28 protein-coding genes (2 of these 28 cut by a window edge) are annotated in these 57,671 nt (G+C 46.7%); 4 read left to right on the plus strand and 24 right to left on the minus strand.

Annotated elements, in window-relative coordinates; genetic code table 11:
- Positions 1-598, plus strand: partial view of a condensation domain-containing protein gene (locus tag QNM18_RS24020; RefSeq protein ID WP_284138640.1) — the final stretch only. Its footprint begins 710 nt before the window's first position; 598 of the gene's 1,308 nt are visible here — the last part of the coding sequence; its start codon lies off the left edge, out of view; it ends in the stop codon at positions 596-598.
- Between the two features lie 10 nt (positions 599-608).
- Positions 609-1,373, plus strand: a complete 765-nt coding sequence (gene dhbA, locus QNM18_RS24025) for a 2,3-dihydro-2,3-dihydroxybenzoate dehydrogenase (protein ID WP_211012833.1) — start codon at positions 609-611, stop codon at positions 1,371-1,373.
- Between the two features lie 193 nt (positions 1,374-1,566).
- Here dhbA and QNM18_RS24030 read toward each other — a convergent pair whose 3' ends face one another.
- The 12 genes from QNM18_RS24030 to QNM18_RS24085 all read right to left on the minus strand — a co-directional run bounded on the left by QNM18_RS24030 (position 1,567) and on the right by QNM18_RS24085 (position 44,081).
- Entirely contained in the window at positions 1,567-3,654 is a 2,088-nt protein-coding gene (locus QNM18_RS24030) for a TonB-dependent siderophore receptor (protein ID WP_284138641.1), read from the minus strand.
- A gap of 203 nt (positions 3,655-3,857) precedes the next feature.
- A complete protein-coding gene (locus QNM18_RS24035) occupies positions 3,858-4,130 on the minus strand; it encodes a hypothetical protein (protein WP_284138642.1) in 273 nt (90 codons plus the stop codon).
- Positions 4,130-4,438, minus strand: coding sequence for a hypothetical protein (locus tag QNM18_RS24040; protein ID WP_284138643.1), 309 nt, complete (start codon positions 4,436-4,438; stop codon positions 4,130-4,132). The genes QNM18_RS24035 and QNM18_RS24040 overlap by 1 nt, the downstream gene beginning before the upstream one ends.
- Complete coding sequence (locus tag QNM18_RS24045) at positions 4,422-5,954, minus strand: PepSY-associated TM helix domain-containing protein (protein WP_284138644.1); 1,533 nt, start codon at positions 5,952-5,954, stop codon at positions 4,422-4,424. The genes QNM18_RS24040 and QNM18_RS24045 overlap by 17 nt, the downstream gene beginning before the upstream one ends.
- A 181-nt stretch (positions 5,955-6,135) precedes the next feature.
- Positions 6,136-9,948, minus strand: a complete 3,813-nt coding sequence (locus QNM18_RS24050; RefSeq protein WP_284138645.1) for a non-ribosomal peptide synthetase — start codon at positions 9,946-9,948, stop codon at positions 6,136-6,138.
- On the minus strand, positions 9,945-15,530 hold the full coding sequence (locus tag QNM18_RS24055; RefSeq protein ID WP_284138646.1) for a non-ribosomal peptide synthetase: 5,586 nt from the start codon (positions 15,528-15,530) through the stop codon (positions 9,945-9,947). The genes QNM18_RS24050 and QNM18_RS24055 overlap by 4 nt, the downstream gene beginning before the upstream one ends.
- Before the next feature lie 67 nt (positions 15,531-15,597).
- Positions 15,598-18,765, minus strand: a complete 3,168-nt coding sequence (locus QNM18_RS24060; RefSeq protein WP_284138647.1) for a non-ribosomal peptide synthetase — start codon at positions 18,763-18,765, stop codon at positions 15,598-15,600.
- 296 nt (positions 18,766-19,061) lie between these two features.
- A complete protein-coding gene (locus tag QNM18_RS24065) occupies positions 19,062-31,226 on the minus strand; it encodes an amino acid adenylation domain-containing protein (protein ID WP_284138648.1) in 12,165 nt (4,054 codons plus the stop codon).
- Between the two features lie 335 nt (positions 31,227-31,561).
- Positions 31,562-35,932, minus strand: a complete 4,371-nt coding sequence (locus QNM18_RS24070; RefSeq protein ID WP_284138649.1) for a type I polyketide synthase — start codon at positions 35,930-35,932, stop codon at positions 31,562-31,564.
- A 2-nt stretch (positions 35,933-35,934) separates the two neighbouring features.
- A complete protein-coding gene (locus tag QNM18_RS24075; RefSeq protein ID WP_284138650.1) occupies positions 35,935-41,181 on the minus strand; it encodes a non-ribosomal peptide synthetase in 5,247 nt (1,748 codons plus the stop codon).
- A 210-nt stretch (positions 41,182-41,391) separates the two neighbouring features.
- Positions 41,392-41,592 (minus strand): MbtH family protein, encoded by a 201-nt coding sequence (locus QNM18_RS24080; protein WP_211012844.1) that lies wholly within the window; start codon positions 41,590-41,592, stop codon positions 41,392-41,394.
- Positions 41,593-41,648: 56 nt separating this feature from the next.
- Positions 41,649-44,081: a penicillin acylase family protein gene (locus tag QNM18_RS24085; RefSeq protein ID WP_284138651.1), complete on the minus strand. Its 2,433-nt coding sequence runs from the start codon at positions 44,079-44,081 to the stop codon at positions 41,649-41,651.
- A 282-nt stretch (positions 44,082-44,363) separates the two neighbouring features.
- Between QNM18_RS24085 and QNM18_RS24090 the strand changes: the two genes are divergently transcribed.
- Positions 44,364-44,885, plus strand: a complete 522-nt coding sequence (locus tag QNM18_RS24090; RefSeq protein ID WP_023401251.1) for an RNA polymerase sigma factor — start codon at positions 44,364-44,366, stop codon at positions 44,883-44,885.
- Here the strand turns inward: QNM18_RS24090 and QNM18_RS24095 are convergent.
- The gene (locus tag QNM18_RS24095; protein WP_211012846.1) at positions 44,882-45,340 is read right to left on the minus strand and encodes a tellurite resistance TerB family protein; all 459 of its coding nucleotides are present in this window, start codon (positions 45,338-45,340) and stop codon (positions 44,882-44,884) included. The two genes, QNM18_RS24090 and QNM18_RS24095, sit on opposite strands and share 4 nt — an antisense overlap.
- 101 nt (positions 45,341-45,441) lie before the next feature.
- On the opposite strand from QNM18_RS24095, the gene QNM18_RS24100 reads away from it, so the two are divergent.
- Positions 45,442-45,783: a hypothetical protein gene (locus QNM18_RS24100; protein WP_247687527.1), complete on the plus strand. Its 342-nt coding sequence runs from the start codon at positions 45,442-45,444 to the stop codon at positions 45,781-45,783.
- Between the two features lie 49 nt (positions 45,784-45,832).
- Here QNM18_RS24100 and QNM18_RS24105 read toward each other — a convergent pair whose 3' ends face one another.
- The 11 genes from QNM18_RS24105 to QNM18_RS24155 all read right to left on the minus strand — a co-directional run.
- Positions 45,833-46,435, minus strand: coding sequence for a hypothetical protein (locus QNM18_RS24105; protein WP_284138652.1), 603 nt, complete (start codon positions 46,433-46,435; stop codon positions 45,833-45,835).
- Between the two features lie 91 nt (positions 46,436-46,526).
- The gene (gene leuD, locus QNM18_RS24110) at positions 46,527-47,126 is read right to left on the minus strand and encodes a 3-isopropylmalate dehydratase small subunit (protein ID WP_284138653.1); all 600 of its coding nucleotides are present in this window, start codon (positions 47,124-47,126) and stop codon (positions 46,527-46,529) included.
- A complete protein-coding gene (gene leuC, locus QNM18_RS24115; protein WP_284138654.1) occupies positions 47,123-48,526 on the minus strand; it encodes a 3-isopropylmalate dehydratase large subunit in 1,404 nt (467 codons plus the stop codon). Before leuC ends, leuD begins: the two co-directional genes overlap by 4 nt.
- 30 nt (positions 48,527-48,556) lie before the next feature.
- Entirely contained in the window at positions 48,557-49,633 is a 1,077-nt protein-coding gene (leuB, locus tag QNM18_RS24120; RefSeq protein WP_211012850.1) for a 3-isopropylmalate dehydrogenase, read from the minus strand.
- Positions 49,630-51,177 (minus strand): 2-isopropylmalate synthase, encoded by a 1,548-nt coding sequence (gene leuA, locus QNM18_RS24125; RefSeq protein ID WP_211012851.1) that lies wholly within the window; start codon positions 51,175-51,177, stop codon positions 49,630-49,632. Before leuA ends, leuB begins: the two co-directional genes overlap by 4 nt.
- Before the next feature lie 402 nt (positions 51,178-51,579).
- Entirely contained in the window at positions 51,580-52,290 is a 711-nt protein-coding gene (locus QNM18_RS24130; protein WP_284138655.1) for a PKD domain-containing protein, read from the minus strand.
- Positions 52,291-52,552: 262 nt separating this feature from the next.
- Positions 52,553-53,620 carry an efflux RND transporter periplasmic adaptor subunit gene (locus QNM18_RS24135; RefSeq protein WP_211012853.1) on the minus strand — a complete coding sequence of 356 codons (1,068 nt, stop codon included), beginning with the start codon at positions 53,618-53,620 and terminating at the stop codon, positions 52,553-52,555.
- Positions 53,621-53,677: 57 nt separating this feature from the next.
- Positions 53,678-55,156, minus strand: coding sequence for an internalin (locus QNM18_RS24140; RefSeq protein WP_211012854.1), 1,479 nt, complete (start codon positions 55,154-55,156; stop codon positions 53,678-53,680).
- An 11-nt stretch (positions 55,157-55,167) separates the two neighbouring features.
- Complete coding sequence (locus QNM18_RS24145; protein ID WP_284138656.1) at positions 55,168-56,040, minus strand: GEVED domain-containing protein; 873 nt, start codon at positions 56,038-56,040, stop codon at positions 55,168-55,170.
- A 10-nt stretch (positions 56,041-56,050) separates the two neighbouring features.
- Entirely contained in the window at positions 56,051-57,298 is a 1,248-nt protein-coding gene (locus QNM18_RS24150) for a hypothetical protein (RefSeq protein ID WP_211012856.1), read from the minus strand.
- 51 nt (positions 57,299-57,349) lie between these two features.
- On the minus strand, positions 57,350-57,671 hold the final stretch of the coding sequence (locus tag QNM18_RS24155) for a Hint domain-containing protein (RefSeq protein WP_284138657.1). The gene runs 1,703 nt beyond the window's last position; only the last 322 of its 2,025 coding nucleotides appear in the window; its start codon lies off the right edge, out of view; its stop codon occupies positions 57,350-57,352.

Below are 57,671 nucleotides of genomic sequence, written 5' to 3' on the forward strand. Positions count from 1 at the left end.
AGTAACGCACACCACCAGCAGTGAGATTTTACTCGCCGCCATTGCTGCAACCTTGGTTGCACAGCATCAGCAATACCATGTGACGCTCGGATTGGTCATGATGAATCGCCAAGCAATGCCCGAACTAAACAGTCCCTGCGTGCAAAGCAATGTGTTGCCTCTACCGCTGCAATTGGATGAGGATGCTGACTTAAGCACGGTAGCTATACACATTAACCAACAGATCAAAGCATTGAAGCAAGTGCAAAGCTATCGGGTTGAATCACTCAAGCGCGACCGTCAGAAGCAAGGTAAGTCCCTATCGATCATCGGACCCACGATTAACTTATTGCCTTTCGCCAGCAGCCCAAAATATGCAGGGGTTGAAACGCGCAGCCATATTTTAAGCGCAGGCACCACCGATGACATTATGTTGCAAATTCACCTCCTTGGCGATGCGCCCGCTACCATTGACTTTGACAGCAATACCGCGCGTTATGACAAAGCGGCAGTGGACTCAATTCAAGGGCGCATTTTTAGTGCCGCACAATTGTGGGCAACGCAGCCTAAATTATCTCTAAAATCGCTCTGCGAGCAACTTTGTCAGAACACGCTATAAGGCGCTATTTATGGATTATCAACAGTCATTATCCCGTGAATATGATCAGCAAATCGTCTGGGTAACAGGTGCAGGGCAAGGCATTGGATTGGCAGTCGCAGAACAATTTGCAGCCTTGGGGGCAAAAGTGATTGGCTTTGACCGCCAATTTACCGATACCAGCATGCTCTATAAGCACGTCGTGTGTGATTTATCACACCCTGAGCAACTCATGCCAGTACTTAACGAGCTGATCCAACATGGGCTTGCACCCTATAACCTAATCTACGTCGCCGGCGTATTGGAAATGGGGGAACTAGATACACTCGACTTCCAGCAGTGGCAACATTGCCACAACGTCAATGCAGCCAGTCTGTTTGTATTTATTCAGCAGTGCGGTGCACACTTCAAGCAAGTTGGTCGCGGCAGCCTAGTCACGGTTGGCTCCAATGCAGCCAGTACACCACGTCAGCAAATGGCCGCCTACTGCGCTTCTAAAGCCGCAGCAACGCAGCTTACGCTCACCGCAGGAATTGAGTGGGCAAATTACGGTATCCGCTGTAACGTCATCGCGCCCGGCTCTACTTTGACTCCGATGCAAACTGGCATGTGGCAAGATGATCAAGGTGCACAGCGCGTGATAGACGGATTTTCAGAGCAATATAAATTGGGGATTCCACTGAGAAAGATTGCCACCCCAGAGGAGGTCGCCAGCAGTGTCGTATTCCTCGCCTCTAACGTATCTTCGCACACCACAATGCAGGTTCTTACCATTGATGGTGGCGCCACTTTTTGACCACACTAACCAAAGCCACCTCCCCTTAGCGGGTGGCTTTTTTCTCATTTATCTTGCTAACTAGCTTTAATCTCTAATTACGCTCAAAACACTTTGCATCAGGCTTCTGTAGTCCACAAAAAAGCCCCACATTTATGAGGCTTTGTGCTGCGAATATACACATAAAGTGCCCGAGAGCACTTCATATCGCGTATTAGAACGTATAAGTCACTTGCGCAGAGAAATTGCGAGGGTCGCCTGGGCGAACTGAAATAAAGGCAATTTTCGCATCGTATTCTTTGTCAAACAGGTTATGAATATTGAATTTAGCACTCAATGATTCATTAAACTCATAATAGGCCGAGAAGCCAGCCAGAACATGCGAATCTACCGGTACGTATTCGTACGGACCTAAACCAATAAAGCCCTCACGCTCACCAGCATAATTGATGTAGCCACCTACTCTCAGATTATCAAACTCATAAAAAGTACTGAAACTTGCGATTTTGTCAGGTACGACACGTGATACACGACCCGCTAGTTCATTCGGATTCGTTACATCGGTGTCAGAGAATGATAAAGATGCGAACCACTGATCAGTAACATAGCCAGACACTTCAACTTCATAACCTTCAGATTCAATGCCACTTTGACCAATATAGTACACATTGCCATCAGAGTGCTTGCCAGCAACAACACCATAATTTTCTTGAGTAATATTGAAATAAGCTAAATCCAAGCTCAACGTATTATCAGTATTAGAATATCTAAAGCCTATTTCTTTGTTCTCACCTCTGAGCGGATCTAACAAAGCACCTTCTTTATTATACTGTTGAGGTTGGTCAAAAATATCTGTATAGCTTGCATAAACAACTGTTTGCTCGTTTATCTTATATACACCGCCATAGTATAAGCTTGTATCAGAGAACGTTTCGTCTGTAACTGTACCGTTATTAGAACTGTATGAATCAATATCTTTGCGATTTGCACCCAACAGCATGTTGAAGTTATCTAGCAATTGAAGATTAAGTGCAACACGCGCGCTTTGTGAACCAATCTCAGCGCTGCGCACTTGCGGCTGTGCATAGTTATAATCAGGCTTTGCCGGTTTTGGCTCTGGCGATTCACTTCTATGCTCAGCGGCTAAATTTCCAGTCACTCTAGAAAGCGGTCTGAACGTATGACCCAATTCTTCAAAGTTGGTATCCGCTAGGGTAAAGTTAACTGTATGAGTTTGGCCAAATAAATCAAACTGACCATTCACACCAAGCTCTGCACGGTCTGTTTCAAAATCAGAATCAGTTTCGTAGGTAAATAGTGCATAATCACCAGTAGGAGCTGGGTGCCAATCTAGGCCAGCGTACACTTTCTGTTCATCGAGATTTGAATGGTGCAACTTAGCCACGACAGACCAATCATCATTTACTTCATATCGCAGTTCACCCGTTAGGTTTTCTTGTGTTGAGTCTTGGGTGCCCCAATCAGGGTAAATGTTGGCTTCAATACCAATTTGAATAGGGTCGCCATTAGCAAATTGCAGTGGCAAACCATCTGATTTAGCACTTTGACCATCATCTTGATAACTTGCAAAAACAGATATTTGTAACGCATCGGTGATATCTGCACTTAGTGTTGTATAGAAGGTCTTGCGGTCGGCATTGTAGCGTTCAACAAATGAGTCCGTATCTTCTAATGCAACAACGGCACGCGCACGCACTGAGCCACTGTCAGTCAATGTGGTATTAAAATCCGCCTCAGTTCGCATCTTATCCCATGAACCATACTCTGCTGTAACATAACCACCGGTGCCATTATATGCACGCTTTTGAACTAGGTTAACAGTACCAGAAGGTTGACCAACTTCTTGTAGCATACCTGTTGAACCGCGGATCACTTCCACCGTTTCAAATATACTGGTATCTAACAGAGTTGCTTGTAGAGGACGAGCAGCAGTGCCCATACCATCGATCAAGAAGCGATTCATTTCGAAACCACGAGCGAAGACAAAGCGCTCACGGCTATCTAATGACGTCTCTGAGTATACACCGGCACTGTGAGTAAGAGCGTCGCCAATAGAGTTAATATCATGAAAATCCATGAACTCACGGTCAATCACGGAGATTGACTGCGGCGTATCGCCGATTGCAAGTGGCAGTCCAGTTGCCCCTACATCGCGGTGGTGTTTACCAACCACCTCAATTCGTTCCATATCTAATTTAGCATCGTCTGCTAATACTACTGAAGAACTACTTGCTAGTAGTCCAATACACACCGCTTTTGCAATCATAGAATATTGCTTCATACGCCGTTTGACTCCCTTATCCTAGTCGAGATAAAAAATGCTGATTTACTCAAGGGCAGACGAAGCAATACTAAAAAAATTTAGCGAGTTTGTGTCATTTATTATAACAAAAATACCGTTCACACAATAAGTGCATAAATATCAATTATTTACAGTTTTTAAATATTTATGACAATATTTATATTGCTGATATTTATCAGAATTTAGCGAACTAAGTTTATGCTAAATAATAAAATAAACAGCCCAACCATGGGCGTTAAATACTTGGCAGTAAGCAGACAGATAGCCCTGTAATTAGCTTGCATTGAAAAGTGAAAAGCCACACCTGCAATCACGATAATGCTCATTAGTTCAGTGACCGTGATCACGGTATGAAAATCCAAACCAAATAAATCTAGGCTCAACCATATCCCGCCGCGTACCAGTAGCCAGCCAACACATAGTCCAAATAAAACAGCAACATTTAATACTCGCATCACATTACTCCACCAAAAGCAGCTAAAATGAGTAATATCAGTATTGGAGCTGTACCGCGGTGATGGCCCGCCATTACCACTAAAGGCAAACCAATGCTCAATGCAAAAAACACCAAAAATAGTGCAGCGAACAGACCTAATTCAACGTAATAAAAAACACCCAGCGCAATGACACTCATTGTTAACATACGCGAAGGCCCTACATAGTCAGAAATCTGTACAATTCCGGCTATTTTGCCATAAGGCCAATACTTAGAATTCGCAAACAGCACCAACCCTATCAGTAAAAAACTAAGCAAGGCGATCATTAGCAGGCTCCAAGTCAATTGTGCGTTTTTTCACTTTGTCTGTGACTCGCACCACAATCGTTGCTAATCCAAAGCTCAAACCAGACAGCGCAATAAATGCGATATTCGCGGTGAGTAAATCTTTATGAACAAAGCTATAAATCTCGTGCCCTAGCAGCAGGCGTATCACATCAATACAAGGTAAGATTAAAAACAACACACCGGCTATCTGTAATACCATATGGGCAGACTCTTTTGCCTGCTTAAAGTAACACGTCAATAAACCGCAGCCGAGCAAGCTGACAATCACAATCAACTGATTTGCCAGCACAGTTAACGGCTCGCCTTGGCTAAATAGTCGAGTACAAACCAAGAGTAATGCAATTGCTAGTAATGCACCGCAGGTCCCTGCTTCTAGGCAAGCGCGCTGTAATCGAAATAAACCTTGTCCAGCACGTTTGGGCTCTCTAATGGCCAACCAGTACAAATTACCAATTAGCATGGCTGCAATCGCCATCAAAGACAGAATGAAATACAGCAAGTGTGAGGACTTGCCGAGTAAATGTCCCTCATGCAACTGAATCATGATGTTATAGACATCATTGACAGGTGATCGATATGGTTCATAAAGTAAGTTGCCATGCACATCATAAAAGGCAGTGACAAACTCAAAACTGCGATCTGATTCGCCGCTAACACGCAATCGGATCCAAGGACCAGAGTAAATATCAAAGCGTGCAATCCGCATATCAGGATATGCCTGTTGATAGTCAGAGATCACTTGATTGATACGCTCTGCGCTCAGTTTAGCATCCATATCATAATTGTCCGGTTTACGTGGAAAGCCCAATTCATCCCAATAGTTTTCACCGCTTTTATCAGCATATTTATGATATATCGGCGCATTTATCTCATAACCGACATTAAATAAGGCGCTGCTCCATCCGTACATCAACATAAACAGCAGCACACCCAGGCCTAATAACACATGGCTGTCTTTAAACACATCGCGAGATTTCCCATTGGCGCGATATTGATGAAACTTCTTTACCAAATCACGCCAGCGGATCCAAATGCCGCTAATGGTTACCATAATCAAGAAAATACAGGCTAACGCTATGATATCTGTGCCAATATGCGTCATAAAATTAATATGCCAAAAATACAGAAAATCTGCCGCAGCTTGCTGTTGCGCACTGTCTTGACCAAAAAGCTGTTGAGTTTGATTGTTATAGAGCAGACGATCGTCGTGGCCAATGTAAATTTGAAATAAGTGATGGTGCTGAGGGTCGGTTGTTAAGGTAATCCGTTGCTCGGCAAAACTGGGAATTTTTGCCACCATATCAGTGACTGCGCTTTGCCAAGACATATCACGCTCAACGTGTTGATCTTGATGCCATGCAAATTGCCAGTTTAACAATTGCCCTCGGAAAAAAAGTAAGCTACCACAGACAAAAATAATAGTGAGAATACAGGCGCTGATTGCCCCTAAAACGGAATGCTGTTTGGTTAGCCGGGTTAGCGTTTTTTTATCCATAAACTCCCTCCTGTTTATTTCAGGCTGTCCACTTAAATTCGGTTTTTGACAGCCAAAACCACACCATCAGGCAGGACGAGAAGCGTTGATAAAAATTTAGAAAAATAAGACAAAAAGCATTAAAAGGGGCGTTTGTTACCCAAACGCCCCTATAAACCAGCCTATTTTTCGACGGATAGCGTTAGCTAATTTGAGTAGCAACCGCATTAAATAACTGCGGATGACGCACCACTTCTTGGTGTCCAACATCGAGCTGTTCAACCACCATTGACGCGCCATGGCTCGCCAATTGCGCACTGTAACCATCAATGTCACTGGCCAAACGCTCTGCAGACCACAAGACATGAGTTGGCAATGTTTCTGGCAGTTTTGGTAAAGTGCACTTCACAGCACGCAATGCCTTTAAACGCTCACTCTTGGTAAAGGTATCCGCCAATTGCTGTGCGGAGATCGCATTGTAAGGCAGCGGCAACTCGTCAACAACAGATTGCCAAAATGCCTGCAAATGCGTGCTTAACGTACCACTGTCCAGCTCGTTATCAGCAAGTAGCGGCGCAAAATAACTGTCTATGCGCTTTGTCCATGTCTCACCGCCGTTATCAACCACCAGCGTTAAAAATTCGCTGACCGCATCTAACTGAGAGAGGTTGCGTGTTTGTGCGGTTGGGATCCACGAATCAGCCAAGTACAATTGCGTGACATGCTGTCCAGCTGCATCCAACAAGGTTGCCACTTTTGCTGCTAGTAAGCCGCCCATAGACCAGCCCAACAACTCGATATGCTGCCCAGCAAATTGCGCGATGATTTTGTCCGCGTAACTTTGAGCCAACGCATCAAAGTCATCCACTGCAAGATCAGCATTATTTGGCTCAAGGGCAAATAAGTTGACCTGCTCATTCAACTGCTCTGACAGAGCGCGATAACTCAGGGTCAATCCCAAGCCATCATGGCAGCAAATAACCTGACGATTACCCGCTTTATGGCTATTCAATGGTATGATCTGCTCAGCTGCCTCTGTGCTGAGTACGTCCGCCAATTTAGCAACGCTCGGTGCTTGGAATAAAGTCCCTAAATCAAAGTGCAGCTCCGAGGCCTCTCTATCCGCCCAGCGCTTAACCAGTTTGATCGCCGCAATAGAGTGTCCACCTAATTGGAAAAACGAGGCGCTGCGGCTGACTTTATCCAGCTCCAGTACTTGTGCAAAGACTGCTGCGAGTTTTTCTTCCAACTCCCCTTGCGGCGCTTCATAGGCCAATGTCTGACTCGAGAATGAAGGCAGAGCCTTGCGATCAACTTTGCCGTTACCCAACCGTGGCCACTGTGCCACCACCATAAATGCCGATGGGATCATCGCGTCTGGCAAATCCCGCGACAACGCATTTTGCAGCGCTTGCGTCGCTTCACTATCCAGTGCCCCATCCGCATAATGATTAGCAATGAGGTAGGCATTTAAGCTCACCTGTCCATCCACTTTATCAGCAACCACAAGCGCATGGTCAATGCCCTCTAATTGCTCAATACACGCCGCAACTTCACCCAGCTCAATCCTAAAACCACGTACTTTTACTTGGTCATCTTTACGCCCTAGAATCATCACCGCGTTGTCAGGCATGTAACGAGCGAGATCGCCTGTAGCGTAAACGCGTTGATGAAATTCACTGTGTACCGTAAAAGCTGGGTGCTCTGGCTGACCCAAATACCCTTCACTCAATTGCGCTCCCGCAATAAATAGCTCGCCCACTTCACCATAACTACATAGCTGTCCCACTTGATTGAGCACATACGTATTCGTGCCAGCAAAGACCTTACTGAGCTTAGCCACACCACCATCACCTGCCACATAGCGATGACACATCACCCCAATGGTAGCTTCACTTGGCCCATAGTGATTATAAATTTCACTGTGCGGCGCCCACTGCTGTAGTGAACGCAAGAAGGTGTTTGGACACGCTTCACCACCAAGTATAATTTTTTGCGGGAAATAAGGCAGCGCTTTTAAGTCGCACAGAGCCTGTAGATGAGAAGGCACAATTTTAATACAGTCAATCTGATACTCTGATAAAAACGCCTCAAACGCAGTGCTGTCCATACTTTGCTTTTCACTGGCAATGTATAGTCGCTTACCGAGATATAAGGCATTAAATAAGCAGGTATAACCCAAGTCTGCCGCCACAGTCGCTGTCAGCGCAAAATTATTTTGCTCAGACAAATCGAGAGCGTCACACGAAGCCGCACAATACGCACTCAGCTGTTGCTGGCCGATACGTACGCCCTTTGGTGTGCCCGTCGAGCCAGAGGTGAAAATACTGTAGGCCAGACTGGTTTCCAGTGACGCCAGTGGTGGTAACTCTGCATTACTCTCTACCTGCAATGTCGCCAATGTCACACCAAATTGCGTTGATTGCGCTATCATGGTGGCATTATCAAACTGGGCGACGACCTTATCGACACGCGCCTGCGGCCAGCCTGGATCTAATGGCACAAAGCCAAAGCCTGCACGCATACTGGCGAGCATCGCCACGATTAGGTCAGTACTTCTTGGTAAAAATAATAATACCGGCTGCGTTGAATCAGGCTGTCTGGCCATAAGCCCCTTTGCAGTGAGTTCAACTTGTTGCCATAGCTGGCCATAAGTGAGTGTGCTGTTTACATCAGTAAGTGCCACAGTGTCAGCGTTGGTATTGGCAAAGCCCGCAACACGCTTGACCACCGTTTCGGCAGGTGTTGCTAATTGAGCACCATTGATGGCCAATAGCTGTGATTTATGTACGTCACTTAAAATGCTGATATCAGAAGATTGGGTATGAACCTCTGCTGATTGAATAACACGCAACACCTGAGCCAGCTGCCCAAGCAAACTACTCACCGCAGCAGCAGAAAAACTGTTTTGGCAGTAATTTAATGTCAAAGCGCCTTGTTGAGAAACGGCCAAGTTTAGTGCTTGGTGCTGATTCGCCTGCCAATCAGGCTGCGCGCTGCGCAGTGGAATTACTGCGTCTGTTGCATTGATTGTGGTATTGAGCTGTGCCAAAGAAATGCTTTGCGCCACCTGACGATGATTTTCACACTGCTCGTTTAACGCTCCTAACCAGCTGTGCAAGCTCTGTTCTGGCTGATATTCCACAATGAGCGGTAAGCTTTTCGCATATCGGCCCAAAGCTCCTTCAAATGCCTCGTCTTCAAGACGTGGATCATAATGCAGTGTAGTCAAAAAGCGTGGTGTTGTTGCTAAGCGCGCCATCAACCACCACCATGCATATTGTGCAATGTTCTGCGCTGAAGTATCTAATGTACCGGCAAACTGCGAGACACCCTGCCACAGTGCAGCATCAATATCATAGTGAATTTGCGTATGGCTGCGTTCACCTTCACTGACCGTGCCCATATTATAGGGCAGTTGCAATGGTGTCGGGATATCACCCGTTAAATAATTTTGCCAGTATACTTGGCCCGCTAAACCATCTTCATCATGCAACATCTCTTGCTGCCAGGCGACAAAATCAGGAAATTGCAATGCCTCTTCATCATCTGGCTGACCACTAATGATGGTGGCAATGATTTCCAATGATGGTAAATCCAAAGCACCAGCAAAACCACGCAGCGCCAAATAGCTCTGCTCTGGGGTATGGATGCGAGTCAGATGAAGATTGCAGCCTGCATTAGGCGCAATTTCAACTGGAGAGATCATCGCCAGTTGAGCCAAACTCGGTGCATCGGCCTTTGTCCACTCAGCACTATCCACCTTTATTCTGGCGTCACGGCTTGGTACGGCACGCAGTCCTTTAAAACCTTCGACCTGCTGATAGTTTGAAGCCAAACTAAGATGAGATTGCACTAGTTCGTCGCCGCAACGCTGGATCTCTTGCAAACTCGCTGAGCAAGGCACTAATAACTGCACCAATGTTGACGTGTTTTCGCCCTCTGCCACAAAGCTCTGCTGGTTTGCAGTCAGTACGACACCTTGTTGATATTCTTCGATGTACTCTGTGATCATGCTAAACACTCCTGCTCTGCTTGTGCTGTATTCGCTTCAGCTAATTGTTGTTGAGATACCATATCACCCATAGCAACAACGATTTTTCTCGGCTCTTCATAAGGGTCACGAGCATGGGCTGCTAACATGTTATCGAGCATCACCACGTCGCCTTTTTGCCAAGCGAAGCGAACCGCACAGCGCTCATAGGCTTCGCCAATAAGAGTCATTTCTTCATAGCTGATAGGTGAGCCATCTCCAAAGAACACATTGCGCGGTAAATATTCGTGGCCAACCATCTCTATCAGGTCCTTGCGCACGCTTTCTTCTAAGCAAGATTCATGGTGTAACTGTACCTGGTTAAAGAAAGAGTCTTCGCCCGTGAGGTGGTGTTTAATCACACCATGGGTTTTAGTGCGAGTTTGCAAGCCACCATTATCTAGCCAACGGAATTCGGTATTGCTGGCGGTCAGTCGTGCTTCAACTTCCGCTTTGTCGTCAGTTTTGTAAAAATCCTGCCAAGCGACATCAAGATTCGGAATAAAGTTACGAACATAAAGTAGTTCTTTTTCTTTAATTTTTTCCACCAGCTCTTGCGGTAACTCTTTGAGCATACGACGGCAATCCACAATCGGCGTCGCTCCGCCAACCACGGATGGCAACTCACAGAAGAACCATTGCTTGCGCGGCCACTTATCTAAGTGAGAGCTCTCATTGTGATACAAAATCATTTGGCGCTCTGGGTAAGGCGTCGACTTATATGTTTTCTTACCACCTTCTTTTTTCGGCAAGTCGCCATATTGGCCATATAGCCCCGGCTGAATCGCATCGGCAAATGACTCAAACTCTTGCGGTGATTGCAGCGCGAAGTTTCTAAAAATAATGCCGCCGTACTGCTTTAAATAACTGTCGATTACATCACGGTTATTACTTGCCCAGTTGATTGGGTCAAGGTCAGGGGACGTCGGCTCTACGAGAATGGGAAACTGCTCAGTGTCTGGTAAAAAATACGTTTTTATCGGCGCAGCAGGTGCCTTTGCACGTTTTTTAAGACCTTTCTTTAATCCTGAAAATGAATTTCCGCGGGCGGCTTTTTGCATAGTTTTAAATTCCTGAATCATTGGCGAAATTACATTGCGAACAGGCTGTTCGCTCATCTCCATGAGTTGCAATACGCATTGCTGCCAACGCCCCAACCATTGCTGCATACTCTCTGGGTTGTAAAGTTGTTTTCTAAACACCCACTGGCATTGCAACTCATCCGCCTCAATGACGAAAAGCGCACTGTCAAATTTACTGCTAATCGCACTGAGACTGTCGGCAGGTTCAAGGCTAATTTCATCCATCATCCACTGCTGTTGTGGCGTGTTTTGCATGACAAATAACTGCTGTACGAGTGGTTGAATATTGTTCACCCTAGGGGTATCCAATAACTCGGTCAATGACTCCAAACCAAGTGCTTGATGGGCCATCACCTGCAGCGACAACTCTTGAGTTTGTTTAATAAAATCAATAATTAAAGCATTTTCATCAAGCTGACTGCGCTGTGGTAATACTCGTACAAAAAAACCAATCAAGGCCTCAAGCGCCGGGTTATCACGCCCAGCAAAGTCACTGCCAACCACCACATCTGGCTGATCGTTTATGGCATGTAAGAACAAGAAATAACCGGATAACAGCAAGGCATTCAGTGATATTCGCTGCTCATTGGCAAACGCTTTTAAGCGCTTAGTTTGATCTGCATCAAATGCGCCAACCACCAAACCCCCTTCATTACTTAACTGCGCAGGGCGCGGGTAGTGGTTTGGCAATGCACTATTTTCAGGTGCCGCTGCTAAATGGTCACGCCAATAGGCTCTAAGCGCCTCCCCTGATTCACCGCTGAGCAGCGTTTGCTGCCAGTTGGCATAATCCACATAATCGAACTGTAATGGCGACCAACTTGGTGGCTGCTGGCTAGCCAGTGCCTGATATGCCGTTGCCAAGTCACCAATTAATACGCTCATCGACCAACCATCGGAGATAATATGATGGGTGCTGACCGACAGTTGATACTCTCTCTCATCGAGCTGAGTAAGCATGGCGCGCAACAGCGGCGCCTCAGTTAAATCAAACGGCTGATTTTCAAATTCGCGCTGCAATTGCTGGCTTTGCGCCGTGCGCTCGCCTTCATTTAAATGCGTCAGTACCGTCACAGTCAGTTTAAAATCAAGGTGATCACAGACTTGTATACTGGCTTCACCCAAATGCTCAACAAAGCGCATGCGCAAAGAGGCATGGCGCGCTATCACTAGGTCAAAGGCTTGCTGTAGTAGGTTAATATCTAATGCACCACGCAGTGTGACAGCACCCGAGATATTAAACGCGTGTTTGTCTTGCTCTTTTACTAGTTGATCAGATAGCCACAAGCTCAACTGCGCTGGTGCTAATTCATAACTAGGCTGGGTAGCAACTTTGACCAGTTGAGGTAGCTGAGTATTGTCTGCTTTGTTTAACAACGCGGCTAAAGCAGCCACATTTGGCGCATCAAACACATCTTTTACTGCACAGTTGCACTCTAGGGTCTCACTGATGCGGCTGGCCAATTGCAGTGCGCTAATTGAGTCACCACCTAAAGTGAAAAAGTCATCCTCACGGCCAATCGGCGACGTCTTGAGGACTGTTTGCCAAATGTCGACCAATTGCTGCTCTTGCTCATTCTCAGGCTCAACATAGCCTGCAATTTGGCCATCTTGTGCTTTTGGCAAAGCATGCCTATCAATTTTGCCTGAGTTATTAAGTGGTAATTTATCCAAGACCATGATGACACTTGGCACCATGTAGTGTGGCAACTGCTCTGCTAACTGTGCTTGTAGTGTATTGCTTTCAAGTCCATTCCCTGCCACATAGGCCACCAAACGCGTCCCTGTTGGTAACTCTTCTGCTACCACCACGGCTTCCGCCACAGCTGACTGTTGGTAAAGGTGCGCTTCAATCTCCCCTAACTCAATTCTAAAACCACGAATTTTCACCTGATGATCGGTGCGTCCTAAATATTCCAATTGGCCTGCGCAGTTGTATTTTACTAAGTCCCCAGTGCGATATATACGACTGCCAGCATGGCAAAATGGATTAGCAATAAAACGCTCAGCACTGAGTTCAGGGCGGTTTAAATAACCACGAGCAAGGCCGTCACCCGCAATGTACAACTCACCTGCTACACCATCTGGCACTTGATTCAAAGCGCCATCTAACACATAAAATTGATTAGCACGTACCGTTTGGCCAAGGTGAATATGAGGACCCTCAACCTGCTGGCAAGAAGACCAAATCGTGGTTTCCGTCGGTCCATACATGTTCCACAGAGTGACTTGTTTTTCGAGTAAATCGGCTGCCAGTTCCGCGGGAAGTGCTTCACCACCACATAGGCCTAGCACTGGTTTTTCGATTAAGTTCTGTGCAAGCAGTGCACGCCACCCAGCCGGAGTTGCTTGAATCACAGATACATCCGCCAAAATAGCGGTGCTAAGCTGGTTTTGCTGTTGAGCAATTAATACCTTCGCACCGACATACAACGGCAAATGTAATTCAAGACCTGAAATATCAAACGACAAAGACGTCAGTGCCAACACAGTGTCTTTGCGCTGTAAAGCAAACTTCTCCTGCATTGCCGCTAAAAAGTTGCTGAGGTTTTGATGGCTAATAGCCACCCCTTTTGGTGTACCGGTCGACCCCGAGGTATAAATCACATACGCCAATTGCGCGGGGTGAATAGTGATAGCCGGGGCTTTATCAGCATAACCTTGCAAAGATAAAGTCGCTGTATTGCGCTGATCAACCTCTGTTTCCAAGGGTATTGCGAGGTTGTGCAGCACCAACTGCGTACCACTGTGCAAGAGGATATAGTCAATACGTGATTGCGGTAACTTGGGGTCTACAGGGACATAAGCGCCACCAGCACGTAATACAGCCAACATGGCCACCAGCATATCCACATCTCGTTCATACATCAGCGCGACTTTTTGCTCGCTTTGCAAGCCCTCAGCCAACAGATAATTAGCCAATTGCGCACTGCGTGTATCAAGCTGGGCATATGTCAATGAAGTGCCTTGCAAATCAGATACTGCAATGTGGTTTTGATGTGTGGCAAAGTTCTGCACTAACAAAGACATGTAATCTGCGGCTGGCGCAACTGGTGCAGCTTTTAATGGCACCGATTCTACGGCCACATTCCCAAGCGCGGCATCTGGCAAACTGATCAGCTTGGAGGTAAATGCAATAAAGGATGCCAACAAGCGCTCCAGCACTTGCATATCATAGTATTTTGGATCGCCTTCAAATTGGATCAATAAGCTATCGGCTTGCTCAATGACTTCTAATGAGAGCGGGAACTTGGCTTCAAACTTATCAACCACAATGGGCGTCAGTGGCAGTGGCAGTGGCATTGGGCCATCACTGCTGGGCTTGTACTCTGAAAAGTTGTACATGGCTTGGAAGTGACTTTGCTCACCCGTTTGCTGCCAGCCAAGCTCTCTAGCCAGCCATTCGTATGGGATAAGCTGATGCTCAATCACAGTCAGAGTATGCTGTTGTACAGCTCGAGCAACCTCCACCAAGGTACGCTCGGGCAGCGCCTCACTTTTATACAGCTGCGTATTAACAAAAAAGCCAACAATTTCGCTAATATCTGGATGATTTCTGGCAGCTGTAGGCACACCCAATAAAAACTGCTGTGCGTCGCTAAAGCGCGACAACACTATCTGATACAGCGCCATGGTTAACGATGAAACTGTCAGGTTATGTTGCTGAGAAAGCTGTCTTAGTGCACGGGTTTGCTCGGCAGATAATGGCGCTTTTGCCACCACAGCATAGCGCTCATCGCTCGCTTGCTCAGCTTTTGGTAGTGCAAGATGTTGAGGCTCAAAATTCACATAGTCTTGCCAATATGAACACGCTTGCTGTCCCATTTCAGACTCAAGGGCATTGCGCTGCCACTGGGCATAATCTAAATATCGCAACCCAGTTGGTGATAGTGGCTCACCAAAATAGGCCCGCACTAAATCTCGTAAAATTAAATTCAATGACCATCCATCACTGGCAATATGATGGTTATCTAACAATAAAATCCCGCCTTTGCCGTACGCTATCCAAGCGGCGCGCATTAATGGCGCACAACTCAAGTCAAACGGCTGAGCAAACCAATCCGTTACTATATTCGAGCCCAACACATCAGCCGCTGTGCACACCTGCAACGATGTATCTAACGTCAATATCGACAACGGCACCTGTGCATCTTCAACCAAATACTGTCTTGGTGTATTGTCATTGCTAAAGCGCGTTGCCAGCGCCTGATGGGTATTTACCAAAGCGTTCAGCGCTGCTTGTAGTTTGTCGATGTCCAAAGCCGTCTCAATGTAAAAGGCACGGGGGACATTGTATGAAATCGACTCCGGGGTTAATTGCTGTTGTAACCACAACCTTTGCTGTTGAAAAGATAAGTTGCCAAACGTGTCTGGGTGTTTTGGGATCTGGTTATCAATCTCTGGTTGCTCAGCAAACAGCTCACCAAGTAATTCAAGGTCCAGTTCATCTGCAAGCACATCAAGAATATCGTCGTTGTTCATGTGTATCTCGAAAAAAGGAAAAGGGAGTCATCGACTCCCATATACAAAGTTGAATGGATTACGCGTACTAGCTGCCCAAGCCGAGTTTTTGCCGCAGCGCTTTGCGCTGCTCGGGCGATAGTGTTGCCAGTTTTAATTGCGTCATGGCGATTTTTTCTAATTTTTGCGGATTGCTATGCTGTGCGCCTAAAGCCGCTGCAAATTTCACTATGGTGGCATTATCAAACACCAAGGTCGGCTCAACATCCATCAGCAGCTGCTGCTTGATGCGCGTCACCAGTTTAATGGCCGCCAGAGAATGACCGCCAAGGTCAAAGAAACTTGCATCACAACTGACTTTGTCCACTTCAAGAATGTTTGCCAGCGCATCCGCTAACCATGTTTCTAATTGCGAGTTGGGCGCAACGTAGTGGCGAGTTTGTAATTTTGCAACGTCTGGCAGCTGACTGCGATCAACCTTGCCATTCGCCAGCAGTGGCAACTGTTCAAGCGCCACAAAAAACTGTGGCACCATGGCTTCAGGTAACTGTTCACGCAAACTGGTTTGAAGGTATTGGTTCACATCACCAGTCAATAAGCCTAAGGCTGCCTCGCCTTGATAGCTGAATCCTGTCAGATAAGCCACTAACGCGGTTTGACCAGCCACTTTATGGGCAGTGACATAACAGCCTACCGAAGTAAGGCAGCGGCTCACAGCAGCGGCAACGTCATTGGGCTCAACACGGAAACCGCGAATTTGCACCTGATCATCCTTACGGCCAGATAAGCTTATGCTGCCATCCGGCATATATCTGGCAACGTCACCTGTAGGATAAAGACGCGGTGCCCACGAACTGTCAGTAATAAAGCCTTCGTGCTCCCCTTTACCAAGATAACCACGGGCCAACTGTGTGCCCGCAATATGTAACTCACCTTGCTCACCCATGGCACAAAGCGCGCCTTGCTCGTTCAGAATGTAAATCGAGGTACCGGAAAACGCCTTGCTCAACTTGGCGACAGTGCCAGCAAAGCTGGTTAAGTCACGATATTGGTGAGACAACACACCGACGGTCGCCTCCGTTGGGCCATAGTGATTATAAATTTCTGTGCTTGGACTCAGTTGATGAATTTTTTGTAGTAAAGTCGGCGCACTCGCCTCTCCACCCAAAACTAATTTTTGCGGCAGTGCTTTGGGCTCAGCTTCCAATAACGCTTGCAAATGTGAAGGCACAATTTTCACCACTTCAATCTGATGCGCCGTGACAAATTGCGCAAAGGCCTGTCCTTCTCTGACCGCTTGCTCAGGCGCAACGATGAGGCTGCCCCCATTATAAAAAGCGTTAAACAAACAGGTGTTACCAATGTCCGCCGCTACGGTTGAAGTCAAGCCATAACGCTCAGCCCCCAAATTAAGTGCCTCACTGGAGCCAAAGCAATAATGGGCCAATTGGCCATGCTCAATCACCACGCCTTTGGGGGTGCCCGTAGAGCCTGAAGTAAACAACACATAGGCTGCTTGCTGGGCATTAGGTAAAGCAATGGTGTCCACGGTAGTAAGTTGTTCAGCTTCACTGAGTAGCGCCGCTAAACCTAAAGCATGGTCATTGCTTTGCTCGCTAATATGGCACGAGGCGCCCGCCGCAGAGATGATCTGTACTTGGCGTGCTTCGGGCCAGACCGGATCAACCGGACAGTATGCCGCACCCAAACGTTGAATGGCTAAAATCACCAAAACTTGCTCAAAGCTGCGGGGTAAAGCCACTGTGACGATGTCATTACTGACTACGCCTTTATTTTTCAGTACCTGAGCAATGCGCAGCAAACGGTTATCTAATGCAGCGTAATCAAGGCTTTGCTGCCCATCGGTCAGTGCCAACACATCATTTTGCTGCGCAAACTGCGAGATTTTGTCAAATAGCAAAGGCACATCAGTTGCAGGGCGATTGATTCCCAAGTAGCGCTGCTGTTCTTGTTCAGTGGCAATTTGCAGTGCACCAACTGGCGTGTGAAGCTGGCTATCCAATTGCATTAGTAGCTGCTTATATTGCGCGAGCAATGTCTGAACAGCATCACCACTGTAAGCTTGGCTATCATAACGCAGTGTTAACACCGCCTCATCTTCTTGCAGCACACACATCAAATGCAGCTCACTGCCATCATCTAAGCGCAGTAGCTGGCCCTGCGTCTCACCATGCCATACCTGCATTAGACAGCTCGGCGCAGTGTTTATGCCATATTGTCCATTACCTGCAAAGGACTCAGCCCACTCAATATGCTGTTCATTTTGAAAGTCGAAGTGAGTCAACCAAGCGCTGAGCGTTTGTGTGGGGCTCACTTCAATAGCCAGTGGTAAATGTAATTGATACGCTCCGAGCGCACCTTCAAGCTCTTCGCTGATCTGTCTGGCATCGTAGCCAAGAGCACCCACAAAACCCTTATTCTGGCTGACCCTAGCGAGCAATAACCACCACGTCGCCTGCAATATGACATCACTTTCTAGCTCGAGTTGCTCAGCAAGGTTATCGATGCGCTGCAATAGTGATTGGTCCAAAATACTTATCTGGCTTTGCTGAGCCTGCCTATCACTGACTTCTGGCGCTTTGCGGTAAGGCAAGTGAAAATGTTTATCTAACGGCTGTAATTTGCTGCCCACTTGCTGCCAATAAGCCGCCCCTTGAGCCGCCTCTGGCACAGAGTTTGTATCTTGCACCCAAGCTAAAAAATCAGGATATTGGACAACATCGCCATCACATTCAACACCATGCAGTAATGCATCAATATATTCGTAAACACTGGCAATATCTAATACCAGCGCATTGGCATGTACCAATAAGTAGGATTGCTGATTAACATCGAACTGACTCAATTGAATATTGAGCCCCTGTGCTGCATTCAAAGACACCGGGATCAGCTTTGCATGTTCAACAGCCGATAAATCCGCAGCGCAGTCTACAACCTCACAAGAGGGCGAAACAGATTCGACAGGCATCTGATGTATCTCGCCTTGCCCCTCGATTTGAACAAATGCAAACTGTAATACCAGCTGTTGCTCGGCAATTGCTCTCGCTCGCTGACTTAATACTGACACGTTTAATTCTGACGCAATCGGTACCAATACACTATGCATCGCTGGTGTACTGTTCTCATGTGTTGATAGATGTTGTTTTTGTTGAACACTCAGGCCTAGGCCCTGCGGATATGCATCAATATACTTTTGCATCATGCCAAATGTCTCTTGCAGTAAAGTTGGAGCCATTTGGCACACAGGGTTGTATCCAAACAGCCCATTATGAATTAACCAATAATGTGCTTACCCTAGGTGTTTTCAACCAATCATGTTGGCAGACTCAGTACTCATAACAGTACATTGCAATAGGCATTGTTTGCCCACAATCTAGGGATGTCTTTTAATGACGAGCAAAATAGGATTTTTTTTAAGGAAAACACGCAATATTACGCCTTTACCTGCCCAAGAGCTGGTATAAGGCTAGTAAGAAGATGAAAAAGCCAAGTTCATCATGTGATCTTGGCTTTGGGTTTAAATAAATAAGCTTACTTTTTCAATTTACCAAACTTGGCAGACTTGCGTTTTTTAGCGCCGCTACTGCGTTTAGGCCTGGGTAAGGCTTGCTCAGGATTGGCTGCCAAAGTATCCAACAAACTCAACCACTGAGTGACCAAGGTCGCCATTCTGTCTTTCAGGTAGAGATCTGTTTTAAATACCAGATTACCACTAAACCCAGTTTCACTCGGCTCAATGAAGATGCCTGAGTCAAACTTACTGCTCACTTCACCACTTGGCAGCTCAGTGATCTCCATGCCTTCAACAGGCCAGTGTGGCTGTGGTGTATTTTGCATTACAAATAACTGCTGGAAGATTGGCGAAGTGCCCGCTTGGCGCGGCGTATCCACCAATTGCATGATCCGCTCAAGCGTCAGTAGCTGGTTATCTTGCAGTGCTAAAAATTGCTGCTGAACCTGCTTTGCCAAACTGATAAGACTATCATCTGCACTGACTTTTACGCGCAGTGGCATCACCTTAATGAAATAGCCAATTAATGGCTCCAGCGAGAGTGTTCCTCGACCTGCCATCGGCGTGCCAACCACTAAGTCTTGCTGCCCCGTTTGCTGGCTCAAAAACGCCATATAACTGGCTTTTAATAAAGCAAATAAGGAAACCTGATGCGCCTCGCTCAATGCTTGCAATTGCGACGCTGTATCAGCTTGAATATCAAAACGTACCTGTTCGCCTTGGCTGCTTGGTTTCTCAGGGCGCGGGAAATGAAGCGGTAAAGTCGTGACCTGTGGTGCCGCCTCTAGCTGCTGCTGCCAGAATGTGTTGTTTTGAGCTCCTTCGTCGGATGCTAAACGGGCATTTTGCCAGTGGGCATAATCCGCGTACTGCACTTCCAACGGCGCCATCGCTTCTGCCAAACTACTGTCACCTAGCTGCTCTGCATAAAATACACCGAGTTCTTGTACCAAGTTGGCAATTGACCATCCGTCACTGACAATGTGATGCATACTCACCAATAATTGATAGCTATCAGCCCCCACTTGCAGCACTTTTGCGCGCATCAATGGGGCAGTGCTGAAATCAAAGTACAGCTGCTCAAAGTCACGGCGAATTTGCATCGCCATTTGCTCACATTCAACCTGCTCAACAGCAATAGAGAAGTGTACATTTTCAAGCACTTCACTGCGCGGCTCGCCCTCAACATTCACAAAGCGAGTACGCAGCACTTCATGGCGAGCAAGTAGCTGGTTAAATGCCAGCTCAAGAGCCTGAATGTCTAGTTTACCACTTAGAGATACGCCCCCCGCGATGTTATACGCCGCTTTATCCGCAGCATCACTCATTCTATCCGTCAGCCACAAGCTTTGCTGCGCCGCTGACACCGGCATTAGCTGTGTTCGCTCGACCGGCACTAGTGCTAAACGCGCTGACCCCGGCTCAGACTGCGAAGTCAACTGGGCTAAAGTCGCCAAATCCGGTGCATTGAAAATATCTTTAACTTCAATGCCGTAATCACCTAATTGGTTAATTCTAGGCACCAAACGCAGTGCACTGATGGAGTCTCCGCCCAATGCGAAGAAGTTATCGTGTCGACTCACTTGCGGGGCATTTAACAGTGATTGCCAAATCTGTGCTACCTGCTGCTCAAGGCCCGCATGTGGCGGCACAAATGCACCTTGCTCCGAGGTCAGTGTAAGTGTCGGTAAGCGTTTACGATCCACCTTACCATTTTGATTAAGCGGCAACTGCGCCACAATTTCAATGGCTTGCGGGATCATATATTCAGGTAGCCGCTCGCGTAGCGCAACTTGCAGCGCACTGCCTGTCAGCTTATCACTGACTGCAAATGCCACTAACACTGGTTGCTCCTGCGGGGTTTGCACCAAAACAACCGCCTGTGCCACCCCATCGAGCGCGCTGAGCTGCGCCTCAATTTCACCTAACTCAATGCGGTGACCACGAATTTTAATCTGATCGTCAACACGGCCTAAGTATTCCAGCTGTGCCTGAGCATTCCAGCGCACTAAATCACCCGTGCGATACAGTCGCGTGCCATTGTCACTAAACGGGTCCGCCACAAACCGTTCGGCGGTTAAATCAGCTTGCTGCACATAGCCTTCAGCCAAACAACTGCCGCCAATATACAGCTCACCCACAGCACCCTGTGGCAACAAATTCAGGTCATTATCTAGCACATACACGTTTCGATTGCCGACCGGCTTGCCGATCGGAACGTAGCGACCATCAACAGAAGACTTGGCATCACCCATCCACAACGTCGGTGTCACCACGGCTTCGGTTGGGCCATAGGCATTAACAAACTGCGCTTGTGGCAAGCTTTGCTGAGCCAGCTTAAAGTCACCTTGATGCCAGCCTTCACCACCGACAATACATAGGCGCACTGAGTCCAACTTTGACACATGACGTAAGTACGCAGGCGGTAAGTCCACTACGGTGACTTGTTCAGCCTCAACGAATTCGACGAGTACATCTGGGCCCATAGATTTAGGGTCCACCACACTCAACTGTGCACCACTTTGCAATGGCATTAACAACTGCTCCAGCGCCGCATCAAAGCCCATTGAGGCGAATAGCAAAGCATGATCGCCTACTTGATAGTGATAATACTGCTGCATGGCATAGCAATGATCTGCCAGAGCCTGATGAGATACAGCGACCCCTTTTGGTAACCCCGTCGAACCCGACGTGAAAATCATATAGGCCGTTTGCTGCGGTAAAATAGTGTTGCTGAGTGCCGTTGTCGGATAAGCGCTGAGCTTAGACTCATCCAATGTATGGGTAGGCACACCCATTAGCTCACTGGAAATATCATCACTCAGCAATAAACCAGCGCCACTTTGCTGTGCAATATATTGCTGACGCTCAAGCGGCAAACTTGGGTCAATCGGCACGTATGTCGCACCGGATTTCAGCACAGCCAAAGCTGCAATCACCATGTCAATGCCACGCGCAAAACGTACCGCCACAACCGGATGAGACTGTGCACACAGATAATGTGCCAAACGGTTACTACGCTCTGCAAGCTGCTGATAACTCAATGCCGTATCGGCAAATTTCAGTGCGATATTGTGCGGGTATTGATTTGTCATCGTGCTTAATTGCGACGTGACCAAATTTGCCGCCGTATGCACTTGCCCCTGACTCAGAGCATGCAACTGCACTTGCTGTACTTCTGGGAGTAACACGAGATCGGCAATGCGCTGTGATTGCCTATCGACTAACGCAGACAATACCGAATTAAGCGCACAGGCTAATTCGGCTCTGCGCGCCGGGCTAAAGCGCTCTTTGGCAAATTCAAACTCAATATCGGTGAGCCCTTCGCTGTTTTCATAACAGTTTAGCACCAATTCAAACTGCGCTTCGCTGGCAGCAATCAATACTGGGCTCACATCTAACTGAGGCAGCGCAAGCAGCGCCTCACCATCGACGCGTTGATGGTTGATCATCACTTGGAACAAAGGCTGTTCTAGGTCACGGTCTAAGTCAAGGCTATCTAGTAGTTGCTCAAATGGTAAATCTTGATGCGCTTGTGCGCCCAATAACTGTGTTTTCACCTGCTCAAGTGCATCACTCAATAACACATCGCCTGAGAGGTGCGTGGTGATCACTTGGGTATTCACAAAGAAACCAACTAGAGATTCAGTCCCCGCTTTATGACGGTTGGCAATTGGCATACCCACTCGAATGGTTGATTGCCCACTGTAGCGATGCAACAATACCTTCAGTGCCGTCATTAATACATTAAACAAACTGGTGTTGTTAGCTTTAGCATAGTCAGCCAAAGCTGCTTTTAACGCATCATCTAACTGAATTTGCTCAGTAACAGCTTGATAGCTACTTTGTTGCGTCGAAACATCGCTTGGCAGACGCAACGCAGATAAATCATCACCAATGACGCTATGCCAATAGCTGAGCTGTTCAGCTTTAACCTCATCATTTAACCAAGCCCGCTGCCACTGTGCATAATCGCTGTAGCGCACGCTCGCAGTGTCGATAGATAACACCTTACCAGATAGCGCATCGCGATATGCCTGTGCAAAATCGTCGATGATGATCTGTAGTGACCACGCATCAGAGATAATGTGGTGCATCACAACCACGAGTTCATGCTGTGTATCACTGTGCTTTATAAGGCCAACTCTGAACAGGTTGCCTTGGGTCAACACAAATGGCTGAGCCACGAAATCCGCACGCCATGCAGTACTGTCCGCGTCATTGGACGCATCAAACTCATGATATGCACATTGACCAATCGGTGCGATAAACTGTGATACCTGCGCATCTTTATCTTCGACATACACAGTGCGCAGCGCATCATGGCGATTGCTGACAAAGTCCAACGCACTTTGTAGTGCCTCTGAATTGAGTATCCCTTGCAACATCAAGCCGCCTTTAATGTGATACGCACTGCTCTGTGGTGATAGCTTCCACAAGAACCACTGACGCTGCTCGGCAAACGACAGCCCAGAGTACCTCTGTGTCTGACGCAGTAGCGCCGGCTTGGTACTGTTCTCATTGTCATCAATCAAAGCCGCTAATTGGGCAAGACTGCCCGTACTCAGTAGCTGAGGGAGTTCAAAATTAAGTCCTGATTGGTTACCTTGGCTAGCCACGCTCAGTGCTTTGATAGAATCTCCGCCTAATGCAAAGAAATTATCATCACGACCCACTTGCTCCGCAGCTAATACTGACTGCCAAATAGCAGCTAAGCGTGACTCGGTCTCTGTCTGTGGGGCGGCATACCTCTGGGTTTTCTGCCAGTGCGGCGCTGGCAATGCTTTTCTATCGATTTTGCCATTGCTGTTGTGCGGCATTTCATCCAACGTCATCACCAGTGCCGGTACCATGTAGTCAGGTAGCCACTGGGCAATGGTCGTTTTAATAATTTCACTCTCTAGCGCTTTACCAGACACATAGCCTACTAGCTGTGTTGTGCCCGTGCTGTTGTCATCAACGACAACCGCTTCACTGACCCCTTCACATCGATACAGCTGGGCTTCAATGTCGCCCAACTCAATGCGGTAACCGCGGATCTTCACTTGATGATCAGTACGGCCTAAATATTCTAGCTGACCATGTTGGTTCCAACGTACCAGATCGCCCGTGCGATATATACGGCTGCCATCATCCGCAAACGGGTTTGCCACAAAACGCTCAGCGCTGAGTTCAGGGCGAGATAAATAACCACGGGCAAGGCCGAGACCGGCAATGTACAGCTCACCAGCCACCTGTTGTGGACACAGGTTTAATTGGTTATCCAGCACATAAAGTTGAGTATTTAAAGTGGCATCACCTAAATGCACTGGGGTCTGTGTCACTTGATAGCAACTTGACCAAATGGTGGTTTCCGTCGGTCCGTACATGTTCCAAAGTGTGACCCCCGTTGCCGCCACGTCATTGACCAACTCTGCAGGCAAGGCTTCACCGCCACACAAGGCCAATTTGCCTGACACATGAGTTAATAAATTAAGCTCTAACAAGCTGCGCCAACCTGCTGGGGTGGCTTGTATTAAGTCTTGATCGGCCAATAACGCAGAGCTCAGCGTCGAGGCATTTTGTGCCACAGTGACCGTACCACCACTTATCAGTGGTAGATAAATTTCCAGCCCAGAGATATCAAATGACAATGAGGTTAATGCCAATGCATTGAGGGCGCTATCTACGCCCAATTGCTGCTGCATGCCCAACAAGAAATTAATCAGGTTCCCGTGACTAATTGCCACACCTTTTGGTAAACCTGTGGAACCTGAGGTATAGAGAGTGTATGCCAGTTGATGGTGATGACGCTGCACATCGAGGTTGCCATTGTCATATGATGCCAGTGGCAGATCCGCGATATTTAAACAGGTCACATCATCAGCAAAGAATACCTCTGTATTAGTAATTGCAAACTTAGCGCCACTGTGCTGGCAGATATAATCGCGGCGCTCTTCTGGCAGCTCCACCGCGATTGGCACATACACACCACCTGCTTTGCCTACCGCTAGTATCGCGACAATCATCTCAATACCACGGGTCATGCTGACAGCCACAGGCATTTCAGTGCTCAGCCCTGCGGCGATTAACACCTGCGCCAATTGATTTGCTCGACCATTCAGTGCGTCATAGCTGAGCTGCTGACCTTGCTCATTTTGTACCGCAATTGCCTGAGGAGTTTGCTTTGCCTGCGCTTCAAACATTGCCAATGCATCGCTGCTAGGCAGGGGTTGTGTTGAGCCAACACCGAGTTGCTTCACCTCAGTTTGAGTGGTGTCATCGAGCAATTGAATGTGCCCAAGAGGTTGTTCAACTTGCGTTTGCAGTGCCTCAAGTAGGCGCGCCAAATTACTCGCAAGATGCACCACAAACTCAGCGCTTAAACGCCAACCTTGGTAAGCAAAGTTAATCGTCAGCCCTTGAGCCGTTTCTACAAATACTGTCAGTGGATAATTGGTTTCTTCGCGGTTCTCAACCAGAGAAAACTCTGTCCCACCTAGCTTATTGGCACCTAATGTCTCTGAAATTGGATAGTTTTCAAAAATTAATAAGCTGTCAAACAGGCCTTGCTGATCAAAGCTCACTTGTCCGTCAGCCAGTTTTTGAATTTGATACAAAGGTGTATGCTCAAATTCGCGGCTTTGCATACTGTCTTGTTGGCGGGCTTTGAGCCAGTGTCCAACAAGCTGTTCATTGTCCAGTGTGCTGATCACTGGCAGGGTATTGATAAATAACCCCACCGTGCTGTCACTGCCCGCAAGATCGGCCGGTCGACCTGATGTCGTTGCACCAAAACACACCGATGATTTATTCAACATACGACCCAATAACAGTGACCACGCGCCCTGCAGTACGGTGTTAACGGTGATCTCTTGCTGCTGCGCAAAACGCTGTAATTGCGCCGCTTGCTGCTCATCAAGCTGTAATGTGTGCTGCGCATACCCTAAATTACTGTCCAGCGCATCACGACTTTGCAGTTCAGTCAGATAAGAGGCGTCGTTTAACTGTGCGAGTCTAGTCTGCCAATAATCATCACCCGCCGCGTCATCTTGCTTGGCAAGATATGCAAGATAATCTTGATACTGGCCCCCAGGCTGTGGCAAGGCTTGGCCTTGATATGCCATCATGACTTCAGCCAACACCGCGGTGCTACTCCAGCCATCGAGCAGCATATGGTGATAGGTCCAAATAAAGTGATGCTGCTGTGGCCCTTGCTGAACTAGAGTGAACGACATTAAGCCCACCTCTTCGGTCACCGCAAAGCCTTGCTCTAAAATTGAATGAGCCAATGGCGCAGTCGACTTTGTCGGCTCTGACTGCCAATCCAGCTCATTAAAGGCAATTTGATGGCCCGCCACCACGTATTGTAACTGTTGCGATGTGGTGGAAATAAACCCAGTGCGCAGCGCATCATGTCTATCTACCACTTGCTGCCATGCCGCTTTAAAGCGCGTGACATCAAGACCACTGATATCCAGTCGCAACTGATTTAAATACGCGGCACTTTGCTCAACCATCGAGTGGAACATCATGCCCTGCTGCATGGCTGAGAGCGGATAAATGCTGGACACGGTTTGCTGTGCAATAGGCAGCGCATCTAGCTCTGTTTGGCTCAAGGATAACAGCGGTAAATCCGCTGGAGTCAAGCGTGCATTGGCGTCGCAGCAGTGCGCAATCACCAGTGTCAACGCCTGCTCGAGGCGCTGGGCAAACTCCGCCATATCAGACTGTTCTAAACAGGCACCACTGTACGTGATGGCCATGTTCAGCACCCCCTTTTGAATTGCGCCATTGATAGCGATATCCGCACTGAGTGGGTTTTGCGCGGCAATGCTGCTGCCGACGCCATCTGTGCTCATTTGCCAATCCGCCAATTGCCCATGTGAATTGGCATCAAGCTGGCCTAAATAGTTAAATTCGATTTGTGGCTTGCGCGCAGTGTGCAGTGCTTGTTGCTGTGCATCGCTGCCATAATATTTGAACGCACCATAGCCAATACCTTTGTTTGGCATGGCACGTAAACGCTCTTTGGCGGCAATAATGGTGTCTGCAATTTCATGGTGGTTGGTCAATTTCACCGGATATAGTGCGGTGAACCACCCCAAGGTACGGCTTAAATCAAGCTGAGATTGCCACGGTTCACGGCCGTGGCCTTCTAAAAAGACCTGTGCTTCGTTGCTGCCGGTCCACTGTTTAAGGGCCACACTTAATGACGCCAACAATAATTCGTCAATATGCGTGCGATATGGACGCTGCGCCTGCGATAATAACGCTTGGGTTTGCTCTTCACTCAATGCCACTTGAATGGTTTGGGCACTGTGCATGGTGTCATCGCCTTCAGCGACAAAGTTTGGCAATGCAAGCGCATCGCTGTGCTGGTTTTGCCAAAGTTCAAATTCACTGTCGTGGCTGCTTGGATAAGCTTGGATCTGCTGCGCCCAATATTGATAACTATGGCTCTTTAATGGCAGCGCAATCGACTTGCCAGCAGCCCCCTGCTCCATGCCTTGCAGCAAGTCATCGACTAAAATTCGCCACGATACACCATCAATGACTAGGTGATGAGCAATTAAAATCAATGCCTGACGACTCTCACTGTGGACATACAGCACCCGTAGTGAGTCGGCGCGCTGAATGTTTAAACTGCTTTGGGCCTGCTCTACAGCATTTGCTAAGTACGCGTCAAATGCTTCGTCGGTGGTGGTTTGATACCACACCACTTCACGATAATCAGCTTCGTCATAGTCGCGATATGTCTGCTGCCACGTCCCTTGATGTTGATATTGCAAACGCAAGCCATCGTGATGTTTTATCAAAGCTTGTACACTCTCATTGAGTGCAGCCAAGGTAATTGGCGCAGGCGGTATCAAACGGATTGCTTGGTTCCAGTGATTAACATTGCTTGGCTGTCTTGCAAAGTAGGCCTGCTGAATGGGCAGTAGTGGTACCGCACCACTGACCATTTGCGGGATTTTATCTTCATCACTGAGTTCACTCAGTTCGACAGCCAATTGCGCTATCGTCGGTGCCTCAAAGACTTGCTTGGCACTTAAAGCAAATCCATGCTGGCGCATCGCAGCAACAATTTGTAGGCTGAGAATGGAATCACCACCCAGTGCAAAGAAGTTGTCATCACGACCTATGGGGCTTTGCCCAAGCACTTGCTGCCAAGTTTGGCACAGCAATTCCTCGCGCTCACCTTGCGGTGCCTGATAGGCTGTTTGTGTTTGCAATATCGGTTCAGGCAACGCTTTGCGGTCAACCTTACCATTGCTGCTCAGTGGTAGAGACTCCATGACCATAATGCTACTTGGCACCATGTAATCTGGTAATGCGTCACTCAAGCCCTGTTGTAATTGACTGTCATCCAGTAACTCACCGCTTACATAAGCAGCCAATCGAGCACCACCATTTGGACCCTCGATAGCAACCACGACCGCTTCTTTTACTCCTGGCTGTGCAAACAGCTGGGTTTCAATTTCCCCCAGCTCAATACGCAGACCACGGATCTTAACCTGATGATCGGTTCGCCCTAGATATTCAAGCTCGCCCTGCTCACTCCAACGCACTAAGTCACCACTGCGATACAAACGACTGCCATCTGTCGCAAATGGATTGGCAACAAAGCGCTCAGCGCTGAGATCTGGACGGTTTGCATAGCCTCGAGCCAAACCGATACCGCCGATGTACAACTCACCAACAGCACCGATCGGGCTTAAGTTTAGTTGCTGATCAAGCACCCAAAGTTCACACCCTGCGATAGGCTTACCAATTGGTACAGCTTTATCGGCATGGCCGTCACATTCGTAATAGCTGACATCGATGGCAGCTTCAGTAGGGCCATATAAATTGTGAATTTCAAGGTCAGGCAATAGCTTTAAAGCATCTGCCTGTAGTGCTGCCGGCAATGCTTCACCACTACAAATTATATGGCGAATGCTGTCGCAGTGTGAGGCCTTTGGTTCGCTGATAAAGGCCTGTAACATTGAGGGAACAAAGTGCAACAAAGTGACTTGCTGAGCTTTGATAAGCAATGCCAATTCGCGGGGTTCTTTATGTATTTCAGGCTCCGCTACGACGAGGGTTGCGCCGCGCATTAATGGCCAGAAAAACTCCCACACAGACACATCAAATCCATAAGGTGTTTTTTGCAATACGCGATCTTCACTGCCAATTGGATAAGCTTGATCTTGCCAGCTGATACGGTTGTATAGTGCGTGATGATTGTTGATCACGCCTTTTGGTTTACCAGTCGAACCAGAGGTATAAATAACGTAAGCGGCTTGCTCAGGTAAAATGGTCACACTTGGATATGCATCCTCTTGAGATGTCAGCGTTTTTGTAAGTTCAGACCAATTAAAATAGGGTACATTAAACTGTGCACCGTCCCGATTTCCCAGTACCAGTTTAAAGGTGCTATTTTGGGCAATATAGTCAACGCGGTCGGCAGGTAAATTAGGATCTAGAGGCACATACGCTGCGCCACTTTTCATCACCCCTATTAAGGCAATGACCATTTCGAAACTACGATCAAAGTACACCCCAATTTGATCTTCCCTGCCAACACCTTGAGCAATTAACCAGTTTGCTAACTGATTGGTATATCGTTCAAATTTGGCGTAACTGAGGTGTTCGCCAGCGAAGATCAAAGCACTGTGCTGAGGCGTTTTTTGCGCTTGCTCGCTGATGATGTCAGGGATTGAGTGTTGCCAAGGAAAAGCCGCAGCACCTTCGGAAAATGCCTCTAAACATTGCTGTCTATGCTGTGGGTACCAGTCTAAGTATTGCAGTGGAGCGCTCGGGTGGTTTGATACCGCCAAGAGCAAGGCTGCAAGTTCATCCAAACAATGCTTAGCAAACGCTTCGCTATATAAGGTGTTGGCGTAATACAGGTGCAAGGTGGTTGCACCTGTCACTTCCTCGATCACATCCAATTGCAGGTCAAACGGCATCGAAAAACGCAGCGCTTGGGTATCTTTGAGCGAGACCCCTTGCAGTGCATCCATAGCACCTTTATCACGCTTTAAGTAGTTGAACATGACCTGAAATAATGGGTGACTGCCGGTACTACGCGGCGGCTTGATAGCATCCAGCAAATGTTCAAATGGCAAATCCTGATTTGCTTGCGCAAATTGTGAAAATGACTTGGCTTTTTCCAGTAACGTTGCAAAGTTATCTTGCGGATCAACTTCCAATCTCACCACTTGAGTATTGATAAAAAAACCAATTAATCCATGTGTTTGTGCATGGTGGCGGTTGGCAATTGGCACCCCAACTTTAACATCACTTTGATCACTATAGCGGTGCAACAAGTATTGAAATGCACTGAGCAAAACAAGGTAAGGCGTCACTTGGTGTTGTTTAGTGAGTGCTTGCACTTGCTGCCAAAGCGCCGTTGGCAAAGTGAGAGACTGTGTCGTGATCGGATAGTTGCCACCTTGTCTTGCGAGGCTATTTGCGGGCAACCTTAAAGGTTCAAAGTCATCGCCAAGCGCTGATTGCCAACCTGCCAACTGCTTTTCAAGCAGTTCAGTGTGATCCTGCTTGGCAAGCCATAAGGCATAATCTAAATAATCGGCTTTGGGTTCAACCTCAGGTAAACTTTGGTGGTTTTGCAATAAAGCATAGGCTTGAATAAATTCATTAAACAGCTGCTGCATTGATGTACCATCAGTCACAATATGATGCATCACCACTAATAAAGTGCACTCCCCTTGTGACTCTAATAGCGCCACTCGCAATAGTGGCTCAGCAGTCAAGTCAAAAGGTTGATCGGCAATTTCGAATGCCTGTTGTGCACTATCCGATTGGCTAGGCACATCAACAAAGGTAAACGCGCTCTCGCTTTGTAGCTGCTGCACTGTGGTGTCGTGCTCAACACTAAATCGGCTATTCAAGATACCGTGTTTTGCAACCAAGTGGGTAAATCCAGCTTGTACCCAAGCTTTATTTAATTGTCCTTGAAAAGTCAGTGTACCAGCTAAGTTGTACACACTGTCTTCAGGGTCTAGCTGCCACGCAGTCCACAATCTCTGTTGAGCCGGTGTTAACGGGACCTTTGCAGCTCTGTCTTGGCGGATCTCTAACTGGTTTTGTTGCGCTCTTGCCTGACTGTCTGCCAACTTAGCTTTTAATTTTAGTTGCTGCTCTTCAGTTAATGCGCCACCGCGCTCGCGTCTTCTTCTACGCTTTTGCTCGCTCATGCTGATCCCACCTGACTATCTATTATTGTGCACTGCTAATTTGATTTATTCGCTCAAAGTTGAGCGGCTCACTGCGCTCTAACTCAACCGTATTGCAATATGTTTTGGCCAAATACCTACTCTCATCCACAACCACATGCAGCGGCAAAAAACAGACAAGCTGTCTTTTTGGGCTGATGAGTTTGAATTGATGACTGTGGTAGATACATCGAATTTTGCTTTGATGTGTTGGTAAAATTGCTCTCGATGCCAGCTAGACGTTGGGAAAGGAAAAAAATAAAGCAGGAGGCCAAAAAGGCCTCCAAAAAAGTGTCATATGTGTCGCGAATATTCGCTTACTCTTGGAGCAACTGCTCTTCGATCAGGAAGGTGAGATTATCTAAATTGGGATCTTCAAAAAAGGTTGCAGGCTCGATTTCTACCGCAAACTGCTGTTTAACTTTCGCCAACATTTGAATGGCGATAAGGGAGTCGCCGCCTAACTCGAATAGGTTGTCAAAAATGCCAATTTCATCAAAGCCTAAAAACTCTCCCCATATCGCGGCAAGTTGTAACTCTAACTCGCTTTCTGGTGCTTCAAACTCCGTATCTAAGTCAGGGCGTTTGTGGCCTTTCGGTACTGAGGTGGTTGCTTGCATTAACTTTTCCGTTAGTTCTGCAACTTTATCTGCACGCGCTTGCCACGATAAACTTGCCGCATACAATTGCGACGCTTTCGATTGCGCAATACCCGCTAGTAAAATTTGCGCTGCGGCCTCATTAATACCAAAGTCTTCACCGACACTGTGTCCTGCTGCCATACCAATATTTGCCCACGCATCCCAATTAATCGACTGCACTAAGAAAGGATGTGACTGCATCGCGACGGCATCGAGGTAACTATTGGCTGCACAATAGTCACTTTGACCCATAGCGCCGAGTACTGACGCCAGTGATGAACACAAAATCATACGTTCAAGACTGTGAGCTTTAAACGCAGCCAACAAATTATCAGTACCGCGAGTTTTCGCAGCCATACTTTGTGCAGCCTGCTCAGCGGATACTTGAGCAAGCATCCCGCCACCAGGTAATCCTGCGGCGTGGATCACTTGAGTGATACGGCCAAGAGACTGCTCCGCGTGGCTAATTGCGACATTTAAACTGGCAATATCAAGTACATCCGCCGTAACGACAGCGACACGCGCACCATTGGCTTTAAGTGATTGTAAAGCACGGATCTGGTTCGCCAGCTTGTCATCGACGTCATCGCCACTCAATAGTTCAGACCAACGCTCACTTGCAGGAAACTCACCGCGAGTTTGCAAGATAACAGCGTGGCCTTGTGCCACCAATAAGTTAGCCAATACCAGACCAACCCCGCCCAATCCACCAGTGATAAAGGTCACTGGCGTCGATACTGAGTTTACCAAAGCATCCGCTTTTGGCACTACTTGCTCAGTCAGAATAAAGCGCTGGCGCCCACGGTACGCAACTTCGGTTGCGTCATTGCCCAGATCCTCAACCAGCTGCATTGCAATATTTGATTGTGTTGCATCGCGCTGTGCAGCAGACACTTCTCGCAATTGACAACGAATGGCAGCCTGTTCCATGCCTATCACTCGTGTGATACCCAGTGCAGTTGCCTTGTCTGCCGATACCGTTTCTTCCCCCAGCACGCTGAATAACTCACTCGCAACCACAGTCCACTGCATTGTGCCTTGGCCCAGTAACCACTTAGCAAGAGGTAGAAGAAGTTGATAACCACAGCTTTGCGCGTCTAACAAACGGCAATCCACTATGCGATCGAAGCCGCCAAGTTGCTCATGCAGCTCATTCAACTGACTTTGGTCTTGGCAATTTACACGGTATTGCCCCTGCTCAAGGGCACTGAATGATTCGCCTTGCCAAACCACAGTCACTGCTGCACCAGAGCCAACCAGTGCTGCACTTATCAGTGAACACAGTGGTGCGTCGGTGGCAATCATCACCACTTTTTCGCCCTCTAAGTTCGGGGCCAATGCGGCAGAATTAAGTTGTTGCTGCCAAATTGGTGCTAGCAGCTCAGGCCCAGCACTGGTGCTGACAGATACAGCCGATGTCGTATTAGTTTTAGCATCAACCCAGTACTCTGTTGTATCAAACTGGTATGCTGGAAAGGCGATTTCTGTATTGTGTGGATGTGCAGAAACCTGTGACCAGTTGACCTCGACGCCCAATTGCCACAATTTTGCCAGCGTTTTCACAAAGGGAGGCACTGGCGCTTTTAAATCTCGCGCATGAGCAATCGAATTTAAGACCGTGACATCCTCATTCACTGATTGTGCAGCCAACTTTTGTAGGGTATCTCCCGGGCCAGCTTCTATCAGCACGTTACATTGTGCGGCTAGGGTTTTCACGCCATCGACAAAGTTCACCGCTTGGCGAATATGATCAAGCCAGTACTGAGGCGATGTCGCTTGCTCTGGTGTGATCCAAGTGCCTGTAACATTTGAAACAAACGGTGTTTGTGGGGCATGTAATTGCACCTGTTTGAGGACCTCAGAAAACTCTTCCAACACAGGCTCAGTAAGGTGACTGTGGAAAGCATGGGACACATGGAGTCGCGTCACGCTGATATCAGCGGCTTTTAGCTCACTTTGCAACGCTTTTATGGCTTCTTTGCTGCCCGCTACAACCGTATTACTCGGACTATTGCAAGCTGCAATATCTAACTGATCATTTAAATAGGGCTGCAAACTTGGCGCATCACTCATCACTGAAAGCATCGCTCCTGGCGCCATTTTTTGCAGCGCTTCACCACGGGCTGTCACTAGCTTTACAGCTGTTTCCAAGCTCATCACTTCGCTCAAACACGCTGCCACATACTCGCCAACACTGTGTCCCAACATAGCCTCAATATGGATGCCGTGCCCTTGATAACACTTAGCCATCGCATAGGCCACGACAAATAATGCAGGTTGCGTCACGCGGGTTTGCCCAAGTAACTGATTAGCTGCTAGCACCTCATCATCATTTGGGGTAAAGACACGGCGTAGCTCATCTTGTAAACCAGCATCAAATAATGCGACAACCGCGTCAAACTGAAGTTTGAATTCTGGAACATGTTTTAACAGTGGCTGGGCCATCGTGACATATTGTGAACCTTGACCGGAGAACATCAACGCCACCTGAACCGCGCAGGTTTTGTCACCGTGAATATCGCGCATCAATAACTGCTGTGCCTGCTCTGCGCTGTCGGCAACCACCGCATGACGAACAGTGTGTGCGGTGCGATTATGCTGCAATTGTGCTGCGATCAGCGCTAAGTTATCTGAACTTTGTTGAAGTTTAATCGCTAGGGCTTGTCGCTGTGCCTCAAGGGATGATTGCGCATTACCAGAGAGCGGTAAGATATGCCATGGCGTAGATTGATCGTAAGAAGCCGCAGGTGCATTGTATTCTTCTAAAATGACATGGGCATTAGTTCCACCCATCCCCAATGAGCTGACCGCAGCTCGGCGTGCCGAGTCACTGTGCCATGGCTGCAACTGGGTATTGACGTAAAATGGGCTGTTGGCAAAGTCAATCTTGCTGTTTAGAGGCTCGCAGTGCAAACTCGGGGGTAGCATTTTGTGACGCAGTGCTTGTACCGCTTTGATAAGCCCAGTAACCCCCGCAGCCGAGTCCAAGTGACCGATATTGGCTTTGATTGAACCGATTGCGATTTGTTGCTTGTCACACTGCCCATAAGCGCGGCTCAACGCGGCAATTTCGATGGGGTCGCCTAAAGTTGTACCTGTGCCATGGGTTTCAATATAGCCAACCGAGCTTGGCTCAATATCAGCAAATTCGAGCGCCGCTTCAATGGCGCCAGCTTGACCTGTCACACTTGGCGCGGTATAGCCTACTTTTTCTTTACCATCATTGTTAATGGCTGAGCCTTTGATCACCGCAAGTATATTGTCACCTTGCTCAATCGCATCTTCAACGCGCTTAAGTACAACCGCCGCACTGCCACTACCAATTAGGATCCCATCGGCGTGTTCACCAAATGCGCTCAACTGCCCAGATGGTGATAAGCTCCCACCCGCAGGGGCATGGTAGCCTTGTTGATGATTTAAATTGAGCCAAACACCACCTGCCAGTGCCGAATCACACTCATAGTTTTGCAGAGAGCGACATGCCATATGCACCGCGACTAAAGACGTTGAACACGCAGTTTGTACTGTAACAGCCGGGCCCGTTAGATCCAGTTCGTAACTCACTCGAGTTGCCAAAGAGTCTTTATCATTGCCATTGGTCAGCGCCAACAAGCTAGTGATGTCTTGTTGGCTATCCCCGAGTAAGTTCTGTAACAAGTACGCAGGCACACCACAACCGGCAAACACACCAGTGAAGTTACTGTTCCCAGTGGTAATACCTGCATGCTCCAACGCATGCCAACAAGTTTGCAAAAATACCCGTTGCTGTGGGTCAAGCTGCGCCGCTTCCTTTGGCGTATAACCAAAAAATGCGGCATCAAATTGCGCCATGCCAGAAAATGGAATACCGCGTTTTACATAATCAGGATGTGCTAGATCTTCCTCGCTTACGCCCGCCGCTCGTAGTGTCTCGTCGTCTAAATCTTGCACTGCACAGTGCCCGTCACGCACATTTTCCCACAGCGCATCGACGTTTTGTGCATCCGGGAAACGACCTGCCATACCGACGATGGCAATATCTAGTTCACTATAATTACTTTCTGACATTGTTATGATTCTCTTGCTTTTCTTTTACGCGCTGCAATCGCGCCCATGCCGCGTTTTTGTTTCGCGCCAGTTGGTTTATTGGTGGTAACCGAGGCTGATTTAGATTGTGCTCCACCGAGTAACACGGCCAAACTGGCTATACTCGGATGGGCAAACAGCTCCGTCATTTGTAAGTTAGGGTATTGAAGCTTCAACTCTTCATACACGGCCATCAACAGCAGCGAGTGACCGCCAACATCAAAGAAGTTGGCATGCCTGTCGATATCTTCAGTTTTAAGGTGCTTTTGCCAAATATCCGCGATGAGCTGCTCGGTTCCATTCTGGGCAAGCTCGACCTGCTGTGCGGCTCGCGTTACTTTTGGTAACTGCTGACGCTCCAGTTTGCCACTGGCGTTAACTGGGAGTTTTTCTAACACTATGATGTCGCCCGGCACCATGTAGGTTGGCAAGCGCTCACTTAATGCTCTTTTTAGCTTGTCAGCGAATGTGTCATCTGCGAATTTGGCGCTTTGAATATAAGCTATCAATCCTAGGCCATGGGCTTGCTGTTCAGTGACTACGACTGCCATCTCCACCTCAGGCAACTGGCTTAGGTGCTGTTCAATTTCGCCCAGCTCTACTCTAAAGCCACGTACTTTCACCTGATGGTCATTACGACCGTGATACATCAAGTCATTGCCTTGCCAACTGACTAAATCACCCGTGGCATACATACGTGCGCCCTCATCACAGAAAGGATCTGCAATAAAACGCGTGGCCGTCATCTCAGGCTGCGCCCAATAACCGCGCGCTAAAATATCGCCACCAACATACAACTGACCTATTTGCCCGTTGGAAACAACTTCGAGGTTGTCATCCAATACGTAAAGTTTACGCCCCGCCAAAGCATGGCCTAGCGGCACTGATTGACCCTCGCGTGCAGTAAAGTCTTGGCAGGGGTGGATCGCAGCCTCTACCACGATTTCTGTCGGTCCATAAGTGTTTAATAACCGCACATGAGACAAGCCGGTGTTTTGCCAGTCTTGGATCCCCGCGACAGACATGGCTTCACCTCCAGAGTGAACTTGACGTAGTTTTGGCAAGCTCAATGCCGCCTGCTGTGCTTTGCGTGCCCAACTCGCGCTGATGCTGCGCCAATAAGCAGCACTTAAATCCATCACAGCGACATCATGTTTTTGTGCCTGTTGGTAAAGGGTATCGGCATCCCAAAGCGCATCACCACGCAGCAATACTGCACCGCCCACAGCCCAAGTTGGGAATAACTGCTCGACGAATGCATCGAAGTTTGCTGTGGCAAATTGCAATACCACATCATTCGCTTGCAAATTAATAAAGCGCTTAGCTGACTCGATATAGTGCGCAAGTGCACCCAGTTCGATTGCCACACCTTTCGCCTTGCCTGTTGAGCCCGAGGTATAATTTAAATAAGCAGTTTGATTTGCATGATGCTCAACCTCAGGGAGTGATATGTGTTGGTGCTGCTCACTCAAGAGAGTTTGCGGTGATAACAATGCGCCTTCGAAAGCAACCGCCAATTGAACTTCGTCACTGATAATAGCTTGGCAGCCACTGTCATTGAGCATGTGCTGTAATTTATCTGCTGGGAATTGTTTATCCAGTGGCAAATACGCAGCACCTGCTTTCAAGCAGGCTAAGGTGCTCGCCAGCATCAATGGCTTACGGCTTTGCATTACCCCAACCACGGACTCAATGCCTAACCCTTTTTCAATTAAGCCATGAGCCAGACGATTTGACGTATGCTCTAACCATTCAAAGCTGTAGTGTTGGTCATTAAATATCACAGCAGTACGCGTGGGATCTCGCTGTGCAAGATCACTGATATTTTGCAGCCAAGATGTATCCGGTAAGCTAATTCCTTCACCTTGGCCCAACTGTAAGGCAGCTGCTTGTTGAGAGTGAATGGCCAAATTGCCAATTGCGTTGTGTGGCGCAGTCACGATCTCGTTCAATAGCACAACAAATGCCGACGTCACGGCTTGCATATACTCAGTGTTATACAGCGCTGCATTGTACTGAAACTCTAGTATGAGCTCACCGCTATTGAGTAGGCGTGAATCGATGCTTAGATCAAATTGCGCTTGCTCTTGCAGCGCCACCACTTCTTCAACCTCAACACCGGGTAAATCCAGTGCTTGTTGCACATCTTGTTCAAGGTGATTAAACATCACTTGAAACAGTGGATTCTGCCCGAGGCTGCGATCAGGGTTTATCACCTCGACCAGCTTTTCAAATGGCAAGTCCTGATTTTTTTGTGCATTGATGGCATGCACCTTGGTTGCAGACAACACCTCTATAAAACTTTGCTGCGCCGACAGCTCGTTGCGCTGCACCAAGGTATTGATGAAAAAGCCCATCAAAGAGTGCAATTCTGAACTGCGACGGTTGGCAACCGGTACACCGATACGCGGCTTGCTCTTACCAGTGTAGCGGTAGAAAAATACCTGTAAACTACTGAGCAATAACATGAACAAGCTCGCGCCGTGACTATGAGCAAGTGCCTGTAACTTTTCAACTTCTTGATATGATAGCTGCACCGTTTGGCTTTGCATTGGCGCAGGTCCATTCGCTTGCCTTGGATGTTGAGGAACAAGTAACTCTTCATCGTCGTTGCTTTGTAATTGCGCTTGCCAATAGGTCAATTGCTTTTGCGCGTCAACGCTTGTTAGCCACTGCTGCTGCCAAGCAGAAAAATCACCATAATTCACTTTAGAAGATGCTGTTGGCAGTGCTTTACCTTCACACATCAACTGATAGTTACGGCTGATATCAGCCAATACCAAGTCAAAACTCCACGCATCACTGGCAATATGGTGCATAACTAATACCAGCTGATAGCGGTTTTCCGGTTGCTTGACCAGTGCTGTTCTGAAGTTTTCGCCACGCTCAAGTGCAAATGGCTGCTGGTAAAAAGCTTGGCGCCATACACTGGTTTGTGCTGAGTCGTGCTGTTGACTGTGATCGACACACTGCCAATTAAGCGTTTGCGGTGTTACTTGCTGCTGCCACTGGCCGTGCTCATCCTTTCCATATGCGTGGCGCAATACACCTTGCTGCGCTAAAACATGAGCAACTGCGGCTTGTAAGTGCGCTTCATGTATGTCTCCATGTAGCGTTAAGCTTGCGCCAATATGATAGGCGCTGCTCAGCGGCTCAAGCTGCCAAAGGAATAATTGTCTTTGCTGCTGGGCACTGAGTGGATAGGCTTTTTGTGCCAGTGCAGGGATAGCATGTTGCTGCTCACCCGTGGCGATACTGTCACGTACCAATTGGCAGAAATCGCCAAATTTATGCGCTGCAAAAACGGCGGTTGGATCTATTTGGCAATGATACGTTTCCTGCACTTTTGCCAGCAATAAAGCCGCTTTTATTGAACTGCCCCCTAGGGCAAAAAAGTCTATCTCATTGTGATTAACTGGGTAGCGCAGCACGTTTTGCCATATGTCTGCTAAGCCGCGCGCTAGCTCATCCCACTCTGTTTGATCGTCCCCACCGTGGCAAGTTGATAACTGCTGCAAGTGTGCAAGCGTAAAGACGCCATAAGTTGCCAATTTATCGTCGTTCAACAACTTCATACATGCACTGCGCTGCAATTTACCACTTGATGTTTTTGGCAGCCCACCTTGGTCAAGTAGCAATACCAGCTCAGGACAATTTCCAAATTGCTCAATGATAAAGTCTCTGACAATCAGCGCGGTTTGCTCCGCTGGCACCTCATTGCGATACACATTGGCCGTTTCAATCGCAATGCCAATGCCCTCGCCACTTTGTTCACTGGGCACTGGAAAGGCCGACACACGACCCTGGCGCACAAAACTCAACGCATCTTCTATCGCGCGCTCAATATCTTGTGGATATACATTGTGGCCATTCATGATGATCAAATCTTTCTGACGGCCCGATATATATAGCTGCCCAGCGTAAACGTAACCCACGTCACCGGTTCTTAACCAGCGCTTACCAATATGTTCTACAAACGTTTCTTGTGTGGCCTGTTCGTTTCGCCAATAACCTAATGCGATGCTTGGGCCGCTGACCCAGATTTCACCAATTCCGCCTTCTGCAACTTCATCGTAACTCGATGGGCAAGTGATACGTACTTGGTGCTCACTGGCTGCCACACCACAGCTCACTTGATGGCTGTAATCTCGTGTATCTCTGCTATCTTGTGCGTGTTGCAAAATAGCTTTACCTGACGCCAATGAGCGGTTGTCAAACGCCTTGATAACCGCACCTTGAGAGGGAATACTTCCGGTGACAAATAACGTGCCTTCCGCCAAACCATAACAAGGGTACAAGGCACTTGCCTTAAAGCCCAACGGGGCATATTTGTCAGCAAAGTTGAGTAGCGTGTCATGACGAATAGGCTCTGCACCTGAGAAAAATGCACGCAAACTACTGAGATTAAGGTCAGCTACTTGCTTATCTTTGATACGTTCGATGCACAATCGATATGAGAAATCAGGCCCACCACTGATGGTTGCTTGGTACTGATCAATGAGTTGCAACCAACGTGCAGGGCGCTCCATAAAATAACGAGGTGAGCAAAGCACCAACTTATAGCCTGTATAAATTGGCTGTAATAACCCCCCAATGAGACCCATATCATGAAATAGAGGCAACCAACTTACCAATACATCCTGCTCAGTAAGTTGCATCCCCTCGGCAATGGCTTTTTCATTGGCCAGTAAATTGCCATGGCTGACCATCACTCCTTTGGGTTTGGCTGTAGACCCAGAGGTATACTGTAAAAATGCAATTTCGTCAGATTGCGCAGGGTGACGTTCTACCTGTTCTGCTTGTTCACAACACTCGTCAATGACCATCATCTTGCTGCCACTAACCTGCTCCACTAACGCCTCTACAGTCGCGGTGAAACGTGCTGTTGTCAGTACCACTGCGGCTTCTGAATCTTCAGCTATACCTACTGTGCGCGCAATATGCTGTGCTTTGGTCGATTCAGGTGGAAAGCTGGGTATGGCCGTTACACCGAGATATTGGCAGGCTAAAAAGCTCGCCACATACTCAATTCCTGTATCCATCAAGATCAGTGCTCTGTCACCCGCTTTGGCGTGTTTTTGAATATGGCTCGCAACCATAAGGCTATGCGCGTAAAGCTCTCCATAGCTCCATGGCGTGTGTGCTTTTTTATCAACACATACCAGCGCTGTTTTATCCGGCTGATGCGCGGCATGTTGCGCTAAATGATCCATGATGGTAATGGCGGTCATGATTTACTCCATGAGATATAACTAGCTGTGCGCATATTGGTTAATACCCGGTAGCTGAACTGTTGTATGATGCGCTTAAATAGTGATTGTTTCTGAGGTAGAAACTCGCTTGGTGACGATATGAAGCGATAGTGAAATCCAGCCTACCGAGATATGGGTATCCCATGTCACCTAATTGCCAGTTCCAATATCACTTAATAACCTAATTACTTACGCCATCGCTTGGCGCAGACTCAAAGGACGCATATCCGTCCAATGGGTTTTGATATACTCTAGACAAGTTGCTTTATCACCGCTTACGCCCGTGTCTTGCCAGCCACCTGGGATCGTCTTATAACTCGGCCATAAAGAGTATTGTTCTTCGTGGTTAATGATTACTTTAAAAGTGCCGTTTTCGTTGTCAAAACTCATCACATTTTTCCAAAAATTAGACTGTCGCCACTGTGACGCGCGACAGTCTAGGATTTTTAGTCTTTTTTCACGCTAAGTGTGATTTCGCTGACTTTATTTTGCTTGATCTGAGCATCGGTATACGGCAAATCAATTAACCCTTTGCCCGCAGCATAATGATCACTCGCATCTGTGAAGTGCGGCGAGTTTGGATTATTACTCTGCGAATAAGTCAACAGGCCACGTGCTTGTGGTCCATGCTCGTCAAAACCGACAACCATCATCCAGCTAGAACCATAGTTAATAGGGTAACCATCGGTACTTAAACCTGTACTTATTGTCCAGTTTTCATTAAGTACTTCTTTCATTGGCGCAGCATATTGTGGTGCGAACGAGGTTAAATCCATGGCGTTGGTAGTTGAGTAAATATTGAAACCACCACTGTTATGCTCTGCACCTGGCCAAGGAATGCGGCGTTCACCTTTTTGCAAGTACTGTAACTCACCCAATGGCGCATCAATGGCAAAACCTGCATTTTCTAGCTGCTTGCTGGCAGCGAGAAGCTTAACCAGTGTCGACTTTTCTGCTTTAACAATGCTCGGTGTCACGGCTGGGAAGGCAGAATTAAATTGAATTAAAAGATCTTCATCTTCTAATAAACTAAAGAACTCTTTCGCCAGTGGTGCTGATACAGAGTCTGCATTGAATTTACCGTCCCATTTTGCGAATGCCTTACAGGTGGGATCCACAGGCATGCTCAATGTCTCTGTCACGGCGATAGTTTGTCCTGCGTACAAAGCACACGTTGCCATCACAGTTGGTTTATACAACTCAAATGATGCACTAGTACCCGTTACAATGTTTTCCAACTCGTGGCGGTCAAACTTACCATCGGCACCTCGTGCAAAGCGCATCAAGTTTAAATTGTAGCGAGTACGACGAGTTTGCTTGTAATCAACGTGACCGTACAGTGGAGAATAACCTCTGAGCTTTTCCTTTAGGTTTGTCAGCCAGTATGAGTTATTGGCATTGAGTACATAGTCGTTGCGGCGCAACTTAGGCGCACGCTCGTAAGGAACTTCTTGCTGATATACTAATGCACTGCTGGTCCCCGGTAGTACAGCCAAACGGGTTTTCTTATACACTTCAGAAATCACAGGATGTGAGCGCAGTAGCTCTTCACCCACCGCAGGCAGATCAGGTACATTAGAATCATCGATATAAAATACTTCGCCGTGTTTATCTGCCACGAGTGTGTTGTTAAATGCCAAACCATCTAGTGTTTTGAATGTATCGATAAACTCATCAAGATTTGATGCACGATTCATAGCCAACCAGTGATCTATCCCCTCCAAATTATTGAGGTTAGTATCGCGTACTACATAGGCATTTTTGCTATCCCATTTAAAGTTTTGCTGATCTTCAAGAACATAGCCAATTGGCGTAGTGAAGTAATCTTTTTTCATGGTTAACACACCCATCGGCGTCAACACTTCTACATTGACCTGCTGCTTTTCAATATCGACCCACTGACCATCAAATTTGTATTGCAGCGGGTTTGCAGGATTTAACTCTAGCTGATAAATGACTTCATGTCGGGCTGAAGAGTAAGTGTGGGTCCATGCCAAATCTTGATTGAAACCAATATTGACGATACCAGGCACGCCAACCACTGAGGCACCCATGGTACTAAAGTCCCCCTCAACACTTGCATGGTTCGCCCAAAATCGTAAATTACCGTTAAATGGGAAGTGTGGGTTTGCCAAAAGCAAGCCGCGACCATTCTCTGTCACTTCATGACCCATTGCCCAACCATTTGAACCCTGTGTTAGCTGTTTTGGTTGGTAGTTGGTATTGCTTGCCATGAGCCATGGCTGTGATTGCTTGCTCTCCTGCTTGGCGATAGTTGGCAGCCACTCGTTACCAGTACCCGGATTCGCCTGTAAGATTTGCACTAACAAGCGGCCAATGCTGTTTTGTACCGCAGAGGCTAATACGGATGCAACCACATCAACACCGCTGATAGGTTTTACCCAAGCTTGGCCACTACAGGCTGGTGCCAATGTAGCTTTACCTGAATTCACATCTTGTAAATACTGGTTATAACCTGCTGCAAATCCATCTGCTAACGCACGAGTATCTGCCGACAGGTTGGTATATTCCCGCTCCACTCGACCATGTAAATCAATAATTTTATAGCCTAAATCTAGGCTTACAAAAAAGTTGTCCTGACCGTTTTTATGTGGTCCTAGGTACTTGGCGCGCTCACCTTTTACACGTACATAACCATCCGCCAAAATACATGCATGATCTTGTGCCTGTGCGTAGGCATTACCATAGCCTAAACCAAATAGAGATTTAGCTTGAATGTGCGGAACACCGTGCTGGGTGCGCGTAATTTTAACATCCTCGCTCAAGCTCATCGTCGAAGTACTTTCGTGAGCAGAGATATGACCGCCTGCTAAGGTGCAAGCAGCCATAACAGGTATTAATGTAGATTTTAACTTCATAACTTTCCTTCAGTTCTTAATCACGGTTAAAAATTTAATGCCGTGCACCCAAGACGAATAAAACCGCAAAAAACCAAAGAAAATAACAAAACCAATTATTGCATTTTTGATAACGAAAGTTGCTAGAACCACCACTTCTTTGCTCTGTGGTTAATTTGCTTTTAATTAGTAAAACCACACAAAAGACTTGACTGCTAATAGAAGATCAAAATAACATAATAGTGATAATTATTCGCATTATCTATTACGGATAAACTTTTAGGACAAATAGGAGTAAATACAGTGCAGCTGTGCAACAAGTGGTCTAAAGTGATTGCTGAGAATGAAGCGAAATTATTGGCTTATTTGAACAATATCCTACGCTGCCCATATCTGGCTGAGGACGCTTTACAGGATACTTTTCTACGCTTATCCGGTATGTCAAAGTGCCAAGATTGCCAAGTGAAAAACACCAAAAGCTATTGCTATCAAGTTGCTAGAAACATCGCGATTGATATGATCCGTAAGCAAAATCGCGAATCCCTTGTCGATTTAGAGTCTATTCAAACAGAGCAGTTTGACGACGAAAGTTCAAATATCGAAGAAAAATATATCGATGCACAACTGTCAGATAAAGTGAATAACACCATTGGCAAGCTATCTAAACGCCACCAAAACGTTGTCAGCTTTTACCGCGATGGCCGTTTAAAGCAAAAAGAAATCGCCAAGATGTACCACATCTCTCCAACCTTGGTGAATTTTATGATCAAAGAGGCAATTCAATCTTGTCAAAATGAACTTAAAGCAGGGGCAGTGACGCACTAATCTGCCAAACCTAACACTTCTTTGACATTGAGCTTGGCGGCGATAAAGTCGCCATGCGCAACATACATAAGGCCTGCTAACTTGCGCACAGTGTAATCTTCTTGCGGGTCTAATTTGCCGTCAGCAAAGGCAACCATCCAAAGTAACTCAATGACTTCAATGCGCTCCTCTTCATCGGTGTGGTCATTAACTACTTTGACAAATCGATGTAGATCTATCGCGTCATCAACCAATCGCTGAGCTTCAGTACGAATAAGTTCACTGCTTTGCTCAGATAGTTGGCAGTGTTGTCGCAATAGTTTTGCAATCATTGTGAGCTCGTCAGGCGCGATTTCGTTATCCGCTCTCATTACCTCAACCATCAATGCGCCCAATGCAGTGGCAAAGTCCAGCGGAGCTTGTGCCTGTGATTGTGTGTCTAGGCTTGCCAAAAATAATCGTATACGTTCTAACAATTGTCGCCCCTTTTGATACAATTAGGAGATTAATACCTGATAATTGGTTTCATGTAGTTATGCCGTTTCTAACCTCAGTAGTGAGAAAAAAAACAGTGAGAATGCTTTCAATTGCCTCATTGGTCCTGCTCAGTGCATGTAGCTTCACACCGAATAAAATAGGCGTCACAGAAAAATACTATGACTTTGATCATAAAGTACATTACGAACAAATAAAGTATAGCGATGACCATTATTATTTACAGATAAAAGCAGATTCTTACGCCCATTTTTTGCAACAAAGTGTGTTTTTATTACGCCACAGCCAGTCCCTCTGCCAAGGTGTGAAACCGCAGCTATTATTGCATGGAGGCGTACAAAGCTTTGATCGTCTACCGACTTTTCCTCGCCCCTATCAGCCTGATCTCCGCGTAGAAGTAAAGTGCGTAAAAGAACAGCAATAACGTGCAACGTGCCAGTATAAGTAAACTTTATACTGGCATTATTTGGAGCTTAATCTTGGTAGCCCCAAGGCGCTTTTGGTGCTTTGACTGGTTTAGTTAGATCAAAGTCAACTCTAAATTCACGACCCTCACGTACCAAACGGTATGTGAACTTATCTTCATAGATAAACATTTGCCACGTATTGCCAGCGGACTGAGGTATCTGATGAGCAATAAAAAGTTCTTTAGAGTACTGATCTGCAGGGAATGATTGCACATTGTTAAATCCAGCGTCTACCGTGTGACCACCGTACATTGTCGACTTATCATCACTGCCGTCTTTGTGACGGTGGTCGTGCTTTAAGCTTAAACCGCTTCCCGTTTTCGTAATGATCCAAGTACGTGACGCATCTTTACCCACATGAAATGGCACTTGCAACTCGCGCTCATTGCAACGACGCACATGCATTACCAAACGCGCTTCACTAAATGCACTCGGGCCTTGGTTATCAAGCGTGACTTTGCCTTCGTATGCTTTTCCACAATGTGCTTTGATCTTGTCAAAAAAAGCATCGTGAGTAGGGATAGATACTAAAGGCGCAGGGCGTGCAACGGCTGCACTACTAGCAAACATGGTTGCGGCAACCAGCAAAGAAGCAGAAAGCTTGTTCATTATTGTGTTCCTGAATATGAAAAGCCAAAGGCTAGAATGCCTTTGGCTTAATGGCAAAAAAATGCGACGGTTGGCGTCGTGGACAGAAAATTTATTGCCAGGGTCGATTGGCATTAAGTTGCTGCTCAAACGCATCAATATGACGATTAAGCTGCTCAGTTTCCCCAATAAAATCTAACCCACTCAACAATCTCGCTTTAATATCTGAGCGCACTTCGAATGTGATATCTGCAAAATAATCGCTGCGAATAACCTGCTGTGCCAAATCTATTTCAATCTTCACTTGTGGCTGGCGCTCACATACTGCAAATAAACTATCGAGTATGTCGGTGCCAAGTGCAATGCACAACATCTGGTTATTGCCGCAGTTGTTGAAAAAGATATCGGCAAAACTCTCCGCTAAGATCACGCTAAAACCATATTGCTTCAATGCCCACGGCGCATGCTCTCGCGATGAACCACAACCAAAATTATCGCGTGTTAGTAAGACGGTTGCACCTTGATACTGTGCGTAGTTCAAGACAAAACTCGGATCAGGTTCCCCACTGTCTAGGTATCGCCAGTCATAAAATAACGCTTTATCAAAACCATCTCGACTAGTCGACGTTAAAAACTGCTTTGGGATGATTTGATCTGTATCCACATTGTTTTTATCTAGTGGTGCCATTAATCCGCTGTGGTATACACTCATGCCTGCGCTCCTCGGATATCGGTAAATCGACCTGCAATCGCGGCCGCTGCGGCCATCGCTGGACTAACTAAATGGGTGCGCCCACCGCGACCTTGGCGCCCTTCAAAATTGCGGTTCGATGTAGATGCACAGCGCTTGCCTGCCCCTAATCTATCATCATTCATGGCAAGGCACATAGAACAGCCAGGCTCGCGCCATTCAAATCCTGCGGCGACAAAAATCTCCGCTAGACCTTCTTGTTCCGCCTGCTGCTTCACTAATCCAGACCCTGGTACGATAAGCGCTTCAACGCCTTGTGCTACTTTTTTACCCTCAACAATTTTTGCCGCTGCGCGTAAATCTTCAATACGACTATTCGTACACGAACCGATAAATACCGTATCTACCTTGGCATCAGACAAACGCTGTCCCGCTTCAAGTCCCATATATTTCAATGCAGAACGCATTGAATCAGCTTTAATTAGGTCCTGTTCTTCATCAGGGTTTGGGATCGGTTCATCAATACCGATGACTTGCTCAGGGCTTGTTCCCCATGTGACCTGCGGCTGAATGTCTTCAGCATCCATTTCGACTACACGGTCAAACGACGCACCGTCATCCGAGTGTAATGTTTTCCAATAAACGACGGCCTGCTCGAAATCTTCTCCTTTCGGCGCAAAAGGCCTGCCTTCAAGATAGGCGTAGGTAATCTCATCCGGCGCAATCAAGCCCGCTTTGGCACCCATCTCGATACTCATGTTACACAGCGTCATGCGTGATTCCATGGACAGCGCTTCAATGGCAGTACCGCAAAACTCAGCAACATAGCCTGTACCACCTGCTGTACCGAGCTCACCAATCACTGCCATAATCAAATCTTTCGCCGTAACCGTTGGACGAAGCTGACCATTAATTTGAATTTTAAGCGACTTAGCTTTTTTCTGTTGCAGCGTCTGAGTCGCCAATACATGCTCCACTTCAGATGTACCAATGCCATGTGCTAATGCCCCAAAAGCGCCATGGGTGGAGGTATGACTATCACCACATACTATCGTAGTACCAGGTAAAGTGATCCCTTGCTCAGGGCCCATTACATGGACAATACCTTGATTGATAGAATCGAGATCATAGAGTTGAACACCAAACTCAGCACAGTTATTTGCCAGTGCCTGAAGCTGGTTTTTACTCACTTCGCTGGCCGCATCAATAGAACGGCTTTTGGTAGACACATTGTGGTCCATGGTTGCAAAGGTTTTTTCTGGACAGCGCACTTGACGGTTTTTCTCTCGCAACCCAGCAAACGCTTGCGGTGATGTGACCTCATGCACCAAGTGTCTGTCGATATATAGTAAGTCTGTTTGTTCATTGATTTGGGCAACCACGTGAGATTGCCAAATTTTATCGTATAAAGTCTGTGCCACTTGCTACATCCTTCCTTTAAACACGAACTATTAAATGCGATCTACGATCGCCTGAGCCACATCTAACGTGGTATAAGCTGCTTGCGGGTATATATCTGGTGTCCCAATCCCCTGTGCAACAGCTTCAGCCACCGCTTTTTCGATGCGTCGAGCGGCTTCATCCTCACCTAGGGAATAGCGCAACATCAATGCTGCGCTGAGGATTTGTGCAATTGGGTTAGCAATGCCTTTACCTGCAATATCCGGGGCAGAACCACCAGCAGGCTCATATAAACCGAACCCCGATTGGTTGAGGCTTGCCGAAGGTAAAAGACCCATGGAACCTGTGATCATGGCGCACTCATCAGACAAAATATCTCCAAATAAGTTGTCGCAAAGTAGCACATCAAATTGACTTGGCTGTTTCACTAATTGCATTGCCGCGTTATCAATATAAATGTGTTCCAGAGTTACATCTGGATAGTCTTGGCTGACTTCTATTACTACCTCACGCCAAAGTACACTCGATGCCAGTACATTTGACTTGTCAACCGATGTGACGTGATTGTTGCGCAACCGCGCAGCATCAAAAGCAAAGCGAGCGATCCGCTCAATCTCTTTGCGACTGTATTTTTGCGTGTCGAAGGCAAATTCATTTTCACCGCTGCCATCTCGACCTTTTTCACCAAAATAGATGCCGCCAGTTAGCTCGCGTACACATAAAATGTCAAAACCCTGTGCGCTGATATCTGCACGCAGCGGAGAAGACGCACTCAATGCAGGTAGCAGCTGGGCAGGTCTAAGGTTGCAAAATAGACCAAAGTGCTTTCTCAATGGCAACAAAGATGCACGCTCAGGTTGCTGCTCTGGTGGCAGATCTGCCCATTTTGGGCCACCAACTGAGCCAAATAAAATAGCGTCCGCCTGCTCGCATGCCGCCAGTGTATGCGCTGGCAGAGCCTGTCCAAATTCGTCGATGGCCGCACCACCAATTGCCTGATGAACCAAGTCTAAATTAAATGCAAATTCTTCACTGACGCGCTCAAGCACGCGCTGCGCAGCCGCCATCACTTCTGGACCAATGCCATCTCCTGCCAATACAGCAACTTGATAACTTTTTTGATTCATCCTGCTTTCCTTTGTTGTTTAAGATCAGACACCTTTCGTGCCCTATCAATTAAATTGTAAACGCGGATCATTGCTCGAGCTGATGCTTCGACAACATCCGCCGCTAGGCCTGCACCGTGATACTGGCGACCGTCACATTTCGCGATAATATTTACTTGACCAAGCGAACTTGCACCTTGACCTGTGGCTTCCAAGTTGTATTCAATCATTTCGACTGCTTGACCTGTGATACGCTCTATTGCCAAAAACGCAGCCTCAACGGGACCATTACCGGTTGCCGCTTCTTGCACTAAGTCACCACCTAAGCTCATGCCCACAGTTGCACTGGCAATTGACTGAGAGTTTGATGATGCATTGACAAACTGCAATTGATAGAACTCATCTGGTTCCGCAATTTGATTAAAGTAGATCATGGCTTCTAGGTCATAGTCGTAGACTGTGCCTTTTTGGTCTGCAAGCTCTAAAAAGCTGCTGTACAACTGGTCCATATCATAATCTTCAGCTTGATAACCAAGCTCTGATAAACGATGTTCAATCACATGACGGCCAGAACGTGACGTCATATTCAATTGATTGTTAGGCACGCCAACCATTTCAGGCGCCATAATTTCATAGGTATTTTGCGCTTTTAAAACACCGTCTTGGTGAATACCAGAGCTATGTGCAAACGCATTTTCACCAACAATGGCTTTATTTGGTTGCACTGGCATATTGCAAATTGTTGCCACTTGGCGTGAGGCGCGATAAATTTCTTCAGTGCGAATATCGGTATGTACTTTTAGATGATCCTCACGCATTTTCATGATCATGGCGACTTCTTCCAATGAGCAATTTCCCGCGCGCTCTCCAATGCCATTGATTGTACACTCGATCTGTCTTGCCCCCGCCTGCACAGCGGCGATAGAGTTAGAAACCGCTAAACCAAGGTCGTTATGACAGTGCACACTCAACCTTGCTTTATCAATGTTTGGTACTGTGTTGCGCAAGTGATGAATAATAGCCGCGTACTCATCTGGCGTCGTATAACCAACGGTGTCTGGGATATTTATTGTTGTCGCCCCAGCTGAAATTGCACGCTCTACAACTTTGCATAGATCAGCGTATGGCGTACGGCCAGCATCTTCACAAGAAAATTCAACATCATCGGTGTACTGCAATGCTTGTTTTATAGAGCGCTCAGCCATTTCGATAACATCGTCAAGGGACTTACGTAACTTGTGCTCTAAATGCAAAGGGCTGGTGGCAATAAACGTATGAATACGCCCTCGTTCAGCCCCTTTTAATGCGAGTCCACAGGCCTCAATGTCTTTTGGCATAGCACGGGCTAAACCACAAATAATGGGTCCCTTTACCTCTTGAGCAATGCGTTGTACCGCTCTGAAATCAGCAGGACTCGACACGGGAAACCCCACTTCCATCACATCAACGTTAAGTCGACTTATGGTGTGTGCCAGCTGAATCTTATCTTCTTCGGTCAAGCTTGCTTTTAGAGCTTGCTCTCCATCTCTTAACGTTGTATCAAAAATCCAAACCTTGTCCTGCATTCCTATTTCCTCGCTTGCGCAAAATAAAAAACCCCGCTCGTTGGCGGGGTTTGCTATTTGGTTGCTCAAAACACGCAACTAAGCCCCGCCCTTACCTACAATAATCAGTAAGAGGTTAAGCAAAGTTGTCAGTAACATGATGTTTTTCATTTAGAGCAATCGTACCTGTTGATGTATTAAATATGTTTTAACATGCCTAAAAAGCTCAGATCAAGCATAAAAATTTCAACAAACCAAGTAAAACACCTAAAACAAAAAACAAAATCACCCAATAAAACCGCAAAAATGATTAAATAATGCAGGTAATGACCTTTTGGACCTGTGCTTTACTACAAAATCACGTCACATCTGAATTAAATTTTGTACGTAAAAAAACCGCCAGTTAGGGCGGTTTTTTTGTTTTTACTTACGTCTTCGACTGATTAAACACAGCAGCCCAAATAAGCTCACAATACCTAAACTCCCGCCTCCACCACTGTCTCCTTCCCCATGGTTTGGTGTCTTGTCACTATTGTCAGGTGCTTTATTGCCATTATCTGGTGGTGTGACGTTGTTACCATCATCAGGATCTGTCCCTTTATTTCCATCATCTGGGTCAGTACCATCGCCCGGATCTATGTTGTCGCTTTCTTGAACTACCTCTAGCTCAATCTCTGTCGACTTTACAATAGTCGCGCCCCAAAGTGCATGGAGCTTCAACATATGCTTACCTGATCTCTCAAATACATGTTCTAGGACAGCTTCTTGTACGGCATCACCGAGTGATTCCTCATCTAAAAACCATTGATATTTGAGCATCTCTATAGGCTCGCTGGTTGTTAACAGTGCGGATATCTCGGTGCCTTGTTTGGCAATTATTTGCGATGGCAAAGCAATTTCCAGCGCTACTATCTTCGGCGTTACCAGATCGACAATTTGCTCGCTTTCCATCACCAAAATGCCATTTTGATAGACTTCTCTCTTAACGGTATAAATTCCAGCAGCGTTATACTGGTGTTCCGGTTCTGCAAGATAGGAGATCGTACCATCACCAAAGTCCCAAAAGTAATCAAGCTGTGCAGCACTTAAATAGGAGGCGAACATGAACAGTAAAATAGGTAATAGCTTTTTCATATCAGTTCCTTGATATATGTATTTTTAGCGGTGCAGTTGATAAGTTGAGTGTATCTTAGCTCCTACGCAAAAGTTAACAAAACATTACGAGAAAAGCACATAAGTAACTAAAATATCCTTTATAATCATTTTTTTGTCTTAACACTCCAAAAGTTAGTACGTATATAGAAAAAGACGTCCCTTCGGTAATCCTCAGCATGTTATCCAGCCTAATTGAAGAGACACAAAGATCAGCCTTAAGGCCAATCTTAAAGTGCTACGTTTAAAGGCTGCTGCATTCTACTAACCAAGGTTTCGAAAAACAGCGAGATTTAAGTAACTCGGCATCAGCAAGCTTTGCCTGCGCCTGTTCATAACGAAGCTTTGCCAGTTCATATTCAGATTCCGTTGCTACTTGTAAAAATGCCTTAGTGCGTTCCAAGTCACGCACTGCCTGACCATAGTGACTGTCAGCGCTGCGCCAAATGGTGTCATATCCACTACTCTGTGACGCTACCCAATCCTGCGCGCCGTAATGACCAGAATCTCGAAAGCCTTTCACGACAAAACTGCGAGGTACTTTATCCAGTGCAGCCAAATCTTTCACCAACCCATTACTATCAAAACTATACGCAACCAATTCATGTAGAGTTTCTAGGCAAGGACCTATGTTGCTCCCCCGGCAGTAGGTTGGACGTTCATTTAACTGCTTTTGTAGCTTTTCAGGTAACGGTCCATTAGAGTTAACATCAACACTGAATACTGCATTCTCGGCATACTTTTCGATTTCTTTTACCTTAGTGATGGTTTTTTTGAAAAACAGCAAACGAATTTTTATCTTGATCACAAAGCGTTTGTAATCTTCTACGGTTTTAAAGTGCAGGCGAGTATTTACGAATAAATCTCGACCATAATTCACTTGATAAATAAAACTGTGCCCGCAGCTGCCAATATCCACGCCATCGATCAGCGCTCGCTCTTCGAGCGTGCTGTATCCTTCGTTAAATTTCAAATGCAGCTGTGAAGTCAAAGACAAACTATCCGTCGCATTACGGTGTGTCATGGATGTCGATACACTACCGGCAACAATGAATAAGTTTATTCCACCGTGCACTTCACCAAATGTACGGCGACGAATTAAAGTTTCATCCACTCTTTGAAAGTAATTTAGACTGCCTGAGAGGCTGGAATGATATTGAACATCTCCTTGCAAACAAGGTTGTTCAATTGTGTGTGTATTTAAATTAAAGGCCTTTCCTAAGTCCGCTGTTTTTGCTTTTTCACTGTAATACACCTTGCCATGAGCAACACAAGACAACAACGTGGCAAAGGCTGCCAAGTAAATTTTCATATCCGCTCCTTGAAATAGGCCGCATCGACCTGATAGTACTATGCGGCCAAACTCAGGTTATTGAGCAAAGGCGTTGCCATAGGTGCTCAATGCGCCTTCACATAAACGCCAATTTAAAATGCCACGCGCAGGCGCTGTAACATCAATAAAAGTTGGTGCCCATCTTAAGTTACGGAATCGCGCACTTTCCTCTTCTGTGACCACTCCCGCTCTGACAGCTTCTTGTCTAGCTAACTCACACTGCTTCCAGTCTTGTTTATCAGTGCTAGGCAGCTGAAGATCCGTGACGTTATAACTAGCCGGGCACGCTTTACCGCGCTCAACACACGCACTTTTCATCTCTTGTACTTTGTTTTCACACGCATAACCAAATGGGTTATCACGACAGAACTGTGCCGCATTAAAGAAGAACCATGCATTGTCATAGGCAAGGTTTTTGATCCGCTCGACTGCAATTCGCTGCTGCTCAGGAAGATATGCATAATAGCTGTTGAGCAACTTGTCAGCACGCTGCTCATCGAGAATGGCTTGCTTAAAGTCATCTTCAAGCTCACTGATCAACCATTTGGTTGCATTGCGTACAATTTGATACTCAGGAACTAAACTGCGTAACGCCAGCGAAGAGTTTTCGTAACGTGTCGTATAGTAACGAACAACATTGTAGTCACTTAAACTATTTAACTGCGAATTAAATCCGGTTTTCGCGTACTTGACCGCTTCATAGAACATATCAAAACACGGTTTAGGGTTGTCCAGTGAGCAGGTAATGATATTATTTGGAATAATGCTCAGTAGCTGTTTAGGATCACCACCTTGTTGTACTGCACGAACCGTTATTTTTACCGAAGATTTGGTTTCGTCCTTTAAGTATCTAAGCTGCCCACCCACGTTGAACACACCACCGTATAAATCGACATCTAAATAACCGCCAATATCTGATTTGTCCTTGTTACTGCCATAATCAATCTTGAGGTTTACGAGAACGTTTGCGCCGTATTCAACACCCGTTACAAACTCATCACCCACCAAAGTTTGTAATTTAGTTTGATGGTTATTGGCAATATCTTGGCCCACTTGTGATAGAACATAGCCTTGGTTTTGGCTTTTTGGCAAAAATAGACGCTTTTTGGGCGTGCTTGCGGCACTGAATGTATAGGAGCTCGAATAAGTACTAGAGGCCATTTCTTTTGCCAAAGAAGCGCCTGCAGACACACGTACTACTGGAAAATTCACATCAACATCAACACTGCCATTTAAGGTATTGAGCATGTCGTCATAGCTCATATCAATGCCAGTTTTAAATTTTAGCTCTGTATTACCAAACGTTTCATCAATTACACCTGCTACAGGCTGCACATTTAAAAAGCGCTTTTTTTGGCTATCATATGCAGTGCCAATAGCAACATGGTCGTTTATCAATCCCGAGATAACCGACCCTGACAGATTTGAGTTTGAAACGTCGGTTGCTTCACTTTGCGCTGCCAAACTTTGTCCAGTTAGTGCCAACGCAACAACTGATAAATAAATAGGTTTCATATCATCTTTCCTTAACGAACTGTGATCAGGTAGTCTTCAACTTCGCCATACTGAATACGTCGACAAGCATTATCGGAACCACCACCAGCATCTAATGCGACCCGCATCAAGGTCACGCCCTCTGGGACATCCTTTGGCACATTAAACACAAACTGGAATACCCCATCAGACGCAGATGAATGCATTAATTCATTGTTGTCGAATTCACCATTGTGGTTCCAATCAGCCCAAAGCCTAACTGCAACATAAGAAGGGTACTCAGGAATGACATTGCCAGGTATGACGGTTACTTTTACCGCCCGGTTTGCAGGCAATGTCACGACTTTTCCTGATACCACAGTGTGCTCGTGAGAGCCTGACATATGCTCAAACTCTTCAATTTTGACACCTTCAATCCACTCCCACTCACTACCAAAGCTGGTATTTGCGCAGTATTTGTGTTTTAAAACCGCTGTTTTTAAAGCCACCGCCTGATACTCTGGCGGCATCAGTGTGCATGCTTGGTTTTCGCTGGTTCCTGCCGTCCACTCATAGGGGTTAGTAAAGTCTTCGTTGGCAAAGGTCACATACTGCGCTTGGCCCGCGGCAACCTTGGTTTGAGATAGCCATAGCTGTTGCAGCTGTTGAAGCTTTTGTTCTTTAGGAATGATCTCTCTGGTATCAAACATTTGTTCCCACATTTCAACCAACAGACCGTCATAGCACTTTTTCATCCAAGCAAACCGGCCTTGGGCCTCCGAGGTTGTGAGCATATCGCCCAACTCACTGTACTTGGCATTTTCAATGAGTTCGTCCGCAGGAGTTTGCGCTTGTACACTTGCTGCGAGCAACGATGAAGCAAGCGCAATTGAAGAAACATAATTGCTCTTAGTTAGCTTTTTCATAATGGTGTCCTTACTTTAATACATCGCTGATCGCACTATAATCTCTATAGTAAGCGAGATTGCCTGACTCATAGTCGATGCAATAATTGCCCTCGGGATTGCGCTCGCAATAATCAACCATATCTGCAAACAAGTTTGCGTTTGCACGGCTTGAGCTCTCGATTTGCTGGAGTTGATTTAATTGTTCTGGCGAGAATTGGGCAGCGTAATAACGCTGTAGATTTTTCGCTCTGCGATAGGTCAGGCGCTCTTCTATCCAACGTGCTGTCAATTCTTTTATCACCAACTTCGTTAGGTAGTTTACTGGCGTATAGCCCGCGTCGGGGATCAACTGCTGCAGCGCAGCACCAGAATCTAAGTACTTAGTGATATAGCTTTCAGTGATGTTGTAATCATCTAAAGAGTCAAACTGATTAATGTAGTCAGTTTTTAAGTAGTTGACCGCCGCTTCAAATAGGTTGAAACACGGTTCAGGGTTGAGCAGCGTACAGCGCATGATGCCATTTGGAATGATATTGAGTAATCGGTTAGGATCTCCACCACTTTGGTAGCCACTGATAGAGATTTTGACCGATTGACGTTTTTCTTCATCAATTTTTTGTAGCTGTCCATCTACCTTAACTTTGCCGATCCAATCAACACTCAGATAACCGCCAATCTTTCGCTTATCTTGCTCATTGCGATATTCTATCTTCATGTTGATAACAACATTTGACCCATATGCAAAACCTTGCACAAAACCATCACCCAAGTTGGCCGCTTTGTTTCCAGGATAAGCCTGAGCTAACTCTTTGGCTGCTTGCGTCGGTTGATAGCCAGCATCGCCGGTCGGCATCAAAATACGAGACTTAGGCTTTACGGATGAATAGACACTGTAAGTGCCCGTATATCTATCAGCACTGATATCTTTTGCGTAATTTGCCCCAGCGTCAACGCGTACAGCGGGGAACTTAAAGCCCGCATCCACTTTACCATCGATCAGTTTAAGTGCCTGTTCATAACTCAGATCAACACCGACTCTAAAGTCAATATTGGTATTTCCAAGGTGTTCAACTGCGACTCCTTGAACTGACTGAAGGCCTAATAAAACATCCCCTTTACTTTGATATGCCGTTCCGAGCGGTACTAGATCTATGCTCTTTGCCTCGCCAGACAACGCCTTCAATTCACTTAAAGTCTTTGGGGTTTCAGATATTTGAGCAGTGGCTGGAACTGCTGACAAAGCCAGCGCAAGGCTAATGAAATTGTATTTTTTCATTTGTTTTCACTCCGTGAAGAGGCCTGAATAAGGCCTCTGCTAGTTTGTGTCCTACTTGTTGAGGCTATTAAGGTAGTCTTTGTGCCATGCTTCAGGAATGCGCTTGAGGACGTCTTGCTCTGTTTCAACAAGCTCTTCAAATTCATTGTCGGTTTGCATTGCTAAATCACCTACCTGTAGGCCATTTGCAAACATTGAGAATGTTTCACCTGGACTGTGATTTGGGTCATCTGCGGTTCTGGCTAGTTTCAAGTTATATACATGCTCATTGTATTTCTGTTCTTTAACCTGAGTGATCAACTCCAGCCCTGACGCCGTGCGGATACGATCACCAACTTGAACTTTATTGGCCCATGAAGATACACCCGACTGT

It is taken from the genome of Pseudoalteromonas obscura (assembly GCF_030135505.1).
GTDB classification, from domain to species: Bacteria; Pseudomonadota; Gammaproteobacteria; order Enterobacterales; family Alteromonadaceae; genus Pseudoalteromonas; species Pseudoalteromonas obscura.

Excerpts from the sequence above, each read along its gene's own strand:
- QNM18_RS24140 (WP_211012854.1), bottom strand. The coding sequence starts at position 55,156 with ATGAAACCTATTTATTTATCAGTTGTTGCGTTGGCACTAACTGGACAA.
- QNM18_RS24085 (WP_284138651.1), bottom strand. The coding sequence starts at position 44,081 with ATGAAGTTAAAATCTACATTAATACCTGTTATGGCTGCTTGCACCTTA.
- QNM18_RS24065 (WP_284138648.1), bottom strand. The coding sequence starts at position 31,226 with ATGAGCGAGCAAAAGCGTAGAAGAAGACGCGAGCGCGGTGGCGCATTA.
- QNM18_RS24075 (WP_284138650.1), bottom strand. The coding sequence starts at position 41,181 with ATGACCGCCATTACCATCATGGATCATTTAGCGCAACATGCCGCGCAT.
- QNM18_RS24145 (WP_284138656.1), bottom strand. The coding sequence starts at position 56,040 with ATGAAAAAGCTAACTAAGAGCAATTATGTTTCTTCAATTGCGCTTGCT.
- QNM18_RS24130 (WP_284138655.1), bottom strand. The coding sequence starts at position 52,290 with ATGAAAAAGCTATTACCTATTTTACTGTTCATGTTCGCCTCCTATTTA.
- dhbA (WP_211012833.1), top strand. The coding sequence starts at position 609 with ATGGATTATCAACAGTCATTATCCCGTGAATATGATCAGCAAATCGTC.
- QNM18_RS24135 (WP_211012853.1), bottom strand. The coding sequence starts at position 53,620 with ATGAAAATTTACTTGGCAGCCTTTGCCACGTTGTTGTCTTGTGTTGCT.
- QNM18_RS24150 (WP_211012856.1), bottom strand. The coding sequence starts at position 57,298 with ATGAAAAAATACAATTTCATTAGCCTTGCGCTGGCTTTGTCAGCAGTT.
- QNM18_RS24055 (WP_284138646.1), bottom strand. The coding sequence starts at position 15,530 with ATGAACAACGACGATATTCTTGATGTGCTTGCAGATGAACTGGACCTT.
- QNM18_RS24080 (WP_211012844.1), bottom strand. The coding sequence starts at position 41,592 with ATGAGTTTTGACAACGAAAACGGCACTTTTAAAGTAATCATTAACCAC.
- QNM18_RS24045 (WP_284138644.1), bottom strand. The coding sequence starts at position 5,954 with ATGGATAAAAAAACGCTAACCCGGCTAACCAAACAGCATTCCGTTTTA.
- leuA (WP_211012851.1), bottom strand. The coding sequence starts at position 51,177 with ATGCAGGACAAGGTTTGGATTTTTGATACAACGTTAAGAGATGGAGAG.
- QNM18_RS24100 (WP_247687527.1), top strand. The coding sequence starts at position 45,442 with ATGCTTTCAATTGCCTCATTGGTCCTGCTCAGTGCATGTAGCTTCACA.
- QNM18_RS24040 (WP_284138643.1), bottom strand. The coding sequence starts at position 4,438 with ATGATCGCCTTGCTTAGTTTTTTACTGATAGGGTTGGTGCTGTTTGCG.
- QNM18_RS24050 (WP_284138645.1), bottom strand. The coding sequence starts at position 9,948 with ATGATCACAGAGTACATCGAAGAATATCAACAAGGTGTCGTACTGACT.
- QNM18_RS24105 (WP_284138652.1), bottom strand. The coding sequence starts at position 46,435 with ATGAACAAGCTTTCTGCTTCTTTGCTGGTTGCCGCAACCATGTTTGCT.
- leuD (WP_284138653.1), bottom strand. The coding sequence starts at position 47,126 with ATGAGTGTATACCACAGCGGATTAATGGCACCACTAGATAAAAACAAT.
- QNM18_RS24035 (WP_284138642.1), bottom strand. The coding sequence starts at position 4,130 with ATGCGAGTATTAAATGTTGCTGTTTTATTTGGACTATGTGTTGGCTGG.
- leuB (WP_211012850.1), bottom strand. The coding sequence starts at position 49,633 with ATGAATCAAAAAAGTTATCAAGTTGCTGTATTGGCAGGAGATGGCATT.
- QNM18_RS24030 (WP_284138641.1), bottom strand. The coding sequence starts at position 3,654 with ATGAAGCAATATTCTATGATTGCAAAAGCGGTGTGTATTGGACTACTA.
- QNM18_RS24070 (WP_284138649.1), bottom strand. The coding sequence starts at position 35,932 with ATGTCAGAAAGTAATTATAGTGAACTAGATATTGCCATCGTCGGTATG.
- QNM18_RS24060 (WP_284138647.1), bottom strand. The coding sequence starts at position 18,765 with ATGGCTCCAACTTTACTGCAAGAGACATTTGGCATGATGCAAAAGTAT.